At 62.3% G+C, this 53,125-nt stretch carries 44 protein-coding genes and 1 pseudogene; 22 read left to right on the forward strand and 23 right to left on the reverse strand.

The genetic code is table 11. The features are described from left to right. Nucleotides 1–35: 35 nt before the first annotated feature. Nucleotides 36–191: pseudogene (locus NW855_RS11105) on the reverse strand (MerR family transcriptional regulator); the annotation flags it as partial. A 401-nt stretch (nucleotides 192–592) separates the two neighbouring features. Here NW855_RS11105 and ispE point away from each other — a divergent pair. Both ispE and leuC read left to right on the forward strand, forming a co-directional pair. Continuing rightward, nucleotides 593–1,522, forward strand: coding sequence for a 4-(cytidine 5'-diphospho)-2-C-methyl-D-erythritol kinase (gene ispE, locus NW855_RS11110; protein ID WP_099812544.1), 930 nt, complete (start codon nucleotides 593–595; stop codon nucleotides 1,520–1,522). Nucleotides 1,523–1,672: 150 nt separating this feature from the next. Beyond that, entirely contained in the window at nucleotides 1,673–3,076 is a 1,404-nt protein-coding gene (leuC, locus tag NW855_RS11115; RefSeq protein ID WP_414508753.1) for a 3-isopropylmalate dehydratase large subunit, read from the forward strand. 61 nt (nucleotides 3,077–3,137) lie between these two features. Here the strand turns inward: leuC and thiD are convergent, their stop codons facing one another. From thiD to NW855_RS11160, 9 genes are all read right to left on the reverse strand, one after another. After that, nucleotides 3,138–3,962 carry a bifunctional hydroxymethylpyrimidine kinase/phosphomethylpyrimidine kinase gene (gene thiD / locus NW855_RS11120; RefSeq protein WP_228375400.1) on the reverse strand — a complete coding sequence of 275 codons (825 nt, stop codon included), beginning with the start codon at nucleotides 3,960–3,962 and terminating at the stop codon, nucleotides 3,138–3,140. A gap of 220 nt (nucleotides 3,963–4,182) precedes the next feature. Then, nucleotides 4,183–4,383 carry a hypothetical protein gene (locus tag NW855_RS11125; RefSeq protein ID WP_011429198.1) on the reverse strand — a complete coding sequence of 67 codons (201 nt, stop codon included), beginning with the start codon at nucleotides 4,381–4,383 and terminating at the stop codon, nucleotides 4,183–4,185. Nucleotides 4,384–4,452: 69 nt separating this feature from the next. Further along, nucleotides 4,453–4,770, reverse strand: a complete 318-nt coding sequence (locus tag NW855_RS11130; protein WP_168173317.1) for a 2Fe-2S iron-sulfur cluster-binding protein — start codon at nucleotides 4,768–4,770, stop codon at nucleotides 4,453–4,455. After that, complete coding sequence (locus NW855_RS11135; RefSeq protein WP_414508754.1) at nucleotides 4,770–5,027, reverse strand: DUF1816 domain-containing protein; 258 nt, start codon at nucleotides 5,025–5,027, stop codon at nucleotides 4,770–4,772. The genes NW855_RS11130 and NW855_RS11135 overlap by 1 nt, the downstream gene beginning before the upstream one ends. A 46-nt stretch (nucleotides 5,028–5,073) precedes the next feature. After that, the gene (gene rlmB / locus NW855_RS11140) at nucleotides 5,074–6,138 is read right to left on the reverse strand and encodes a 23S rRNA (guanosine(2251)-2'-O)-methyltransferase RlmB (RefSeq protein ID WP_011429201.1); all 1,065 of its coding nucleotides are present in this window, start codon (nucleotides 6,136–6,138) and stop codon (nucleotides 5,074–5,076) included. A 32-nt stretch (nucleotides 6,139–6,170) separates the two neighbouring features. Next, nucleotides 6,171–6,602: a ribonuclease III domain-containing protein gene (locus NW855_RS11145; protein WP_011429202.1), complete on the reverse strand. Its 432-nt coding sequence runs from the start codon at nucleotides 6,600–6,602 to the stop codon at nucleotides 6,171–6,173. A gap of 384 nt (nucleotides 6,603–6,986) precedes the next feature. Further along, nucleotides 6,987–7,463: a photosystem I reaction center protein subunit XI gene (locus NW855_RS11150; RefSeq protein WP_011429203.1), complete on the reverse strand. Its 477-nt coding sequence runs from the start codon at nucleotides 7,461–7,463 to the stop codon at nucleotides 6,987–6,989. Between the two features lie 125 nt (nucleotides 7,464–7,588). Next, complete coding sequence (locus NW855_RS11155) at nucleotides 7,589–7,708, reverse strand: photosystem I reaction center subunit IX (RefSeq protein WP_011429204.1); 120 nt, start codon at nucleotides 7,706–7,708, stop codon at nucleotides 7,589–7,591. Nucleotides 7,709–7,767: 59 nt separating this feature from the next. Next, complete coding sequence (locus NW855_RS11160) at nucleotides 7,768–8,313, reverse strand: photosystem I reaction center subunit III (RefSeq protein WP_011429205.1); 546 nt, start codon at nucleotides 8,311–8,313, stop codon at nucleotides 7,768–7,770. Nucleotides 8,314–8,479: 166 nt separating this feature from the next. On the opposite strand from NW855_RS11160, the gene tsaD reads away from it, so the two are divergent. Further along, nucleotides 8,480–9,580 carry a tRNA (adenosine(37)-N6)-threonylcarbamoyltransferase complex transferase subunit TsaD gene (tsaD, locus tag NW855_RS11165; RefSeq protein ID WP_099834686.1) on the forward strand — a complete coding sequence of 367 codons (1,101 nt, stop codon included), beginning with the start codon at nucleotides 8,480–8,482 and terminating at the stop codon, nucleotides 9,578–9,580. Here the strand turns inward: tsaD and mnmG are convergent. Then, nucleotides 9,544–11,475, reverse strand: coding sequence for a tRNA uridine-5-carboxymethylaminomethyl(34) synthesis enzyme MnmG (gene mnmG / locus NW855_RS11170; RefSeq protein ID WP_414401911.1), 1,932 nt, complete (start codon nucleotides 11,473–11,475; stop codon nucleotides 9,544–9,546). The two genes, tsaD and mnmG, sit on opposite strands and share 37 nt — an antisense overlap. Before the next feature lie 295 nt (nucleotides 11,476–11,770). On the opposite strand from mnmG, the gene thrC reads away from it, so the two are divergent. From thrC to NW855_RS11200, 6 genes are all read left to right on the forward strand, one after another. Further along, nucleotides 11,771–13,111, forward strand: coding sequence for a threonine synthase (gene thrC / locus NW855_RS11175; RefSeq protein ID WP_414402593.1), 1,341 nt, complete (start codon nucleotides 11,771–11,773; stop codon nucleotides 13,109–13,111). Nucleotides 13,112–13,204: 93 nt separating this feature from the next. After that, complete coding sequence (locus NW855_RS11180) at nucleotides 13,205–13,729, forward strand: fasciclin domain-containing protein (RefSeq protein WP_099812536.1); 525 nt, start codon at nucleotides 13,205–13,207, stop codon at nucleotides 13,727–13,729. 36 nt (nucleotides 13,730–13,765) lie between these two features. After that, the gene (locus NW855_RS11185; RefSeq protein WP_011429210.1) at nucleotides 13,766–14,041 is read left to right on the forward strand and encodes a ubiquitin-like small modifier protein 1; all 276 of its coding nucleotides are present in this window, start codon (nucleotides 13,766–13,768) and stop codon (nucleotides 14,039–14,041) included. Then, the gene (locus NW855_RS11190) at nucleotides 14,038–14,646 is read left to right on the forward strand and encodes a DNA-3-methyladenine glycosylase (RefSeq protein ID WP_414508755.1); all 609 of its coding nucleotides are present in this window, start codon (nucleotides 14,038–14,040) and stop codon (nucleotides 14,644–14,646) included. Before NW855_RS11185 ends, NW855_RS11190 begins: the two co-directional genes overlap by 4 nt. A gap of 16 nt (nucleotides 14,647–14,662) precedes the next feature. Next, complete coding sequence (locus NW855_RS11195) at nucleotides 14,663–15,931, forward strand: peptidase C39 family protein (RefSeq protein ID WP_011429212.1); 1,269 nt, start codon at nucleotides 14,663–14,665, stop codon at nucleotides 15,929–15,931. Nucleotides 15,932–16,302: 371 nt separating this feature from the next. Then, nucleotides 16,303–18,186: a hypothetical protein gene (locus NW855_RS11200; RefSeq protein ID WP_414508756.1), complete on the forward strand. Its 1,884-nt coding sequence runs from the start codon at nucleotides 16,303–16,305 to the stop codon at nucleotides 18,184–18,186. Here the strand turns inward: NW855_RS11200 and NW855_RS11205 are convergent. The 3 genes from NW855_RS11205 to NW855_RS11215 form a co-directional block, all read right to left on the reverse strand. Further along, entirely contained in the window at nucleotides 18,183–19,649 is a 1,467-nt protein-coding gene (locus tag NW855_RS11205) for a DASH family cryptochrome (RefSeq protein WP_414402030.1), read from the reverse strand. The two genes, NW855_RS11200 and NW855_RS11205, sit on opposite strands and share 4 nt — an antisense overlap. Nucleotide 19,650: 1 nt before the next feature. After that, entirely contained in the window at nucleotides 19,651–19,980 is a 330-nt protein-coding gene (locus tag NW855_RS11210) for an HU family DNA-binding protein (RefSeq protein ID WP_240527754.1), read from the reverse strand. A gap of 241 nt (nucleotides 19,981–20,221) precedes the next feature. Next, nucleotides 20,222–20,449, reverse strand: coding sequence for a cytochrome b6f subunit family protein (locus NW855_RS11215; RefSeq protein ID WP_240527287.1), 228 nt, complete (start codon nucleotides 20,447–20,449; stop codon nucleotides 20,222–20,224). A 125-nt stretch (nucleotides 20,450–20,574) separates the two neighbouring features. On the opposite strand from NW855_RS11215, the gene NW855_RS11220 reads away from it, so the two are divergent. After that, nucleotides 20,575–21,036 (forward strand): ATP-binding protein, encoded by a 462-nt coding sequence (locus NW855_RS11220; protein WP_276307391.1) that lies wholly within the window; start codon nucleotides 20,575–20,577, stop codon nucleotides 21,034–21,036. Between the two features lie 10 nt (nucleotides 21,037–21,046). Here NW855_RS11220 and NW855_RS11225 read toward each other — a convergent pair whose 3' ends face one another. After that, nucleotides 21,047–22,834: a DUF3352 domain-containing protein gene (locus tag NW855_RS11225; protein ID WP_240530349.1), complete on the reverse strand. Its 1,788-nt coding sequence runs from the start codon at nucleotides 22,832–22,834 to the stop codon at nucleotides 21,047–21,049. Between the two features lie 96 nt (nucleotides 22,835–22,930). Here NW855_RS11225 and pheT point away from each other — a divergent pair, with 96 nt between their 5' ends. The 3 genes from pheT to NW855_RS11240 all read left to right on the forward strand — a co-directional run bounded on the left by pheT (nucleotide 22,931) and on the right by NW855_RS11240 (nucleotide 28,562). Beyond that, nucleotides 22,931–25,408, forward strand: coding sequence for a phenylalanine--tRNA ligase subunit beta (pheT, locus tag NW855_RS11230; RefSeq protein ID WP_011429219.1), 2,478 nt, complete (start codon nucleotides 22,931–22,933; stop codon nucleotides 25,406–25,408). A gap of 203 nt (nucleotides 25,409–25,611) precedes the next feature. After that, a complete protein-coding gene (gene argB, locus NW855_RS11235; RefSeq protein WP_011429220.1) occupies nucleotides 25,612–26,514 on the forward strand; it encodes an acetylglutamate kinase in 903 nt (300 codons plus the stop codon). Nucleotides 26,515–26,723: 209 nt separating this feature from the next. After that, a complete protein-coding gene (locus tag NW855_RS11240) occupies nucleotides 26,724–28,562 on the forward strand; it encodes an ABC transporter ATP-binding protein (RefSeq protein ID WP_011429221.1) in 1,839 nt (612 codons plus the stop codon). Here NW855_RS11240 and NW855_RS11245 read toward each other — a convergent pair. Beyond that, nucleotides 28,559–28,765, reverse strand: coding sequence for a hypothetical protein (locus tag NW855_RS11245; protein ID WP_041438058.1), 207 nt, complete (start codon nucleotides 28,763–28,765; stop codon nucleotides 28,559–28,561). The two genes, NW855_RS11240 and NW855_RS11245, sit on opposite strands and share 4 nt — an antisense overlap. 176 nt (nucleotides 28,766–28,941) lie before the next feature. Between NW855_RS11245 and NW855_RS11250 the strand changes: the two genes are divergently transcribed. From NW855_RS11250 to NW855_RS11260, 3 genes are all read left to right on the forward strand, one after another. Then, on the forward strand, nucleotides 28,942–29,313 hold the full coding sequence (locus NW855_RS11250; RefSeq protein WP_099812529.1) for a hypothetical protein: 372 nt from the start codon (nucleotides 28,942–28,944) through the stop codon (nucleotides 29,311–29,313). Nucleotides 29,314–29,503: 190 nt separating this feature from the next. Next, a complete protein-coding gene (locus NW855_RS11255) occupies nucleotides 29,504–31,015 on the forward strand; it encodes an AAA family ATPase (protein ID WP_011429223.1) in 1,512 nt (503 codons plus the stop codon). Between the two features lie 131 nt (nucleotides 31,016–31,146). After that, nucleotides 31,147–31,497 (forward strand): DUF1257 domain-containing protein, encoded by a 351-nt coding sequence (locus tag NW855_RS11260; RefSeq protein WP_011429224.1) that lies wholly within the window; start codon nucleotides 31,147–31,149, stop codon nucleotides 31,495–31,497. Nucleotides 31,498–31,615: 118 nt separating this feature from the next. On the opposite strand, the gene NW855_RS11265 is transcribed toward NW855_RS11260, so the two are convergent. Next, nucleotides 31,616–32,854: a phosphoglycerate kinase gene (locus NW855_RS11265; protein ID WP_011429225.1), complete on the reverse strand. Its 1,239-nt coding sequence runs from the start codon at nucleotides 32,852–32,854 to the stop codon at nucleotides 31,616–31,618. Between the two features lie 177 nt (nucleotides 32,855–33,031). Between NW855_RS11265 and pds the strand changes: the two genes are divergently transcribed. From pds to NW855_RS11280, 3 genes are all read left to right on the forward strand, one after another. After that, a complete protein-coding gene (gene pds / locus NW855_RS11270) occupies nucleotides 33,032–34,450 on the forward strand; it encodes a 15-cis-phytoene desaturase (RefSeq protein ID WP_414508757.1) in 1,419 nt (472 codons plus the stop codon). 124 nt (nucleotides 34,451–34,574) lie between these two features. Next, nucleotides 34,575–35,462, forward strand: coding sequence for a phytoene synthase (locus tag NW855_RS11275; RefSeq protein ID WP_041438059.1), 888 nt, complete (start codon nucleotides 34,575–34,577; stop codon nucleotides 35,460–35,462). 23 nt (nucleotides 35,463–35,485) lie between these two features. Further along, the gene (locus NW855_RS11280) at nucleotides 35,486–36,301 is read left to right on the forward strand and encodes an ABC transporter permease (protein ID WP_011429228.1); all 816 of its coding nucleotides are present in this window, start codon (nucleotides 35,486–35,488) and stop codon (nucleotides 36,299–36,301) included. Here NW855_RS11280 and NW855_RS11285 read toward each other — a convergent pair. The 4 genes from NW855_RS11285 to NW855_RS11300 form a co-directional block, all read right to left on the reverse strand. Beyond that, nucleotides 36,298–41,346 (reverse strand): DEAD/DEAH box helicase, encoded by a 5,049-nt coding sequence (locus NW855_RS11285; protein WP_414508758.1) that lies wholly within the window; start codon nucleotides 41,344–41,346, stop codon nucleotides 36,298–36,300. The two genes, NW855_RS11280 and NW855_RS11285, sit on opposite strands and share 4 nt — an antisense overlap. A gap of 92 nt (nucleotides 41,347–41,438) precedes the next feature. Beyond that, on the reverse strand, nucleotides 41,439–41,645 hold the full coding sequence (locus NW855_RS11290) for a type II toxin-antitoxin system VapB family antitoxin (RefSeq protein ID WP_011429230.1): 207 nt from the start codon (nucleotides 41,643–41,645) through the stop codon (nucleotides 41,439–41,441). A gap of 30 nt (nucleotides 41,646–41,675) precedes the next feature. Then, nucleotides 41,676–46,238, reverse strand: coding sequence for a DUF559 domain-containing protein (locus NW855_RS11295; RefSeq protein ID WP_414508759.1), 4,563 nt, complete (start codon nucleotides 46,236–46,238; stop codon nucleotides 41,676–41,678). After that, nucleotides 46,235–49,129 carry a helicase-related protein gene (locus NW855_RS11300; RefSeq protein ID WP_099812524.1) on the reverse strand — a complete coding sequence of 965 codons (2,895 nt, stop codon included), beginning with the start codon at nucleotides 49,127–49,129 and terminating at the stop codon, nucleotides 46,235–46,237. Before NW855_RS11300 ends, NW855_RS11295 begins: the two co-directional genes overlap by 4 nt. Before the next feature lie 280 nt (nucleotides 49,130–49,409). Between NW855_RS11300 and NW855_RS11305 the strand changes: the two genes are divergently transcribed. Both NW855_RS11305 and gap read left to right on the forward strand, forming a co-directional pair. Next, complete coding sequence (locus tag NW855_RS11305; RefSeq protein ID WP_414508760.1) at nucleotides 49,410–49,925, forward strand: cyclic nucleotide-binding domain-containing protein; 516 nt, start codon at nucleotides 49,410–49,412, stop codon at nucleotides 49,923–49,925. A 180-nt stretch (nucleotides 49,926–50,105) separates the two neighbouring features. Then, nucleotides 50,106–51,125 carry a type I glyceraldehyde-3-phosphate dehydrogenase gene (gene gap, locus NW855_RS11310; RefSeq protein ID WP_011429234.1) on the forward strand — a complete coding sequence of 340 codons (1,020 nt, stop codon included), beginning with the start codon at nucleotides 50,106–50,108 and terminating at the stop codon, nucleotides 51,123–51,125. Here the strand turns inward: gap and NW855_RS11315 are convergent. Beyond that, the gene (locus tag NW855_RS11315) at nucleotides 51,110–51,712 is read right to left on the reverse strand and encodes a 2'-5' RNA ligase family protein (RefSeq protein WP_011429235.1); all 603 of its coding nucleotides are present in this window, start codon (nucleotides 51,710–51,712) and stop codon (nucleotides 51,110–51,112) included. The two genes, gap and NW855_RS11315, sit on opposite strands and share 16 nt — an antisense overlap. A 169-nt stretch (nucleotides 51,713–51,881) precedes the next feature. Here NW855_RS11315 and NW855_RS11320 point away from each other — a divergent pair, with 169 nt between their 5' ends. Further along, nucleotides 51,882–52,304, forward strand: coding sequence for a (2Fe-2S) ferredoxin domain-containing protein (locus NW855_RS11320; protein ID WP_011429236.1), 423 nt, complete (start codon nucleotides 51,882–51,884; stop codon nucleotides 52,302–52,304). Here the strand turns inward: NW855_RS11320 and NW855_RS11325 are convergent. Continuing rightward, nucleotides 52,292–52,924 (reverse strand): lysophospholipid acyltransferase family protein, encoded by a 633-nt coding sequence (locus NW855_RS11325; RefSeq protein ID WP_011429237.1) that lies wholly within the window; start codon nucleotides 52,922–52,924, stop codon nucleotides 52,292–52,294. The genes NW855_RS11320 and NW855_RS11325 overlap by 13 nt on opposite strands. Nucleotides 52,925–53,125 lie beyond the last annotated feature (201 nt).

Below are 53,125 nucleotides of genomic sequence, written 5' to 3' on the forward strand. Positions count from 1 at the left end.
TGGTTTGCTAAGTGCTGCTATTGTACCCCTTGAGCCCTTAACAGGCTGTAGCTGTCGAGGTCATACCTTCTTGCCCTACCAGATGGAGTACGTATTGCTTTGATCCAGCCTTTCTGTTCCCATCGCCTCAAGGTGTGGAGACACACCCCAAAATAATCCGCCGCTTCTCTCGGTTTTACATACCTAGCCATACCAAGCAGCCATACTGAACATATTGTACATTATTTTCAGTATAGTCCAGCATATCATTGACTAGAGTCATGCTCTATCAGTTCTGGATCGGCTCTGGGATCCCTTCTGCAACCAGGACGGCAGCGGTCTCGGGTTTTGGTGAAGTAAACCTAGCTTCCGTTCCGGGGTGCCCTGGGCTCGCCTCCAGCTTCGCCCTTGGGCTGGGCAGCGGATCCCGCTTTGCGGGCGCTTTTGCAGCAAACGGTGGCCGGCCCGATGGCCATAGCCAATCCCATGCTGTTTCCTCCGCCCAGGGATCCCTTGCCTTAGAATCAGGCTGGAAGGCCTCCCCAGCAAGGTCTGGTTTCCCCTTGGTTTGGACAGGCTGAGGGGAGTTGCTGTCAACCTCGCTCCTTTCCCCATGCAAGCCTGTACCCTGATTGCCCGCGCCAAGATCAATCTCTACCTAGAAATCCTCGGCTCCCGCCCCGATGGCTATTCCGAGGTGGCCATGATCCTACAGAGCATCACTTTGGCGGATCGCGTGCATCTCCAGCGCCGTCCCCACGGGATCCTCTTGATTTGCGATCACCCGGAAGTGCCGGCAGATGCCCGCAACCTGGCCTACCGCGCGGCTGAGCTGCTGCAAAGGGAATGTCGGGCTGAGCTGGGAGTGGAGATCCAGCTGGAAAAACAGATCCCAGTAGCAGCGGGCTTGGCGGGCGGCTCAGCGGATGCGGCGGCAGTTTTGGTGGGTCTGAACCAGCTTTGGGGCCTGGGCCTGACGGTAGGAGAACTGCAGAGCTTGGCGGCCCGTTTGGGATCCGATATTCCCTTTTGTGTGCAGGGGGGGACGCAGTTGGCTACGGGACGGGGAGAAGTTTTACAGCCGCTGGCCGACTGGGAAGGGATCCCGCTGCTGTTGGCCAAGCCCCGGCATCTAGGGGTTTCCACCGCCTGGGCCTATCAGGCCTTTCGGGCTCGCCACGCCGCTGCCTCGCCTTCTGGCGCGCCCTCCCGGCCCACCTTGCCTCAGGTGCTGGCTGCTCTGGAGCGTCGGGATCTGCTGGGCTTGGCCCGCAGTTTGCGCAACGATCTGGAGCAACCAGTTTTGGCCGAGCACGCTATCGTGGGAAAATTGCGCCAGGCCTTGCTCGAGGCAGGAGCGCTGGGATCCCTGATGTCGGGCTCAGGGCCGACGGTGTTTGGGATCATGGCCAGCCTGGAGAGGGCCGCCCAAGCCCGTGACAGTCTGTGCCACCACTTTCCAGAGGTGGATTTCTGGGTAACCCAGTTTGCTCCCACCGGTATTCTGCTGGAGCCGGATCCCCAGGCCCTCCGTCTCCCCTAGGGCCGGTCAGCTCAACTGGGCTAGCCCGGCCTTGGGAAAGGTGCTTTGCCCGCCCCGACCTCTGACTTGACAAGCTTTGGTAACAAGTAGGACATTGAAGCTCTACGGAAAGCAGCTCAAAACTGGCTTGGCCGCAGGCCGGAGAGGAAGATGAGCGAGAGGACGTTGTTCGACAAAGTCTGGGACGCCCATACGGTGCGGGTTTTGCCCTCGGGGCAGACGCAGTTGTTCATCGGCCTGCACCTCATCCACGAGGTCACCAGCCCCCAGGCTTTTGCCATGCTGCGGGAGCGCCATCTGCCGGTTCTCTTTCCGGAGCGGACGGTGGCTACGGTAGATCACATTATCCCCACCGACAACCGGGCGCGACCTTTTGCGGATCCCTTGGCAGAGGAGATGATCCAGGAGCTGGAGCGCAACTGTCGCCAATATGGCATCCGCTTCTACAACAGCGGCTCCGGCCAGCAGGGGATCGTGCATGTGATTGCGCCGGAGCAGGGGCTGACGCAGCCGGGGATGACCATTGCCTGCGGCGATAGCCACACGTCTACCCATGGGGCCTTTGGGGCCATTGCCTTCGGCATCGGCACCAGCCAGGTGCGGGACGTGCTGGCCACCCAAACTCTGGCCTTGTCCAAGCTCAAAGTGCGCCGCATCGAGGTGCACGGCAGGTTGGGGCCGGGGGTTTACGCCAAGGATGTGATCCTCCACATCATCCGCAAGCTGGGGGTCAAAGGCGGGGTGGGCTACGCCTACGAGTACGGCGGCAGCACTGTCGAGGCGATGAGCATGGAAGAACGCATGACCCTCTGCAACATGTCCATCGAAGGAGGAGCCCGCTGCGGCTACGTCAATCCCGACGCGGTAACCTTTGAGTATCTAAAGGGACGGGAGTTTGCTCCTCAGGGATCCGACTGGGAGGAGGCAGTGGCCTGGTGGCAAAGCCTGGCCAGCGGCCCCGACGCCGTCTACGACGACGTGGTGGTGTTTCAGGCCGCAGAGATCGCCCCCACCGTAACCTGGGGAATCACCCCTGGTCAGAGCATTGGGGTGGACGAGCGGATCCCGGCACCGGAAGAGCTGCCGGAAAGCGAGCGGGAGCTGGCCAAGGAAGCCTATGCCTACATGGGCTTGCGGCCGGGGGATCCCATCGTGGGCACGCCAGTGGATGTCTGCTTCATTGGCAGTTGCACCAACGGCCGCTTGAGCGATTTGCGGGAGGCGGCCAAGATTGCCAAAGGACGGCGAGTAGCGCCTGGAGTGAAGGCGTTTGTCGTGCCCGGCTCGGAGCGGGTCAAGCAGGAGGCGGAACGCGAGGGCCTGCGCGAGATCTTTGAGGCGGCAGGGTTTGAGTGGCGGGATCCCGGCTGCTCCATGTGTTTGGCCATGAACCCAGACCGCCTCGTAGGCCGGCAGATTAGCGCCTCTTCTTCCAACCGCAACTTTAAGGGTCGCCAGGGATCCCCCAGTGGGCGCACCCTGCTCATGAGCCCGGCCATGGTGGCGGCGGCGGCCGTGAGCGGCAAAGTGGTGGACGTGCGGGAACTGCTCTAGCCAGCGGGGCCGTTCAACCTCCCCCGGCAGCCTGAGCGGCTGCCGGCTGCGAAGAAGGGGACTAAGACTGGAGAAGCGGGTAGAAGTGCCCCACCGGCCCTTGTCCTGCGCCGATGGCCAGAGGATGCCGCAGGGCTTCGGTAACATAGGCCTTGGCTGCTAGCGTCGCCGCCAAGGGATCCTTGCCCCAAGCCAGTTGCGCCGCAATGGCTGCCGAGAGGGTACAGCCGGTGCCGTGGGTGTGGCGGGTGGGGATGCGCTCGCTTTTGAGGATCTCCAGCCGCTCGCCGTCAAACCACACATCCACCCCCTGCAGTTCCCCTGGCATACCTCCCCCCTTGACCAAAACCGCCTTACAGCCCAGGGCGTAGATGCGGCGGCCCGCCTCCTCCATATCCGCCAATGACTGCAGCTCCATCCCTGCCAAAATCTGGGCCTCGTAGCGGTTGGGGGTAACGACCTGGGCCAGCGGGATCAGCCGCTCGCGGATGGCCTGGATGGCGTCTTCTGCCAGCAGCTTGGCCCCGGTGCGGGAGACCATCACCGGATCCACCACCAGCGGCTGCAGGGCCCACCGCTCCACTTGGCGGGCCACCTCCCGCACGATCTCGACATTGAGCAACATGCCGGTTTTGATCCCTTGCACCCCGATATCCTGCACCACCGCCTCAATCTGGGCGGCCACCGCCTCCGGCGGCAGCGCATCCACGCGGTTGACCCCGAGGGTGTTTTGGGCAGTTACGCAGGTGAGGGCGGAAGTGCCGTGGACGCGCTGGAAGGCAAAGGTGCGCAGATCCGCTTGAATGCCCGCTCCGCCGCCGCTATCGGATCCGGCAATGGTGAGGGCAACAGGGGGATGCTGCTCGGCCAACATTGGAGCCGACATTGGTTCAGATGTGGGGACAGACATTGGCCAAAGGACAAAAACTGCCGAGGGTACCGCTAGCCATTTCTGTCCTTCAGCGTAGCAACGAAATGATTCCCGCTAGCCTCTGAGGTCTTGGGAAAACTCTTTCAGACCCGATAGGCAACGCAGTTGCGAACGCGCCGGCGGCGCGGGCGCTATCCCCAACTCCCCTCTTCCTAAGGAGAGGGGTGGGCTGTCTTCAATCGGAATGGCCATCGTCGGTAGTAGCTACTACCTCCACCCAAGCCCTATCCCCCTCCACCGCCGTCAGGCTCCAGCGCAGAAGCTGAGCTGGCTGTCCTAGCTCCTGGGCCACCTGCTCGGTAAGGGATCCCTCCAGTCGAGCAGCAGAAACCGGCAGGCTTAGGGGCAGGGAAAGGCGGAGAAAGTGCAGCTTCACAGGCCGTTAGAACTCCTTTGAGTAACCCGCACAGAATTGCCCTCAACGGGGGTGGATATCCAAGCAGGGCTAGGAGCCAAACTGGAGACGATAGACCTCCTCCTCTTGGTCCGTCTCCACCTCTAGATCGGAAGTAGGATAGGCTACACACAGCAGCACAAAGCCCTGAGCCTTGAGTTCCGGCCCGATCCCCATGGCGTCAGGCTGGGCCACGGATCCCGACTTCAGCCTCCCTGCACAGGTGGTACAGACTCCCGCCTGGCAGGAAGAGGGCAGCTCTAGGCCGTGTTCGAGAGCCGCCTGTAAAACTGTCTGATCTGCCGCCGCGGTAAACCGGTAGGTTTGGCCCCGGTGATGAACGGTTACCTGGTAAACCATAGCCGTCATCAGGAACGAACCCGCGAAGGAGTGCGGACCACCGTCAGCGACTGCGGCTGGCGCATTTTCTTTATCTGAGCCTCGATCTTCTCAGCTCCCTCCGCCTTCAGGTCGGCGATGTAGCGACCTTTATGCGCCTCTGCTTCTTTCTCGCTGGCGAAGGGGCCGTAGTAATAGGTGCAGTCGTCGGTGGTGATCTCAACCCAGACTGCTAGGCCCCGCAGCCTATCCAACAGCCAGACCAAAGGGTTGCCCACGGGATCCATCCCCCCTATTAAGCACAAACGATGACTCAGGATCTTTTGCAATCACCTAGATTCTACTGCCTTCGTTGAGGATTTGTTGAGAAATGTTTCGACCTCGGTGGGGGGAGCGCTGCCGGTGGATCTCGTAGAGGGCGATGCCCGCCGCCACCGAAGCATTCAAACTTTCCGTGCGGCCCGCCAAGGGGATCGACAGCAGTTGGTCGCAGTGGCGCTGGGTGAGCAAGCTGATGCCTTCCCCTTCGGATCCCACCACCAAGGCAATAGGTCGGCGAAAGTCGGCGCTGTAGATAGGGGCAGCCCCCTGGCTAGTGGTGCCATAGACCCAAAACCCCTGCCCTTTAAGATATTCCAGGGCGCGATTTAAGTTCACCACCCGCGCCACCGGCAAAGTAGAGAGGGCCCCCGCTGCCACCTTCATCACCGTCGCAGTGACGCCTGCCGCCCGCCGCTGTGGGATCACCATCCCCTGCATGCCAAACGCCTCCACGCTGCGGGCAATAGCCCCCAGGTTGTGGGGATCCTGGATCCCGTCCAGCACCACCAGCACCGGATGGGGGCCGGACTGGCGGCTCTGTTCCACCAGCTCTTCCAGATCCACATAGCGGTAAGGGGTGGCCTGGGCGGCGATCCCCTGGTGGTTGGCTCCAGCGGTGAGAAGGTTTAGCCGCTGGAGAGACACCTCATCGATGACGGTACCCCGTGCTTTGGCTTCTTCCAACAAAGACCAAAATTGGGGGCTGTAGCGCAACCGCGGCAGCACCCACACTCGGTTAAGGGTGGCCTGGCTTCTCAGCGCAGCCAACACGGTTTGGCGACCGTAGATGATCTCTTGTTCAGGTTCGGCTTCGGGATCCCGGTTAACCTGCAGCTCCCCGTCTTCTGGACTGGCAACGGGAGGGCTGGGATTTGGCTGGGGGCGCTCCTGCTCAGCCTTGCGACGAAGCGGCTTTACGGGCGGCTCTTGCGCCGCCGGCTGGAGATGGAGCGGGGAGCCCCCCTCGCGCCGTTTGGTCTGCTTGGGCTTGTTGAAGGGTTGCCCCGCCCCTTGCCGCTGCAGCTTGCTCCGGCGAGACAGCCGTAAGGGAGGTTTGCATTGGGAAGGCTTGGGCATGGGCAGAGAACGGTGCAGAGTAAAAGCCGATCTTAACCTTCCCCCTCGCCTATCGTCTTGGCCAAAACATCGGTGAGAGCGAGAATGTGGCGTAGCCGCTCGGGATCGGTGAGGTAAAGGTAGCCCAAGATGGTTTCCAGGCCACTGGCATTCTGGTAGTCGGCCAAGGGCAAGTGGCGGGGTGGACGACCGCAGCCGTTGCGGCCCCAGCGGACGATCTCCCGCTCTTCAGGGCTGAGATAGGGCAAAAGCGCCAACAACAATCTGGCCTGAGCAGATCCGCGTACCCGCCTTACCACCTGCCGATGGTAAAGCTCTGGCCGAGTGGGAGGAAACAACTGCTGCCGTCGCACGTGCAGTTCGTAAATGGCATCTCCCAGGTAGGCCAGGGCTGCAGGCGACAGGCGACCGATCTCAGCCAAAGAGAAGCTTGCAGAAGTGGGATCGGACAGGAGATCGCTCACGACAGCTTACAAAAACTATTTGGCTATTTGGAAAAATGCCTAGAACCGCTGCCGTCGGTTCATAGCAAATTCGAGACTCCACTGGCTGGCTCAGTCTATGCTAGGGCAAGCTTCCTGCCTTCTGCCAGTCTCACTGCTGCCCTGAACTTTTCCCTCGCCTGCTCAGGTTATTGGATCACAAAGACGCTGCAAGCCTTGAAAAGCCAGCTGAAACCCCGTCAAGAAGCTGGAGAGCAAAATCCAGGGAAGCTGTGGGCAAGCGGGCCGGCATCAACGCGAAAAGCTGGAAAGCAGAGCCCATCTGGCCAAGCCGCCGCTCAGCAGAGGATGGAGAGACTCGCAAGGCCGTCCAAGACAAGGGGATGGATGGAGAGGGGAAGCCGCTTAACCAAAATTGGGAAACAACAGATCTCCATTGAGCAGAAGCAGGTAGGCGACGATTGCCCCGCCCATGCCCCCTACCAAAAAGCCGGCGGCCAGTTCGCTCCAAGATTGGGATCCCTGCACCGGCCCGTCGTTGCGCTGCGGGGAGACGGTGCCGTAGAGAGAGAGAGCTGCCGTCATGATTAAGATCAGGCCACAGGCTCCCAGGAAACCGCTCAGCAGGCCGATGGGCTCGCTGCGCAGCGGCCCCAGCTTGGCAAAAGGCCCCACCAACCAATAGCCGTGGGCCATGCCAATTTCCAAACCCCGCCAAATGGAGCTCAATCCCGGCCGGTTGATGGGCAACCAGTCTATCAACAGACGGACAACAGGCGCGTGGTTGATCGGCGTCCAGAAATCGCCAATCTGCGGATCCCCTTCCGGGACGGCGATATATCCCCTATTAGGAGAAACGGTATCGGCAGTGGGTTCAACCATGTCGGCAACTCTGGTTCCAGTGCAAAAAGGGTTAGAAAAACCTCAAATTCCAAAAAGTCTGGCTTAAAAGACCAGGGATCCCTGTGGGTGTTGCTGGCGCGGCTGGGGATCCCTGGCTTGCGAGTTCAGAACGTCAAAATGTCGGGGAAGAAGCGGTTGATCTCGATGAACAGCGCAAAAACGAAGCTGGAAAACAAGATAAAGGCCACTGGAGCCGTGGTGAGAAACTTGGTGAAATCAGACATACATACCTCTCAAGTTGGATGGGTGAAGCTGAGCCAAAAGCCGAGGAGAAGCCCCTTCTTCAGCGAGGAGAGATGGGCACGGCCTCTTCCGGCTCCTGAATTTCGCCGCTGGCAATTTCCTTGAAAGCAGCGGCAGGCCAGGCCAAAGCCGTGAGGAAACAGCGCAGCGCCAAGGGGACGTCGATGATGCTTTCTTTCATCTCCGGCTCGTCGCTATTCCGGACAGCAATCAGATAGGAGCGCCCAGCCCAGCCCAGCCAGCCGGCGATGTAGAGGAAAAGCAGGCCAGGGATGAGAAACTCGCCTGCATGGCTCCAGCGGCCATCGGTAACCAGGTGGGGCAAGCCTTCTTCGCCACAGAGCAGCTTGCTGTAGCGCTCAAAGCGCTTCTCGGTTTGGGCCAACTTTTGCTGGTAGAGAGGAGCCAGGTTAGGGCTGGCATTGAGGATCTTCTCTTCGAGGCTGCTCAGCCGTTCGTTCATCAGGGCCTGAAAAGCGGGAACTTCGCTGCAAGGCTTCAGACCGATCAAGGGCTCTGCCTGCACAGCCTGGGCGAGGCCAAGCGCCAGGCAAAGGGCTAAAAGGAGACTCAAAAGGGTTCGCATAGCAGGATGTGTCCTTAAGCTAGGGGTCTAGGTCTGTTAAATGTGCAGGAATGCTAAGTGCAGCAACGGGCACTAAACGGTTAGTATCATACTCCCGAGTACCTCGCTCCAACGGATTGCGAGTTTTAGCTCACACAATTCTTAAGGAAACTCCCGCCTTTCCTCTATGCCCCGCCTCCTCGCCATTGAAACCAGTTGTGATGAAACAGCTGTGGCTGTGGTGGAGGCAGATGCGGCCTGGCCGACCTTTGCCCCACGGCAGCTCAGCTCTGTGGTGGCTAGCCAGATCGACCTCCATGCAGCCTACGGGGGCGTGGTGCCGGAGGTGGCTGCCCGCCGCCATGTGGAAACTCTGCCCTTTGTGCTGGAGTCCGCCCTGCAGCAGGCTGGGCTGGGCATGGCCGAGGTGGATGCTGTTGCCGTCACCTGTGCGCCGGGCCTGGTGGGATCCTTACTGGTGGGGCTGATGGCGGCCAAGACCTTGGCGCTGCTCTACAACAAACCTTTGATCGGGGTGCACCACCTGGAGGGCCACCTGTTCAGCGGCTTTTTGGCAGCAGCCGACTTGCGTCCCCCCTGCCTGGGCCTTTTGGTTTCAGGAGGCCACACCAGCCTGATCTGGATGAAGGACTACGGGGAGTACCAGACGATGGGCCGCACCCGCGACGACGCCGCCGGCGAAGCCTTTGACAAGGTGGCGCGGCTGTTGGGGCTGGGCTATCCGGGCGGGCCCCAGATCGACCGCTGGGCGCAACAAGGGGATCCCGATCGCTTCCCTTTGCCCGAGGGCAAACTGGATCACCCCTACGACACCAGCTTCAGCGGCCTGAAGACAGCGGTGCTGCGCCTGGTCCAACAGTTGCAGCAGGAAGGCCAGGAGCTGCCTGTGGCCGATATTGCCGCCAGCTTCCAGGCCTGCCTCACCCGCGTGCTCACAGAAAAAGCCGTGGCCTGTGCCGAGGCGCTGGGCCTCTCGACGCTGCTGGTTACAGGGGGGGTGGCCGCCAACCGGGAGCTGCGCGCTCGCCTGCTGGAAGCGGGCCGCCAAAAGGGCCTGCGGGTGGTGATCCCGCCCCCAAACCTCTGTACCGACAACGCCGCCATGATTGGGGCAGCTGGCCTTTGCCACTGGCTGCGGGGAGAGACCTCGCCCCTGGAGCTGGGGGTGGCCTCGCGCCTGACCCTGGAAGAGATCCCTGCCCTCTACGGCCAGGGGAGCGGCGGCTGCGGTCAGGCCCCGACGGGAGCTGCAGCAGCCGTCTTCTGACGTTGTCTCACCTCTAGGTAGATGAGCAGGGCATTGATGTCGGCGGGGTTGACGCCGCCAATGCGGGCCGCCTGGCCCACGGTCAGAGGCCGGACTGCCGCCAGTTTCTCCCGCGACTCTTTGGAGAGGGTGGGGATGGAGTGGTAGTCCAGATCGGGGGGCAGGGGGCGGTGGTACTGCTTGCTCACCTGCTCGATTTGGCTCTGTTGCCGCTGGATGTAGCCGCTGTATTTGACAGCAATTTCTGCTGCCTCCTGCTCAAAGGGATCCAGCTCCTCATTTCCCAACCCCAGCTCTAGCAGGTCGGCGTAGTGGATCGGGTTGCGGCGCAGGAGCTCGGCCAAGGTGGCGGATCCTTTGATCCCCTGGCCGGTCAGTTGGCTGAGGTGGATCCCGGCGGGGTCGTGGGCCTTGACCCGCTGGGTTTCTAGGCGCTCGATCTCGGCGGCAATGCGGGCCTGCTTGGCCTGGAAGAGGGCCCAGCGGCGGTCGTCGATGAGGCCCCATTCCCGCCCCAGGGGGGTGAGGCGTTGGTCGGCGTTGTCGGCGCGTAGGATAAGGCGGTATTCGGAGCGGCTGGTGAGCATGCGGTAGGGCTCCCGCAGCTCTTTGGTACAAAGGTCGTCGATGAGGGTGCCGATGTAGCTGGACTCCCGCGGCAGGGTTACCAGCGGCTTCCCCTGCACCAGGCGGGCGGCGTTGATCCCGGCGATCAGACCCTGGGCTGCTGCCTCTTCGTAGCCGGTGGTGCCGTTAATTTGGCCGGCACAGAACAGCCCCTGCACCTTCTTGGTCATCAGGGTGGGGTAGAGCTGGGTGGCCGGCAGATAGTCGTATTCCACGGCGTAGGCAGGCCGCAGCATGACGCACCGCTCCAGGCCGGGCAGGGAGCGCAGCATCTGGATCTGGATCTTTTCTGGCATCCCCGTCGAGAACCCCTGGATGTAGAGCTCCGGCAGATCCCGCCCCTCTGGCTCAATAAAAATTTGATGGCTTTCCTTGTCGGCAAAGCGGACGATCTTGTCTTCGATGCTGGGGCAGTAGCGGGGCCCCTTGGCCTCCACCCAGCCGCCGTAGACCGGCGTCTCGTGGAGGTTTTCGCGGATGATGCGGTGGGTCTCCGGCGTGGTGCGGGTGAGATAGCAGTCCATCTGCTCCCGCGGCACCCACACCTCCGGGTCAAAGCTAAACCAGCGCAGGTCGGGATCCCCTGGCTGCCGCTCCATCACGGAAAAATCGACGCTGCGGCGATCCACACGGGCAGGGGTGCCCGTCTTCAGCCGACCTGTCTCAAAGCCCAGTTGGCGCAGGGTGTCGGTCAGGCCTTCGACGGCAAATTCCCCCGCTCTGCCAGCAGGCTGCCAGTGGCGGCCAATCCAGATGCGCCCTCCCAGAAAGGTGCCCGTGGTCAGGATCACCGCCCCACAGCCGAAGACGCTGCCAAAATGGGTAACCACGCCCACCACCTCATCGTTGCGCCCCAGCACCAGGTCGGTGACAGTGCCCTCGCGGATGCTCAGATTGGGCTGGTTTTCCACCACCGAGCGCATTACCCGCGCGTACTCGCGTTTGTCGGTTTGCGCCCGCAAGGCCCATACCGCCGGCCCCCGCGAGCGGTTGAGCACCCGCTTTTGCAAATAGGTGCGGTCGGTAACTTTGCCCATCTCGCCGCCAAGGGCGTCGATTTCGTGCACCAGTTGCGACTTGGCCGGGCCCCCCACAGCGGGGTTACAGGGCTGCCAGGCGATCTTGTCCAGGTTCAACGTCAGCATCAAGGTATTACAGCCCAGCCGCGCTGCCGCCAGGGCCGCTTCACAGCCAGCGTGTCCCCCACCCACGACGATCACGTCGTAGTGGTCGAGAAAGTCCACGTTGTCCCGTCCAACTTTGAGCATAGGATCGCCCCCGCGGAATACCGGGATCCCCTATCCCAATTAGGTTGTTACAGCTTGTTTCTCCAGTCTAGCGACGGATAGAGGGCTATCCCCAAATCTCGGCAAGAGAAAGCCAGACCTCTACCAGTCTGCCGCTCCGAGGTTGCCCAAACCGGCTAGGATCCCGCTCTCCCCAGCCGGATCTAATTCAGACTATTTTAGTCGGGTTTAGTTGACGGGGTCGATCGCGGGTGATAAGATTGCCCTCGACGACGGGTAAACAAGATCCAGCCCTTTCTCCTGTCTGAGGCTTCCTATGACCCAAACCCTTTCCCACCGCCCGCTCAGCCCTGCCGATTTGCCGCCCAGCTCGGCCTTGCGCACCCTCCAGGTGGGCTTTAGGCGCTTGCGCTGTCGGGAATGTGGGGCCGAGTATGAGCCGGTGGCCAAGCACGTGTGCGACCTGTGTTTTGGCCCCCTGGAAGTGGTCTATGACTACGACTGGCTCAAGAGCGTTGTCAGCCGGCAGAGCATCCAGGCCGGGCCGCTCTCCATCTGGCGCTACCGACCTTTCCTGCCGGTCCTTTCGGAGCGGCCCATCGATGTGGGCACCGGCATGACGCCGCTGGTGAAGGCGGAGCGGCTGGGCCGGCGGCTGGGGTTAAAAAACCTCTACCTCAAGAACGACGCCGTCAACATGCCCACCCTCAGCTTTAAGGATCGGGTGGTGTCGGTGGCCCTGACCCGCGCCAAGGAGCTGGGCTTTACCACCGTTTCCTGCGCCAGCACGGGCAACTTGGCCAACTCCACGGCTGCCATCGCCGCCCACGCCGGCCTGGAGTGCACTATCTTCATCCCGGCGGATCTGGAGGCAGGCAAGGTACTAGGGTCCCTCATCTACAGGCCCACCGTCATGGCTGTGGAGGGCAACTACGACCAGGTCAACCGCCTCTGCGCCGAGGTGGCGGATCGCTACGGCTGGGGCTTTGTCAACATCAACCTGCGCCCCTACTACGCAGAAGGCTCGAAAACCCTGGCCTACGAGGTGGCGGAGCAACTGGGGTGGCAACTGCCGGATCAGGTGGTGATCCCGCTGGCGTCGGGATCCCTGTACACCAAGATTTACAAAGGTTTTCAGGAGTTTGTGAAGGTGGGGCTGGTGGCGGAGAAGCCGGTTATCTTCCACGGCGCCCAGGCCCAGGGCTGTGCGCCCATTGCCCAGGCCTTTCGCGAGGGGCGGGATTTTGTTACTCCGGTTAAGCCGAATACCATCGCCAAGTCTATTGCCATCGGCAACCCTGCCGACGGCATCTACGCCCTGGAGATTGCCCGCAAAACCGGCGGCCAGATCGCGACGGCCACGGATCCCGAGATCGTGGCCGGCATCAAGCTCTTGGCCGAGACCGAGGGCATCTTCACCGAGACGGCTGGCGGCACCACCATTGCCGTGCTCAAACGCCTGGCCGAATCGGGCCAGCTTGATCCTGAGGCGGTTACGGTAGCCTATATTACCGGCAATGGCTTGAAAACCCAGGAGGCGGTGCAGGCGCACGTGGGCCATCCGCTGGTGATCTCGCCCAAGCTGGAGAGCTTTGAACAGGCATTGGAGCGCGCCCGCACTCTGGAGCGGCTGGACTGGCAGGAGGCTTCGGTTTGAAGCGAGAGGGATCCCCCTGGGCTCTTAACGGCGTCTTAATGAAGAACTGTTACGATCCCTGGCACAGACCCACTCGCTCAGGAGCTCTGCACCATGCCTATCCTCCGTTCTGTCCGTCACTTTGCGCGTCGCTGCTTGCCGGTGGCAGTGGCGGTGTTGACCCCCCTTGCTTTGGCTCCCACGGCTCGGCCTCAGGGGCTGAACACCATTGCCGTTGAGCTGGAAACTTTGCCCAGCAGCTACTCGACGTTGGCGACGGCTTTGCGGGCGGCGGGGCTGAACACGGCGTTGGCAGGGCCGGGGCCGTTCACGGTCTTTGCCCCTTCCGATGTGGCCTTTGGGCAACTGCCGCCGGGCACCGTGGAGACGTTGTTGCAGCCGGCCAATCGGGATCAGCTCACCCGCATCCTCACCTATCATGTGGTGCCGGGGCGGATTACCTCGTTTGACCTGCGGCCTGGCCAATCGGCCACTCTGACCACCTTGGCGGGGCTGCCGCTGCGGGTGCAGGTGGGAGCCGATGGCAGCATCCGGGTCAACGGGGCCAATGTGAACTTGGCGGATATTCCGGTTTCCAACGGGGTGATTCACGGCATTGACGGGGTGCTGCTACCCTAGTCTTCTAAGGTTGGTCGCTGGACGAAGCATTGGCTTATGGCAGTCAAGGTGTTAATTCCCACCACGCTGCGGGTGCTCACCCGGGATCAGGAGGTGGTAAGTTGCGAGGGATCCACCGTTCGGGAATTGCTGGAGGCCTTGGAGCAGACCTATCCGGGCATCAAGGCGCGGCTGTGCGATGAAAAGGGGGAATTGCGCCGCTTTGTCAATCTCTATGTCAACAGCGAAGACATTCGCTTCCTCCAGGGATCGGACACGCCTCTACAGGATGGGGATGAGGTGAGCATCGTCCCTGCTGTTGCCGGGGGATGAAAGTTGCCGAGCCGGCTGTGGCTGCTTGGGAGTGGTTAAGCAAGCCGGCGCCGCTGGTGGCGCCTACGTTGCTGGGCATGGTGCTGGTGCGGCAATTTGCCGATGGGCTGCAGGTGCGGGCGCAGATTGTGGAAACGGAAGCCTACACCGCCGGCGATCCGGCATGCCACGCCTATCGCCGCAAGACCCGCCGCAACCAGGTGATGTTCGGGCCGCCCGGCCATCTCTACGTCTATCGCATCTACGGCCTCTACCACTGTCTCAACATCGTCACCGAGGCGGAAGGGATCGCGTCAGCGGTTTTGATCCGGGCAGCCCAGTTGGATTGCCTGCCGGAGTGGATCCCGGCCAACAAGCGCATGAAACCGGCGCGGGTGGCGGCGGGGCCAGGCCTGCTCTGTCAGGCGTTGCGCATTGACGGATCCCACAACGGCTGGCGGCTGGAGCCGGTGGCTGTCGGCCAGGAAGGCATTTGGCTGGAGGGATCCCCTGCTTGGGAGGCACAGTTCCCCATTGTCCAAACTACCCGCATCGGCATTACCCGCGGGGTAGAGCTTCCCTGGCGCTGGTACATTAAGGGGCATCCGGCGGTGTCGCACTATTAGTGGGGGCAAGCCGACAATGCTGCCGCAAGGCAAAGACTCCTGGCAAAGGCTGTCTGGGCTGGTCAGCGGCGTTGTGCTGCTCCTGCCCGCGTTGGCCCAGCCGGTTGCAACTTCTCCAGGACTCTTGACAATGCAAGCCCAGCGCCACTCCCCCTATCGCACCAGGTTGCAGCGCTGGCATGCCCCCCAAGGTTTTCAGGGCTGGTCAGCCCGCGGGATCCGGCTGAACGCCCAAGGGCAATTGGTCTTAGATCCAGAGAGCTGGCGGCAAGAAGTCAGCCTTGAGGAGCCGCAGTCGCCATTGCGCGGACGTCCTTTTCATCCCCCCGGCAGCTATTGGGTGGGAGAAGCCATCAGCCCGGAAGTTCCCGCCAGCTTTCCTCTGGTGGAAGCAATCGTCTCCTGGAATGCCACCACCCCTCCCGGCACCTGGCTAGAAGTGGAGATCCGGGCCAAGCTTGCGGGGCGCTGGACGAAGTGGTATCACGCCGGCGTGTGGGCTGCCGATCCGCCCACCCTGGCCAGCCACTCCGTGCGCGGGCAGGAAGACGCAGATGGCAACCTGCACACGGACTTGTTGGTGCTCAAGGATACCCACAACGGGGCAGAGGCTTTCCAAGTCAGGGTGCGCCTGTTCACGCAAGAGGCGGGCCGCTCTCCCCTGGTGGATCAGGTGGCGGTTGCCTTTTCCAACCAGCCGGCCCAGCCCGACCGCCTCTCCCCTGGGGATCCCAGCCGCTGGGGCCAGGTCTTGGAGCTGCCCTTGTGTTCCCAAATGGTCTATGCCGACGGGGGAGCAGCTTGGTGCAGCCCCACTGCCTTGGCGATGGTGATGGCCTACTGGCAGCGGGATCCCCCCCCCTGTGAGCCGTTGGTGCGCGCCGCGGCGGCCGGGGTGTACGACCGGGTTTACCAGGGCCACGGCAACTGGGCCTTCAACGTGGCTCATGCCGCCGAGCGGGGTTTGGCCGGCGTGGTGGCGCGGCTGCAGAGCCTGGCCCAGGCAGAAGCCTGGATCGCGGCCGGCGTGCCGGCTATCCTCAGCTATGCCTGGGGCGAGGGCGAGCTGGAGGGGGCGCCGATCCCCAAAAGCAACGGCCATCTGGCGGTGCTGGTGGGGTTCGACCGCCAAGGGGATCCCATCCTCCACGATCCGGCGGCCAAGACCAACGAAGAAGTTCGCCGCACCTACCGCCGCGACCAGCTAGAGCCTTTGTGGTTGGCCCACTCCGGGGGTACCGTCTATTTGATCTATCCGCGAGGGTGGCCAATTCCGGACCCATAGGTTAGCCCCGGCCTTCCACCGGGCTGGAGGCTTCTGCTCGAAGGGGCTGGGATATCGAGCGGACAAAAACGAACATGGCTTGGCGAGCATCCGATTGCCATCTGGCTTTTCGACGGGGATTTGAGTAAGGATATTAAGAAGTGAGGAGTGCAACTCACCCTTGGGTGAGACGGCTTAAGCATGGATAGGGTTAGGGTTCAAGGCCTGCGAGGCTGGCTGAGGGGTTTCCCTATGCCGAGCAGGCGGTGGGGCGCGGCTGTCCGCAGAAAAAGTAGCGGGGCAATTTCTGCCGGCTTTTACGTGAGTTGCTATCGACATGGAGGTTTGGGTTCCCGCCGCTTCCCAGTTTGTGGGAGAGGATGAGCTGCATCATGCCACGACGGGCTTCCCCTGCACCGCTATCTTTGCCGGCGCTGAGTGCTCTGGTGCTGGCCCTCTCGGCCTGCGGCGAGCTCTCTTCCTCTAATTTGTCTCCCAGCGTCGTTTCCCCTTCTGCCCTGCAGCCGGTTTCCACCCCAACTCCCCTCGCCCCCGCCGCTCTCACACTCGAACAGGCCCGCCAATCGGGTTTGGCGGTGCCCAACAACCGCATCGTCCTGCTCCTCCAGGAACAAGGATCCGATCTGGTGGCCCAGCTCCCTGCCTCCGACGTGGATCGCTGGCTGGCTCGTACCCCCACCTGGCCGGGGGTGGAGGGGATCGATCTCAGCATTACCCTGGGCAGCTATCGCCAGACCGCCAACGCGCCCCTGCGCCTAGGGCAGCCGGCCACCTTCACTTTTACCAACCCACCTGCCGGGGAAGCGGAGCTCAGCGCCATTGCCTACCGGGGATCCACCACCTTGGCGCAAGGGAAGGGATCCCTGACTCTTTCTGCCCGCTCTGGAAGCGCTGACAGCAGCAGTCGCCGCCTGAGCCTGCTGGTGCTCTCCGAGGTGGGAGTGCCGCTGCTGCACGCAGGGGCAGGGGTGCCGGCGCCTGGCCAGCCGTTGTTGCTGTCGGGGGAAAATCTGGAGCGGGTGGAAAGCGTTCTTTTTGCCTCAGCCGCCAATCCGGAGCGCATCCTGAGGGGGGAAATTCGCTCGCGCAGCCGCAACAGTCTGACGGTGATGCCGCCAGCCTCTCTTTCCGGCACGGTCTGGGTGGCGGTGGCCGACGCTGAAGGACAAGGACTGGGAACCTGGATTTACGAGTGGCCCACTCCCACTCCTACAGCGGCCTCGGGCTGGCGAGTGGAGACCCTCCTCGATGGCCGCACCGCTGCGGCAGCCAAGCCGGAGGGCAGCAGCTCCGATAACGAGGGGGAGGCCAGGATCTCCCTGCAGCAGATCGGCGGCATTGCCGCAGACCCCGAGGGGTTCTTTTACTTAGCCGACCCGGCCCAGCACCGCATTTTCCGGCTTTCCCCCGAAGGGGAACTGGAGGTGTGGGCGGGCAGCGGCAAGGCCGGCCACCGGGATGGGGTGGCGGAGCAGGCCCAGTTTCACTCCCCCCAAGGGCTACTTTGGGATCCCAAGGGGGGGTTGTGGGTGGCCGACAGCGGCAACCATTGCCTGCGCTACATCAGCCGACAGCGGCGGGTGAGCACCTTTGCCGGCACCTGTTCAGCCGGCCACCGAGATGGAGAGCGCGACGAGGCGCAGTTTCGCGAACCCTTTGGCCTGGCCCTGGGTCTGGACGGCAGCCTTTACGTGGCCGATCGCGCCAACCGCCGCATCCGCCGCATCACTCCCACGGGCAAAGTGACGACGGCCGCTGGCACCGGCCAGCCGGGATCCGCCGATGGGCCGGCAGAGCAAGCCCAGCTTCTGGAGCCGACAGCTCTGGCAGTGGACAAGGCGGGTAACCTCTGGATTGCCGATAGGCATCGCCTGCGCCGGCTCTCTGCCAACGGACACCTGACCACCCTCTCCCAGGCGGAAGCAGGCTACCGCGATGGCCCTCTGGCGGAGTCCCGTTTTCAAACCCTTGCAGGGCTGGCCTTCGACAGTGCGGGGGTCCTCTGGCTGGCCGACCAAGACAACCGCCGCATTCGCCGTCTTCAGCCCAGCGGGCAGGTCTCTACCCTGGCCGGGGGGGATGAGCCGGGCTGGCAGGATGGCCCGGTGGTCTCAGCTCGCTTCCAGCGGCCTGGCTCTCTACTTGCCTTGCCAGACGGCAGCTTGGTGGTGGTGGATGCTGGCCTGCCTGGCTTGCGGCGTCTTAGCCGCGTCGTCCCCCAGCCCGCCACTCCCGTTTCGAGGGGATCCCCCTAGCCGCGGCGGTAGCGGGCCAGGGCCGCTTCGTAAGCCCGCCGACTGGCCTGCAGGGACTTTTCCAGATCCACCACGGGGCGGGGATAGTCTACCCCCAGCCGCACGCCAAACTGCTTTTGCTCAGCGGCGCTGAGGCGATAGGGCTCGTGGATCTTGTCCCCGGGGATCCCGGCCAGTTCCGGCAGCCAGTGGCGCAGGTAGTGGCCCTGGGGATCGTAGTCGCGGGATTGCTTGGGAATGTGGAAGTAGCGGAAGCCGCGGGCATCGTTCCCTACGCCGGCGGTGTAGTTCCAGTTGCCGTAGTTGCTGGCCACGTCGTAGTCAATCAGCAGCGATTCAAACCATTCCGCCCCCAGACGCCAGTCGATCCCCAGGTTTTTGGTGAGGAAGCTGGCCACATTCTGCCGCCCGCGGTTGGACATGAAGCCGGTGGCTGCCAGCTCCCGCATGTTGGCGTCCACCAGGGGGTAGCCGGTCTCGCCGCGGCACCAAGCCTGGAAGCGATCCCCGTCCTGCTGCCAAGGGATGGGGATCCCCTGGATCCCTGCGGGGCGAAACAGCTTGGCCCCATGCTTGGCCAAGATGAAGCGAAAGTAGTCCCGCCACAGCAGCTCAAACACCAGCCAGTAGGTGGATTCGTTGCGCACCCGCTCCTCCTCGTAGCGCTTGACTTCGGCGTAGACAACGCGAGGGGAGATGCAGCCCAACGCCAACCAGGCAGAAAGGCGCGAGCTGTCGTTGGGATCCAGCATGCCGTTGCGGGTTTCTTTGTAGACGCGCAGCCGGTCCAGATCCCAGATATAGGTCTGCAGGCGGGCCTGGGCGGCGGTGCTGCCGCCGGCATAGACAAAGCGGGCGCGGGGATCCGGCGGCGGCAAGCTCAACCCCAGCGCCGCCAGGGTGGGCAGGGGGCCAGGATCTAGCCCCGGCGGCAGGGGCGGCAGGGAAGGGATGGGCAGGGGAGCGCGAACCTCGGCCTTGGCTTCCACCTGCTGGCGAAAGCGGGTAAACACCTCCGGCAGGTCTGCCAGGGCAAAGGGGAGATCTTCGGGGTGGTAGAGGGTGTGACCCCAGTCCAGATGGAGCCGGATCCCCAAGGGCTGCAGCGCTTGCTGCAGGGCCTCAGCAACCGCCTCCTCCTCGGTGCCCACCTCTTCGTGGGCATAGACGGCCTCCACCCCCCACTCCCGCGCCAGGGCCGGGATCACCTGCTCCGGCTGGCCTTGGCGAATGACTAGGTCAGAGCCGCGGGCCCGGAGCTGCTGCCGCAGGTCGGCCAGGCTCTCCAGCAGGAACTGGGCGCGGAAAGAGCCGGTCTTGGGAAAGCCAAAGGCCGTCTGTCCAAAGTGGCGCGGATCTAGGCAATAGAGGGGAATGAGGAGAGATCCCTGCTGGCAAGCCCGCGTCAGCGGCTGGTGATCTAGCAGGCGCAAATCGGTGCGAAACCAGAGCAAAACGGCCATTCTAGACGGATGCCAGCGCTTCCGCTTCTTCTTGGGGATCCCTCCTGGGTCGCCCCAGTTCCGGGCTGGGGACGAAATGGGGCACCTGGGCAGCGGGGATGTGGATGGGGGCCTTGGTGCGCGGGTGATAGGTTTGCCGGGCCGGGCGGTAGCGCAACGAGAAGGTGCCAAAGCGCGCCAGCCGCACCGATCCTCCTTCCGCCAGACATTGGCTGATGCTGTCTAGCATTGCCTCCAGAGCAGCGGCAGCCATTTTGACGGTCAGGCCATCCACCTGGGCGGCCATCTGGCGGGCCAGCAAACGACGATTCAAATGGGGAAGAGAAGCCACGACCACTTATCCAGACAACGGCAACGGGACAACAGCGGCCCTGAGCTTGATGCTCCCAACCTGATATGGCGAGAACTCCATCGGAAAAGAGAACGGCATCTCCCAGGCCGGCTACCTGAAGCTGAAATGTAGGCTTGAGGAAACTGAGAGCTGGGGCGGCCACCTTGCGGCAACTTACACGCAGAGAGGATCCGACACCGCAACTGCCACTAATCCACTGTCTAGCCGGTAGCCAGACTGCTCAACTCGGCTCATCCTTGGCGTGGCCGGAATCGACCACTTCCAGCTCGCTCTCGAAAAACCAGTGCCGGGAGCGATCGGGAAATTCCAAAATGTAGCCGATGCCACTGCCATCGACCACCCGCCGTGCCAGCACCACAGCCTCCTTGCCCACCAGCGCGCTCACCTCTTCTTGTCCGCGATCCTGAATAGAGCGCACCCTAACCTTATCCCCAACTTTGATCACCATAGTCGATCAGGGTAACCGCGAAGAGCTTTACCACTCAAGATGGTACGCCAAAAAGGATCCCTGCCGGAATCTGGCCCGACCGGGCTGAGGCCAACGGGGATTGGCTAGGATGGAAAAAGAGCGTTGTGCCCCCGACTGCCCCTGTGATTGCCCTCTCCCTCAAGCCAGCCCACTGCTCCTGGAGCGTTATCAGCTTTCCCTCCACCCTCTATACCCAGCCGGTTCTGGATTTGTTGATTGCCAAAGTTCCCCCCCCCTGGAGGGCGGAGGTGCGTTTGGGCCTGCAAGAGGCGATCATCAATGCCGTTCGCCACGGCAATGGCCTGGATCCCAACAAGAGGGTGATCGTCGAATACGCCAGCTCCGAGCCGTTTTATCAGTGGCTGGTGCGGGATCAGGGATCCGGCTTTCGTCCCCAGGAGGAGCTAAACCGCTGCCGCTGCGGCATCCTGGAAACGGAAGAGTCAGGGCGGGGAATGCTCCTGCTCACCCAAATTTTCGACTTTGTGCAGTGGAACGAGACGGGCAACCAGCTCTACTTGGGCAAGTACATTCACCCCGGCTGCCGGGATCCCTGGATAGTTTGACGGGCTCCACTCAGTACCACTGCCAAAATAGCTTGCCCCTCTGGAGGAGCCAGTGCCCCCGATCCGGATAGGGAGCCTCGGACAGCGTCAGGGCAGTGGTGGCGAAGGCCAGGCGCGTGGACGACCAGCGGGATCCCTGCAGTTGGGGCAGCCAAGTTTCCGGTAGAACCCCCAGGGATCCGTACCCATAGCCCAGGTTGCGGTGGGGCAGGGGGGCCACCAGGCTGCGCCAGGCGCGGCTGGCGCTCAAGGGAGGATCCGCCAGGGCCGCTTCCAAAGCCGCCAAAGAAGAAGCCAGGTAGGAGTAGCCTTCCCGGTCGGTGTGGTACACCTGGGCCGAGAGAGGCGATGCTTCCGGGATAGCGGGCAGGGCTTGGGGAAGAGCCTCTGCCGCCTGCACCCGGGGAGAGCCTCCCCTGCCGCTGACCTGCAGCAGCCCACCGGCCAAGAGGGGGATGTCTTCTCGCGGCGTGGAGTGGCTTGGCTGGGGTTGCGGCTGGGCCGCCGGCTTGCTCCAGACAGTGGCGGTGCCATGCTTAGTTGCAATCGACACCACCTGCCAGCCCTGGGCGATTGCCCGCTCATCCAGCGTTGGCGCATCCGGCCTCTTGCCAACCCACAGCCAGGCCAGTTCCCCATCCGTGGGCAAAAAGGCAAGGGCGAACTCTCCCCTTTCCGGCAACAAGTGCTGCCAGTCCAGCTCCACCTGCAATTGCAACTGCTGCAGCCATTGGCCGGGATCCAGCCGCAGGCCGAAGAGGCTCAGGGGTTGCATCCGCCCCAAGCTCTGCCAAAGGTTGGCCCAGTTCTGTCCGGAAATTAGCGCTAGCGTCTCGTCGGGCAGATGCCGAATAACCTGCGGATGAAAAGCTTCTACCGTCGGCAAAGCGAACTCAGCAGGCGTATGCCAAAGGGCGGCAGTTTCGGCCACCAACCCCCGAAAGTTGACCCCCAGCCCCAGCCCCACTGCCTGCAACGCCAGAGCGTCGGGAGAGGGCGATTCCGGATTTTGCCAGAAAGCCCAACCCACATGCGCCTCCTGTAGCGGCTGGATCACCTGCCGAAACTGCGGCTTGCTCACCAACGACAACTGCGGCAACTGCCACGCATCGATGGCGGCGCGAATGGCAGCAGCCTGTTCTGCCAGCAGCACATAGCGCTCGCCGAAAAGGGCTGCCGTGAACCCCTGCAACTCCGGAAGCGGGCTGGACACCACCTGAATGCCCTTGTAGGTATCCACCTGCACTGGCAAGCCGGCCAAGCTCTGCCGCTCCCACAACAGGTTCAGCTCGAATTGGGCAAGCGCCGCGTCGCGAGTTTCCAAGGCAACCAAGGTGCCCCACTCCGGCAAGCTGGCCAAGAGGGTGCTTTTCCCCAGCCAGGGCTGCACCTCCCGCTCGAAATCCAGGGCTCCCCCGGCCAGCATGGCTCCCAACCAGCCCGGGCCTGCGCCGGAGAAAAACTTCCGCCACTGCTGACGAGTGGCGCGTCGCTGGGAAGCGGGGGTTGCCGCTTGCCAAAATGCCTGCAAATCCTCGAGAGGGGCGGCCAGCAGCAACAGCGCCTGGGTGGAACGGGGAGCTAGGCCCACAATCGGCGGCAGCGCCGGGCGAGATAGCAACAAAGCCAGAGGGCTTTGGGTGAGCAGCCAGGTGATAGCCCACACCACCAGGGCAGCCAGAAGGCCCAGACCGATCAGGATCCCGCGCAAGAGTTGCCGTTGTCCCATACCCACATCCACAGCCTGAAAGACGCGCCGTCTTGCCTCGATGCCAGTACCTCGGCACGGCGTAACCATCTTACCTGCGAGGGGAAGTTTGCGCGCCTTGCTTGCCTTTGGCCCGAACTCGGAGTGAGCGATAATGGGTGCGGCGTTTGCAGCGATGGCTCAGCGATGCGCATTTCCTTGAAGTGGCTGCGGGAATTGGTGGACTTTGAGCTTTCCCCGGAAGAATTGGCAGAAGCCCTCACTCTGGTGGGGTTTGAGGTGGAGGAGATTGAAGATCGCCGCAGTTGGGCAGAAGGGGTGGTGCTGGGCAGGATCCTAGCCGCCGAGCCCCATCCCAATGCTGACAAGCTGCGCGTTTGCCAGGTGGACTTGGGATCTGAGCAACCGGCCACCATCGTCTGCGGAGCGGCCAACGCCCGCGCCGGCTTGCTGGTTCCTGTGGCCACGCCGGGCACTCATCTGCCCGCTGTGAACCTGACCATTGCCAAAGCGGAGAAACGGGGAGTGCTCTCGGAAGGCATGATCTGCTCTTTGGCCGAGCTGGGGCTGGAGAGGGCTTCGGAAGGGATCCACGAATTTCCGCCTGATTTGGATCTCAAGGCCCACCCGCTGGGGTCTGACGCCCGCCCGCTGCTAGGCCTGGACGATGTGGTGTTGGATCTCACTTCCACCGCCAACCGCGCCGATGCTCTGAGCATGGTGGGGATCGCCCGCGAGGTGGCCGCCCTCACCCGCAACCCGCTGCGCCTGCCGCCGGTTCAGCCCCTACAGGCCAAGCCCATCCCCAACTTCAACCTGCGCATTGCCGACGCCAAGGCCTGCCCCGCCTACAGTGGCGTGTTGATCGAGGGAGTGAAGGTCGGCCCTTCTCCCGACTGGCTCAAGCATCGCCTGGCCGCCGCTGGCATGCGCTCCATCAACAATGTTGTCGATGTTACCAACTTGATCTTGCTGGAATGGGGCCAGCCCCTGCACGCCTTCGATTGGGATCGCCTGCTGCAGGTCATGGGCAAGAAGAAGCCCACTATTGAGGTGCGCTTTGCCCAGGCGGGAGAAACCCTGAAAACCCTGGACGGCCAAACCCGCACCTTGCACCCTGAAAGCCATCTCATCGTGGCCGGCGGCCAGCCGGTAGCCCTAGCAGGTGTGATGGGGGGAGAAGAGACAGAAGTGAGCTCGGCCACCACCAGCATTTTTTTGGAGGCCGCCCTCTTCGACCCGGTGGTGACGCGCCGCTCGGCCCGCTCGCAGGGACTGCGCACGGAAGCCTCGGCCCGCTATGAGCGGGGGGTTAATTTTGCCACCCTCGACCTGGCGCGGGATCGGGCGGTGCAGTTGATTTTGGAGCTGGCGGGAGGATCGGTGGTTGGCCTCACCACCTTTGACCAACGGCCACCGCTGGAGCGGACGCTGAAGCTGCGGCTGTCGCGCCTCATCGACGTGTTGGGGGAAGAGGTGCGGCCAGAGGATGTGGAGGAGATCTTGCCGGCCTTGGGCTTTCAGCTTTCCCGCTGTCAGGCAGTTGCCCCGGAGGCTCCCCCCCTCCCTGCTACGGAGACAGCAGGCGTGGCCGGCTGCGTTTGGCAGGTGTCTGTTCCCCCCTACCGCCTGCGGGATGTCGAACGGGAGATCGACTTGATTGAGGAATTTGCCCGTCTCTACGGCTACGACCGCTTCTCGGAAACCCTGCCCACGGAGCCGCAGGTGGGATCCCTCTCTGCACGGGAAACTTTGACCCGGCAAATTCGCGAGGTGATGCGGGGCATTGGCCTGACGGAGGTGTACCACATCTCCCTCTGTCCGGCAGAGGAGGACAGCTCCTTGGTCAAAATCGCCAATCCGCTTTCCCCCGAGTACTCCGCTGTGCGCAAGGCGCTGTTGCCGGGCTTGGTGGAGGCTTTTCGCTTCAACTGGGATCAGGGCAACGGCCCGCTGCAGGCTTTTGAGATTGGCCACGTCTTTGCCTATGCCCCTCCCTCCAGCCCTGAGCCCTATCAGGAGGCGGAGCACTTGGGCGGCATCCTGGGCGGGGACCTCAACCCCAATGACTGGCGGCACCACAGCCGGCCCATGGACTGGTTTGAGGCTAAGGGGCTCTTGGTCTCGGCGCTGGAGCGGCTGGGGTTTACTTCTGAGTTTCGCCCCGATCCCCCCGAGGCGCAATCGCCGCTGTTGCACCCCGGTCGCCAGGCCGGCATCTGGATCGAGGGATCCCGCATTGGCCTATTTGGGCAGTTGCACCCCCGCCTTTGCCAGGAGAAGGATTTGCCGGAGGAGGTCTATGGGTTTGAGGTGGATCTGGATCCCTTGTTGGCCAGCCTGGAGAAGCGGGGCCTAGTGCAATTTTCCCCCTTTTCGCCTTTTCCGGCCTCGGATCGGGATATCGCCTTCTTTGCGCCGCTGGAGCTGTCGGTGGCAGACATCGAGAAAGTAATCCGCCAGGCGGCAGGCCCTCTGCTGCAGTCGGTACAGCTTTTCGACGAGTACCGCGGCCAAGGGGTACCGCCGGGGCAGCGCAGCCTCGCCTTCCGACTGGTGTACCGCGCTCCGGATCGCACCCTCACCGATGCCGAGGTGGAAGCTGCGCAAAACCAGGTGAGGGCGCAGCTAGAAAAACACTTTCCCGTTACCCTGCGCAGCTAATGGCTTGCTGTTTTTGGCAGTGGCCGGCGAGCGCCTTGCTGTTTGGCAAAGAGAGGGGCTGCCGCTTGCAAAAAACCTAACCCGGAGCCCGACGTTTGTCTGCAGGCAATATTACGATCTTCTGGGTCAAGGTTTCGTGTTGTGAGGGACGTCCGGCAGTGCAGACCAACGCTTCTCTTCCCGCGGCGACCGGTTCGCAGGCTGTGGCCTGTGATCCCCTGACGCGGGCGCAGATCCTCATCGAGGCTCTGCCCTACATCCAGCAGTACCAGGGCCGTGTCATTGTCATCAAGTACGGGGGCGCCGCCATGGTGCACCAGGAGCGGCGGGCCGAGGTGCTGCGGGATATTGTTTTTCTGGCCTGTGTCGGCATTCGGCCGGTGCTGGTGCACGGCGGGGGGCCGGAGATCAACAGTTGGCTCCAGAAGCTGGACATCCCCTTCAAGTTTGTGGACGGCCTGCGGGTGACCGATGCGGCCACCATGGAGGTGGTGGAGATGGTGCTGGTGGGCAAAGTCAACAAACAGATCGTGCAGCTCATCAGCCTGGCCGGCGGCTCGGCGGTGGGGCTGTGCGGGCGGGACGGCAATTTGATTCGAGCCCGCTCCCAGGGCCGGGCGGAAATCGGCTTTGTGGGGGAAGTCAGCAGCATCAACCCCCAGTTGGTGCAAACTCTGTTGGAGGGCGGCCAGATCCCGGTGATCTCCAGCGTGGCCGCCGACGAGACAGGCCAAGCCTACAACATCAACGCCGATACTGTGGCGGGAGAGCTGGCGGCCTCTCTGGGGGCAGAAAAGCTGATCCTTCTCACCGACACCCCTGGCATTCTCAGAGACCCTGAGGATCCCAGCTCCCTGATTACGCTCCTGGATATCGAGACGGCCCGCCAGCTTATCCAGACAGGGGTGGTCAGAGGGGGCATGATCCCCAAGGTGCAGTGTTGCATTCGCGCTCTAGCGCAGGGGGTGCGGGCTGCCCACATTCTGGACGGGGGATCCCCCCACTCTTTGTTGTTGGAGCTACTGACCGATGCCGGGGTGGGCACCAAGCTGATCCCCTCTCAGTTTTCTGCCCAGTTGCGGGAGCAGAGCAACGGCTTCCGCTAAGGCTTGTCTTCTAGGCCTCTTTGAAACCTGCCCCGGCAGGCCCTGAAACCGCCGGTTTTCCATCTGTCCCCCAGCAACAAGCGGCGCCCCCAACCCCCCTCTCCCAGAGGGAGAGGGGACGGGGGTGAGGGCCAAGCCTCATCAGGGAGAGAGCTTAGAGTAGATCAGGGCTCTCCATGAGTCGTCTTCATCTTTTTGGGTGTAAGTCCGTGAGCCTTGCCACCTCTTCCCCCGATGCCGATTTGAGTAGGGATCCCCGCAGCGACTGGCGGCTGCTGCGGCTGCTCTGGCCCTATGCCCGTCGGCACCTGAAGCTGTTGTTGGCGGCCTTGGCCTTTTTGCCGCCCCTGGCCCTAGCCGATGCGGTGCAGCCGTTGATCCTGCAGCGGGCCCTGGACGGCCCCATCGCCCAAGCGCTTGCCCAAGGCGACAGTGGGATCCTCGCCGGCCTCTGGCCCTACGCGGGCCTGTTGATCCTCACCCTGCTGGCCCGCTGGGTTTTTCAGGCCCTGGAAGGGTATAGCAGCCAGAAGCTGGGGCAGTTGATGACCCGCGACATCCGCAACGATCTCTTCGCCCACGTGCTGGCCCTGCCGGCCCAATTTTTCGATCGCACCCCGGTGGGCAAGTTGATCACCCGCATCACCAGCGATGTGGAGGCCTTGGGAGATGTGTTTTCCACCGGCGCGGTCGGCATCGTCAGCGACCTCTTTACCCTGCTGGTAATCGGGGTGGTGATGCTCAGCCAGCGCTGGGATCTGGGCCTGCTGCTGATCCTCATCGTCCTGCCAGCCAGCGCTGTAGTGGTCGAGCTGCAGCGCCGCTTTCGCGATGCCAACTTTCGCGTGCGGGAAGAGCTCTCTAAGCTCAACGCCTGGATCCAGGAAAACGTCTTGGGCATTGCCGTGGTGCAACTGTTTCGGCGGGAGCGGCTCAACAGCGAGATTTTTCAAACCATCAACCGCCGCTACATCCAAGAGGTGGATCAGACCATCCTCTACGACGCTGCCCTTTCCGCCGTTTTGGAGTGGGTTGCCTGGCTGGCGGTGGCCGCTCTCCTCTGGGTGGGCGGGCAGCAGGTGCTGGCAGCCGGCAGGGGGGAGTGGCTGGGATCCCTGCCCCGAGAACCTCTCACCTTCGGCAGCCTCTACGCCTTCATCCTCTTTTCCCAGCGCTTTTTCAACCCGCTGCGCCAGTTGGCGGAAAAGTTTACCGCCCTGCAGGCGGGGTTCACCGCCGTGGAACGCATCGACCACATCCTCCGCCTGCCCGTCGCCATCCGGGATCCCGTCAGCCCCCGCCACCTGCCCCCAACCGCCAAAGGAGAGGTGCAGTTCGAGCATGTTTGGTTTGCCTACAACCCCGGCGAGTGGGTGCTCAAAGACCTCAGCTTCACCATCCGCCCCGGCGAAAAGGTCGCCCTCGTGGGGCCCACCGGCGCTGGCAAAAGCTCCATCATTCGCCTACTTTGCCGCCTTTACGAAGTAACTCGCGGCTGCATCCGCATCGACGGCGTGGACATTCGCCACCTGCCTCAGGCCGAGCTGCACCGTCACCTGGGCGTGATCCTGCAAGATGGATTCTTGTTCTCTGGAGATATCCAGCAAAACATCACTCTAGGAGAGGAGGGCGAGCTGGCAGAAGTGGAGCGGGTGGCCCGTCAACTCCACCTGCACGAGCTCATCCGCGATCTGCCCCAGGGCTACGCCACCCCCGTGCGGGAGCGGGGCAGCAACCTCTCCAGCGGCCAAAAACAGCTCATCAGCTTTGTGCGGGCCCTGTGGCGGGATCCGAAAATCTTGGTCTTGGACGAGGCCACCGCCAGCCTAGATGTGGGCACCGAGGCCCTGATCCAATCCGCCCTGGAAACCCTGCTGCGGGATCGCACCGCCCTGATCATCGCCCACCGCCTCTCCACCATCCGCCACGTGGATCGCATCCTCGTGCTGCAGCGAGGGGAACTGAAAGAACAGGGATCCCACGCCGAGCTCATGGCCCTCAACGGGCTCTACGCCCACCTCTACCGGCTGCAAGATTTGGGCAGCTAGCGACCAGAACCAAAGCGAGACCGAAGCGCCCGCAGGGTGGTGAAGCTGGCATCCGCAAGCGCGATGCGGGCTTTGCAGAGGAGCAGATTGCCATTATCTAAAGCCGTGTCTTTCAGGCTGGCCAAACCGTCGCCGGCCTGCACCAGAAACCGACGGCTCCAGGTGGAGAAGTTTTTGCTGAAGGTGTTGATCAGGCGTTCCATGGGGACTGCTCGTTCCGCTTTGAGTCTCCTACTTAGCCTACTCCGCCGGCAAGCGATCTCCGCAAGCCTGAGCAATTCCCGAGAAAATTGTTACAGATTATTAAAAACTTGCTGTCAAGGCGGCAGACTAGCTATCATGAACCGCAAGTCCGGCATACAACGAGAAACAGTTAGCCATGAGTCAGCGGCCAGAGGTTGTGGAAGGCGCAGAGGCCAAGCAAAAGGTGACGTTGTATCTCCCACCCGAGTTGCACCGGAATCTGAAGATTCGGGCTGCCGTGGAGCGGGAGCCGATGTCGGCAGTAGCGGAGAAGGCCCTCACCTTCTACCTGCTTCACCCGGAGGTCATCGAAGGGGTGCAAGGCAGCGCCTACCGCGTCCACCGCTGCCCTGAGTGCGGCCATCCGTTTGTCATCCGCAATGGGGAGGTGGTTTCGCTTCACCAGCAGTCCGCTTCTGAAGCCATCCTCGAAGAGGTGGAGCCGGAATACTGGGGAGCGGCCTCGGCCTCCGAAGAGCAACGACAAGACGAGCTGGTGCCCTGCTAAGGCTTTTTGCGCTGTTTCAAAGGTATGCCTCTTTGTGAGCTTGAGCAGACAGGAGGGGTATAAAACAAGGGTTAGTAAAGAGCAAGTCAGGATATCTCAAGTACTTTGAAGACAGGCAAACTCCAGACGCCGTTTTCCTTCCTTTCTGTCGGTTTCGCTTAGATTTCCCTCCGCGCAGTTGGTGTTTCCCATGCAAGAGCTCAGCATTCTCATCCAAGCTCAATACCCACTGCTCTACCTGGTCACTCCAGAGGAAGAACGGGCGGAGGCAGCTCTGGCGGCGATCGCTCGCACCCTCAAGCCGCAGCGGCGCCTGTTTGTCTGGACGGTTACCCACGGCATTGTTGAATACGGCAACCCCCGCAGCCTCACCCAGCACAACACCCAATCCCCCCAGCCGGCTATTCAGTGGGTGATGGAGCAAAAAGATCCCGCCATCTGCGTCTTCAAAGATCTGCACGACTTTTTGGACAACACCGAAGTCAAACGCTGGCTGCGCGATGCCATCGCCAGCTTGAAGGGATCCCACAAAACCATCTTGCTGATGTCGCCGGTGCAGGTAATTCCCGTCGAGCTGGAAAAAGACATTTGCGTGGTGGACTTTCCCTTGCCGGACATGGCCACCCTGGAGCGCACCCTCAACCGGCAGTTGGAGCAGCTTCCCCGCGGCGGATCCCTGAGCCCTGAGGCGCGGGAAAAGCTGGTCAAGGCAGCCCTTGGCCTAACGCAAGACGAGGCGGAAAAAGTTTACCGCAAGGCGGTGGTGATGCACGGCCGCCTCAGCGAGGCAGAGGTGGATATCATCCTCTCTGAGAAAAAGCAGCTGATCCGGCGCAACGGCATCCTCGAATTCATCGAAGAAGACGAGACCATCGACGCCGTCGGCGGCCTAGAGGAGTTAAAGCGCTGGCTGCTGCAGCGCTCTGAGGCCTTTACCGAGCGGGCCCGCGCCTATGGCTTGCCTCAGCCCAAGGGACTCTTGATTCTGGGCGTACCTGGCTGTGGTAAGTCCTTGATCGCCAAGACCACCGCCCGCCTCTGGGGCCTGCCGCTGCTGCGCCTGGATATGGGCCGGGTCTACGATGGCTCTATGGTCGGCAAGTCGGAGGCCAACCTGCGCAGCGCCCTGCGCACTGCTGAATCGCTGGCGCCGGCCATCCTTTTTATCGACGAGCTGGACAAAGCCTTCGCCGGAGCGGCAGGTTCCAGCGACTCCGACGGCGGCACCTCCAGTCGTATCTTTGGCTCCTTTCTCACTTGGATGCAGGAGAAGCGCTCGCCGGTGTTTGTCATGGCCACGGCCAACCGCGTGGATCGCCTGCCGGGCGAATTCCTGCGCAAAGGCCGTTTTGACGAGATTTTCTTCGTGGATCTGCCCAACATTAACGAGCGCATGGAGATTTTCCGGATCCACCTGAAGAAGCGGCGGCGCGACATCAGCCGCTTTGATCTGCGCCAGCTAGCCGCCGCCTGCGAGGGCTTCTCCGGCGCGGAGATCGAACAAGTTTTGATTGCTGCCATGTACGAAGCGTTTGCCCAGAACCGCGAATTTACCCAACTGGACATTTTGGCAGCAACGAAAGCAACTCAACCGCTATCTCGCACCATGACGGAGCAAGTGGTAGCGTTGAGGGAATGGGCCCAGCAGCGGGCTCGGCCTGCAGCAGCCTCTGTAGCCGAGTACCAGCGGCTGGAGTTCTAGCAGGGGGGTGAAAGGCCAGAATCGCCTTGGCAGAGGCAGAGACGGCTAAAGCTCAACCTTCCCCGCTAGGCGTTGCCCATTGTTTGTGTTGATGTTCCAACCCCTACACATACACAAAGGAGAGAAACACCATGTCTCATTTTAGCACCTTGCGCACCAAGATCACCGATGGCCAGATCCTGGTTAACTCCCTGCGCGATCTCGGCTACACCGTTAAGCTGAACGCCGATGTGCGTGGCTACAACGGCCAGCGTGTTCGTGCCGACATCGTGGCCCAGTTGGAGGGCGACTACGATCTGGGCTGGTCCAAGAACCCCGACGGTTCCTACGACCTGATCGCCGATCTGTGGGGCGTGGCCAAGAAGCACAACCAAACCGAGTTGATCAACTCCATCAACCAGAAGTACGCCGTCAACAAGACCTTGGCCGAGGTGAAGCGCCCTGGCTTGAACAACGCCAACGTTAAAGTGGTGATGCACTAAGCCGGATCCCGTCTCGCCATTGCTGCGGCCATCTGCGCCGAGCAGATTAAAAGAGGGGCTGAACTCAGCCCCTACTTTTTTGCTTTTTGCTGCTTTTGGGTTAATGAGCCGAGCTACCCTACGCTTCGCTAAGGGCGGCGATGCCGGGCAGCTCTTTGCCTTCCAGCAGCTCCAGGCTGGCGCCGCCGCCGGTGGAAATGTGGGTCATTTTGTCGGCTAGGCCCACTTTTTCCACAGCCGCCACCGAGTCGCCGCCGCCGATAATAGTGATGGCACCGGCCTGGGTGAGGTCGGCCAGGGTGCGGGCAATGGCTTCTGTGCCAGCGGCAAAGCGGTCGAACTCAAACACACCCATCGGCCCGTTCCAGACTACGGTTTTGCACCCCTGTAGGGCAGCCTGGAAGGCTTTGACCGATTCGGGGCCGATGTCCAGGCCCATCCAGTCTTCCGGAATGGCGTGGATGGAAACCGTCTGGGCGTTGGCGTCTTTGTCAAACCTATCGGCGACCACCACGTCCACCGGCAGCAGCAGCTCCACGCCCCGCGCTTTGGCCTTCTCCATCAGGGAGCGGGCCAGATCCAGCTTGTCGGTTTCCACCAAAGACTTGCCGGTTGGGATCCCTTGGGCTTGGTAGAAGGTGAAGATCATGCCGCCGCCCAGCAGAAGCTTGTCCACTTTTTCCAGCAGGCGCTCGATGACGCCAATCTTAGTAGAGACTTTGGAGCCGCCGATGATGGCCGCTAGCGGTCGCTGGGGGTTCTCGATGGCGCCTGATAAAAATTGCAGCTCCTTTTCCACCAGGTAGCCGGCCACAGCGGGCTGGAGGTAGGCGGTGACGCCGGCAGTGGAGGCGTGGGCGCGGTGGGCGCTGCCAAAGGCGTCGTTGACAAACAAGTCGGCCAGGGAGGCCAGCTTGCGGGCAAATTCTGGATCGTTGGCTTCCTCTTCGGGGTGGAAGCGGACGTTTTCCAGCAGGGCCACCTGGCCGTTTTCCAGAGAGCTGACCACGGCTTCGGCCTCAGGGCCAATGCAATCGGGGGCAAAGGCCACCGGCTGGCCCAGGAGCTGGGCAAGGCGGACGGCCACAGGGGCGAGGCTATTGCCCTCGCGGGCGATCTGGATGGCGCCGGTCGCCTTGTCTTTCTGGATGGGGCGGCCCAGGTGGCTGGTGAGGATGACCTTGGCGCCCGCCTGGGCCAAGGCTTGGATGGTGGGCAGGGAGGCGCGAATGCGGGTGTCGTCGGTGATGTTGCCCTGGGGATCCAGAGGGACGTTGAAGTCGGCCCGCACCAGCACACGCTTGCCCTTGAGATCAAAGCCGGATGACAGCAGGGATCCCAGTGTTTGTTTGGCCATCGTCGTCCCTCCCCCTGGAGCCAAGAGAATTTTTTTCTAGTTTTTCTCCCGTATCCTACCAGGGATCGGATCCCGGCGGGAAACCCGGGCTCTGGAAATCCTCTCCTCCCTGCCTGCGGCCTGAGCGATTGTAACGGTTTGCAAATAGAATGAAAGTGTTGCTTGATCGTCATCATCATGCGTGTTGCCATTGCTGGGGGAGGGCTGGCGGGGCTGGCCTGTGCCAAGTATCTCTGTGATGCCGGGCATCAGCCGCTGCTGTTTGAGCGGCGGGAGGTGCTGGGGGGGCTAGTGGCCGCCTGGAAAGATGCCGACGGGGACTGGATCGAGACGGGGCTGCACAACTTTTTCGGCGCCTACCCCAACACCCTGCAACTGTTCCGGGAGCTGGGCATCTCCGACCGCCTGCAGTGGAAGGAACACAGCTTGATCTTCAACCAGCCGGACAAGCCGGGCACCTACTCCCGCTTTGACCTGCCGGACATTCCCGCTCCCTTTAACGCCATTGTCGGCATCCTGCGCAACAACGACATGCTCACCTGGAGCGAAAAGGTGAAATTTGCCCTGGGGCTGGTGCCGGCCATGGTGCGCGGCCAGCGCTACGTGGAGCAGATGGATCGCTACAGCCTCTTAGAATGGCTGCGCCGGCAGGGCATCGATGAGCGGGTCAACACGGATATTTTCATTGCCGTCTCCAAGGCGTTGGCGTTCATCAACCCGGACGAGATCTCGGCCATGGTGCCCCTGACGGCTCTGAACCGCTTTTTGCGGCAAAAGGACGGCTCTAAGATTGCCTATCTGGATGGCGCCCCGCCGGAGCGGCTTTGCCAGCCGATGGTGGACTCCATCGTGGCCCGCGGCGGCCAGGTGCATTTGAATGCGGCATTGCAGGCCATCGACCTCAACCCCGATGGCAGCGTGGCTGGCTTCCGCTTCGCCACCCCTGCCGGGCCCTTGCAGGTCACTGCCGACGCCTACGTGTCGGCCCTTTCGGTGGATGCGCTCAAGGAGCTGCTGCCGGCTCGGTGGTGGGGGATCCCCTTTTTCCAAAAGCTGCGCGAGCTGGAAGGGGTGCCGGTGATCAGCCTACAGATTTGGTTTGACCGCAAGATTACTCACATTGACCACTCCCTGTTTTCCCGCTCGCCGCTCTTGAGCGTGTATGCCGACATGAGCAACACCTGCCGCGCCTATGCCGATCCCCACCGATCCATGCTGGAGCTGGTGCTGGCCCCGGCTGCCGAGTGGATCGAGCGCAGCGATGAGGAGATCTTTGCCGCCACGCTGGAGGAGCTGAAAAAACTCTTCCCCCAGCACCTCACCGGCCCCAACCCCGCGCGGGTGCGCAAATGGGTGGTGGTGAAAACGCCGCGCTCGGTCTACAAAGCCACGCCAGGTCGGCAGCAATACCGCCCCACCCAAGTCACCCCCATTCCCAACTTCTTCCTGGCCGGCAGCTACACCTTGCAGCCCTTTCTGGGCAGCATGGAGGGGGCTATCCTCTCCGGCAAGTGGGCGGCTGAGGCCATCAGCAAAGGGATCCCGTCTCAGCCAGCTTCTGCTTCGCCTGCGAGCTTGGCGACAGCAGGGGTTTAATGCCGCCGAAAGGCAATTTCCTGGAACTTGAGCGTCTGGGCTATCCAGCCTGTCCGCTTTCCCGTAGTGTTGAGATGTGCCCTCGCTGTCCCCATCTGGCCCCGCGCCCCTGGAGATAAGCCCGATGAGTCCGCTGGAGCAATCTTTTGCCCTCTGTCGCCAGATTACGGCCAAGCACGCCAAGACGTTCTATTTGGGATCCCTGCTCCTGCCCCGACCTAAGCGGCGGGCCATCTGGGCTATCTATGCTTGGCTGCGACAGACGGACGAGCTGCTGGACGGGCTGGAGGCCAGCCAGGCTGAGGTGGAGGTCACCCGCAGCAAGCTGGAGCAGTGGGGATCCCACCTGGAATCTTTGTTCCAGGGGGGGGAGCCGCAAGTTCCCACCGACCTGGCCCTCATCCACACCATCCGCACCTACCGCCTCTCGATTGAGCCCTTCCGCGAGATGCTGCGGGGGCAGAGCATGGATCTGGACATTCGGCGCTATGCCACTTGGGAAGAGCTGCGGGTCTACTGCTACCGGGTGGCCGGGGTAGTGGGCCTGATGTGCTCGGAGATCATGGGGTTTGTGCCGGGCCGGGATGGCCGCGAGGAGGCGGTGGCGCTGGGGATTGCCATGCAACTGACCAACATCTTGCGCGATGTGGGGGAAGATGCCCGCCGCGGGCGGATCTACCTCCCTCTAGAGGATCTGCGCCGCTTCAACTACTCGGAGCGGGATCTGTTTAACTACGTCATCGACGAGCGCTGGATGGCCCTGATGGACTACGAGATCCGGCGGGCTCGAGAGCTCTATGCCCAAGCGGAACGGGGGATCCCCACGCTGCAGCCGGACTCCCGCTGGCCGGTGGCGGCATCTCTGATGCTCTACCGGCAGATCCTCAACGCCATTGAGCGCAACCACTACCAGGTGTTTCGCACCCGCGCCTATGTGTCTACCCTGAGCAAGGCGCTGGCGCTGCCGGTGGCCTGGTGGCGGTCGTGGCGCTCCAACTACTACGGCTACTAGCTGCGCTGGCAAGAGGAAGATCTATGCTGAACCAGGCCTTGCACCGACCCTATCGGCAAATCTGGGAAGACAGTTTAACCATCTTCTGGCGCGACTGGCTGGATCTGCGCGGGCGGGTCTGGCAGGTGGTGGCTTCGGGGCTGGTGGCCCCCCTCATCTACATCGTCGCCTTTGGGGTCGGGCTGGGCGGATCCCTGCGGGCCGAGGCTTTGGCCGACGTGGCCGGAACCACCGCAGCCGGTTCTTACTTGCGCTTCATTTTGCCGGGGATGGTGGCTCTTTCGGCCATGACCATCAGCTTTGCCGGCACCACCTTCTCCATTTGCGGATCGCGGCTGTTTACCAAAAGCTTTGAGGAATTGCTGTTGCTGCCGGTACACCCGCTGGCGCTGCATTTGGGCAAGGTGCTGGCGGGCATTGTCCGCGGCTTGCTCACGGCTTTGGGGGTGTTGGCGGTGGGGGTGCTGGGCACCGGTGCTTGGGGCCTGCTCCATCCCCTGTCGCTGCTGGTGCTGCTTTTGGATTGCGCCGTCTTTGCCGGCATTGGGGTAATCGCCGGCTTGAAGGTGCCCAGCCTGGAGAGTGTGGGGGTGCTGACTAACTTTCTGATTACGCCCATGTCCTTTCTGGGGGCCACGTTTTTTGATCCCAGTCAGTTGCCAAGTTACCTGCAGGTCTTGGTCTATTGCCTGCCCCTTTCCTACGCCAGCATCGGCATGCGGGCAGCCGCCTACCAGCCCCTGGCGGAGTTCCCTTGGTACACCGTGGCGGTGCTGGCAGGGCTGGCGGCCATCCTGGCCCTGGTGGGAGCTTACCTGTTTTCCCACCAGCAGGATTAGTTGCCCTTGCCAAACACCTCTGGGTAGCGAGCCAGTTGCTCCCGCAGGTCTTGGTCGTAGCGCAGGGCAATTACTCGGTAGCCGTGCCCCAAAAGCTGAGAGCGCAGTTGGCGATCCTGGGCAGCCTGGGCGGGATCGTCGTGCACTGCGCCGTCGCAGAAGATGCAGATGTTGGGATCGTAGAAGAAGTCGGCCACGCAGCGGGGCTCGGCGAGGGCTTTCTGGGCCTCATCGGGAAGGCGATAGCCCCCTTCGGCCAGCAGCTCCAGGAAGCGGCGCTCCAATTCGGAGCGAGGGTCGAGGAGCTGGCGCAGCCACTCCAGTTGCTCTTGGCGGGAGCGGCCCAGGGGACGCAGCTCGGTGCGGCTATGGGCCAGCTCCCCCAGAAGATCTCGAATCTTGTATCGGTCGAGTTCCAACGCCTCCCTTTGGTTGGCATAGCTGAGCAGGCACTCGTAGCAGGCTGCCCGGCACTCCGGTCGCCGATCTTGGATCCCCTCTTCCGAAAGCTGGAAGTGGCAGATCTCCAGAGCCACTTGGGCCACCTCGGCAAGGGCATGGGGCTCTTCCACCAGCCGCCGCAGAACGCCAGCTCCCCCTTCGGCGGTCTCGTAGAGGAGGATGGCGCGATGGGATCCCTGGCCAATAGACTCGGCCGCCAGCTCCGTCTCCTCCAGCTCAAAGGTCTCCTCGATTCCCCGCTTGAGGGCATAGCGCAGGGTCGTTTCTAGCGCCTGCAGGTTCCCCCCGCTGGGCTGAACCAGCCGCACCAGCAAGAGGTTTTGGGTAGCGCGCACTGCCAGGCGGATGGGCTGCAAGGACATCTGGCTAGACGAGCTGGCTCTATGGCCCTCCAGCTGAGCTCGAGAAGGGACTTCGCCGTTGTCAAAGTTGACCAGGAAACCTCGCCCCCCACTGCCCCGCCAGCCGGAGTTGATGCGCAGTAGCGTGGCGGCTGGGGCATAGCGCAACTGCAGCAAGGGAGTTTCGCCCCTTAGCACGTCGGCTTCCTGGACGCGGTAGCCCGAACTTTCGGGAGCAAACTGAAAGAAAGTCTGCAGCTCGTATCCCTGTCGCCGCCGCTCTTCTTCGTCGGCAGTAATGCGATCCCGGCGCCGCATGCGCACATTAGGCATTTCCAGAAGCTGCGCTAAAAGGCTATTTTGCCCATCGAAGCGGGTACCGCAGACGGGGCAGCAATCCAAGGAGGGATCCCCAAAGGCCCCACAGCTAAAGCAGAGCTTGTGGCTGCTTTTGCGCTCCTCCAGGCCGCCGGGCGGAGCCTGAAAGGCCACCGATTCCCACTGGCAGCCCTCGTGGTAGAGGAAGTTGTGGGGGGCAAACTCGCGAATGGCCAAAAACCGGGGCCGGGCGATAAACTCCCCTTCGCTGCCGCGGGGCACCCAGGCGCGCACGGGCAAGGCAGGGAAGTTGTAGCCGGGCAGGAACCCCTCGCTGGCTAAGTAGCGGTAGGGGTAGAAGTCGCTTTCCTCCCGCTGGGTATCGATTTGCAACAGTAGGTTCCACTGGCGCAGAGCCTCCTGCTGGCGGCGCCTGGCTTCCTGCTGGTCTTCCCGGCGGCGAGCCGTCTGCAGTTGCTGGTTGGCGGCTTCTAGCTGTTGCGTGGCGGCCCGATAGAGCTCCCGCCAGCGGTCAAAAGCGCGGTCAAAGGCGCGGGGGGCCTCTTCAATAACCTGCTGGATCCAGCGCCGGCTAAACCAGCCGCTGCGCTCTAGCACTTCCCGGTCAGCAGCCAAGAGCGCTTCCACCCGCTCCGCCACCTCTTGGCGCGCCGCCTCCCCTAGCTGAATGGAGGCAACTACCTCTTCCCGCAGGGGCAGCTCTGGCCGAGCTGAGTCGATGACCGTTTCGATGGAGTTGCCCAAGGGCAAGCGCACCTGGGCTAGCCAGACGGCGTGGATGTGGGCCCGCAGCAGCGACTCATTGGCCAGGTCCAGGCGGGGAGGTCGCACCCGTCCAGCCACCATTTCGGCCCGGCGGCGAAAGTAGTACTGGTCGTGGCTGTTGAAGGCGCCGCAGTAGCTGAGGATGAGCCCCGGCTGCCCCTGGCGACCGGCCCGACCGCTGCGCTGGGCGTAGTTGGCTGGCGTTGGGGGAACGTTGCGCAGGTGCACCAGATCCAGATCGGCAATGTCGACCCCCAGCTCTAGGGTGGGAGAGCAAATGAGGTAGGGAAGGCGGCGCTCCCCGGGCTCATTGCGGAAGCGTCTCTCTCGCCGCTCCCGCTCCCCCGGCTGGACCACCTGGGCGGTGTGCTCTCTGGCTTCCAGGGATCCTAGCCCTGCTGCCCCGGCTCGGTAGAGCTCCTGAAAGAAGGGGTTGATGGGACGGCGGACAGAGGTGTAGCCCTCCTGCTGGGCGCTGCGGGAATACAGAGGATCCGGCGGCGGCAGGCCATCCCCCAGACACCAGCGCAGACAGCCGGCGTCTAGCTGGTAGGCTACCTGGCCATTTTCCACGTGGCGCCGTAGCAGGCCCTGTCTGACCAGGAGAGACAGCAGGGACTCCAAAAACCTGTCGTAGGCTTCTTGGTTCAGATCAAGGCACCTGCGGAGGAAGCGACCAATGGTGCTGCGGCGGCCCAGGCTGAGCATTTGCCCGTTTTCCCGGGAAGGGTTCTGGCGCACAAAGAAGCGAGCCGTCCGCAACTCCTCATGCTCTTCCAGGCCCCAAAACTCATTGAGATATTGCTGGGCGCGCCGGCGCAGCCTTCTCTGGGGCTCTGCCTTGAGCACGGGCACATCGATGGCCAATTGGCGCCGAAACTGATCCAACAGAGCCCGCAGCAGTTGCTCTTGCTCCTCAGGGCTGGCTTGGGCAAACCAGGGGTGAAGGGAAGCCAGGGCTGAATTTTGGCAGAGCTCCCCGAGGCCGCGGTACTCGATTTTCAGCAGGCCCACCTGTTCCAAGTTGGGGTGGGTAACCCGCCAGCCGCGCCGCAGATCTTCATAGAGCCGGTATTCGGTTAGCTCGCTAAAGGTCTGCCACACTTCCTCGGCACTGGGCGAGTCGGGATCCAAAGCCGGGTTTTGGGCAATGTCGGCAAGCTCCAGGCCAGAAGCCCGCACCACTTCCTGGGCCACCTCGTCAAAGCCCAGCTCTTTTTTCTTGAGGAGGGCAGCATAGAGCGAGGCCCGCAGAAGGGCCACATGCACAAAATCGTTGAAGTGGCCGGCCTGCAGGGAGGCGTCCTGGCGGTTGTCGGTAAAAGTCAGCAGCTTGCTGCAAGCGGCCTGGGTTTGCTCGGCATGGCGCAGCAGGGAGGTGGCAAGGATGGTGGTGGCGCTGGAGCGGCCTTCGCTAGAGAGGGAAGCCAGCTTGACAAACTCCCGCTCGCGGCCACTGTAGTACTCGCCGCAGGCCAGGCACAGGGAAAAGGGGTGGGGCTGCCACCACATCTTCTGCGCCTCCGCCTGGGGGTACTCGGAAAAGGATCCATCTGGGCGCACCCAGACCGCTTGGGGGACGCGCTTTCCCCAGTCGGACCTGAGTCTGCCCTCAGGGGTGTACCAGTCTTCGGGGATCTGCTCCAGCGACCACTCGTTGTCAAGAGGATCCCAGCTCAGGTAACCGGCTTGCTGGTCTTCGTCCTGCTCCACCTCTTCTCCCACGGGATAGGGGAGAAACTGATCCTTGGACCTGAGGACGTGGTAGTAGTCCTGCCCACACTGGCGGCAGAACTTGACGGGGAAAAAGAGCTTGCCCTCCCCCGCCTGCATCTGCCCTTCTAGGGAAAATTGCCGCTTTTCCCGACTCTCCAGGGTGGCGTAGAGGGTGCGGCCCTGGGAGATAAACTGGTGCAGCTTGAAGGCCACTCCTCGGCTGTGGTCGTCTTTGAGGCTGCTGGCGTGGGCAAGGAACTGGCGCAGCGTTGCCGCACAGTTTTCGCTAGCGGTGCCGGTCAGTTGGGCCAGTTGGGCGGCCACCTCGGAGAGCTCCCTGGGCACGCGGCGCTTGATGCCGTCGGGACTTAACTCTAGGCCCAGCTCGTACTCTAGCCAGCGCATCAAGGGGTGGCGGCGCAGGCTAGCTAGGTCGGTGGGCCAGGGGGGATCGAGGGCGGGCTTGAGCTCTTCAGGTGAAGGCGGGCCGCCTTCGCTCAAGGGGGCCAGGGTCTCCTCGATAATCTGCTCCGGTGTGAAGGGATGGCCAAAGAAGCGGCTGGCGAAGTCGGCCACGGTCTGGCGGCGCTCCTGGGCACTGGCCTCGGGGCGAGAGATCATGGTGGCGCTGGTGCCAATGTGCCCCAGGTTCTTGGCGGCGCAGCGTCCCTTGAGGCGGCGAACCAGCATGGCCACGTCGGCCCCCTGCCGACCCCGGTAGGTGTGCAGCTCGTCAAAGACCAGAAAGCGCAGGCCGTTGGGGCTGAGGAAGCGCTGATCTTCGGGGCGCACCAACAGTAGCTCGGCCATCACGTAGTTGGTCAGCAGGAGCTGGGGTGGATCCCGGCGCAGATCTTCCCGGTCGCTTTCTGCAGTTTCCCCGGTGTACTTGGCAAAGCGCAGCGGAAAAGGGCGATGGTAGGCGCGCTCGTAGCGCTCGCGCAGAGTTTGTAAAGACTGGTATTGGGAGTTCACCAGGGCGTTCATGGGATAGACCACTAGGGCCGTCACCTGGCCCAGGGATCCCCCCTGGCGAATCCAGTTGTCAATGATGGGCAAGAAGTAGCAAAGGCTTTTGCCAGAGCCGGTGCCGCTGGTAACGACAAAACTCTTGCCTGCTAGGGCCTTGGCAACAGCTTCCTCCTGGTGGCGGTAGAGGCGGAAGGGTCTGCCATCCTCAAAGCGGAAAATGCGGGCTGTTTCTTGGGCAATGCGCCCCGCCTCGGCCAACTCGTCAACGGTTGGACCAGATACATAACTAGGGCTGAGCTGGAGGAGGGGTTCTGGCCAGAGGTGGATCCCTTCCTCTAGCGCTTGCTCTACAAACGCCTGGGCTTGGGGATCGGCAATGAGAAAAAAGGAGCGGACAAAATTGGCGTAGTCCTTTAGAACCCTCTCGTGCAGGTCAAAAATGGTGGCCATCGGGGCTCTCCAAAGCCATTTTGGCTAGGTTAAGCCTAGCAGGTGTTCTAGCGACTGCAAGAGGATCGCCCTGAGGCTTGGGCTGGGAGATCTTAGGGAGAGGAGAGGCGTTGCTCGTGCAGATCTCCCTCCCATTTCAACTTGCCGCGTAAGTTGCGGATCTCGGCTTGCTCGTAGAGCCGAATGAGGGTGCGCAGCGCTTCGTGAATTATCTCGCGCTTGGTCTTGAGGCCGGTTAGCTGGCGAGCCCGCTCGATCAACTCGATCAGCTCGTCATCCAAGACAACGTTAGTCCGCATGGGAAGCTCCCCTGTTTACGCATAATGAAATTAGTGTTGCGCCAGCTTCTCCCATGCCTCTAGCACCAGCCGCCGGGTGCGGTATTCGCCGTATTGACGTATCTCCTTCTCCTTCAGCACGCGAAAGGTTTCGCCGGGGAAGGTGCTAGCAGCAGCGCGGGTAGCGTAGCCAGCCGGGTCGAGCCGGTCTGCCACCTCTTCCCGCGGGTCGAGTATGTCTTCCAGTTCGCGTTCGGTGAGGTCTGCCGGGTCGAGGATGTAGCGCAGTTGCTTGCGGGTGAGGCCGTAGAGCCGGGCGTAGTACGCATCCAGTTCAGCGCGGAGGATGGCGCGGCGTTCCTCGTTCCAGGTGAACGGCGGGAAGGGGAAGCCCTCACCCAGTGCTGCGGGCGAGGGGGTCGGGGGGTGAGGTCTAATCACAGCCCGCAATCCTTCGTCTGCCTCTCGCCATACGTCGTCGGCGAAGGGTTTCATGTCCCAGGAGGTGTAGACCAGCTCCAGCACGCGCGGGACGATGAAGCGCAAATCCTCGGGGGTGTAGGCATCCGGCGGCAGGACGGGGAGTTGTTTGACGTAGAAGAAATTCATAGTTGTTCCACCAAGCTTTTGACGCACCACATAGTCAAATGGGATCGAACAGGCATTTGCCAGCAAACACATCTGAATGATCGATCCGGCCGCTTCAAAGAGGAGAACTGGAATTTTATTCCCTACCCCAACTCTGGGCAGCAGGCTGAAGATGGCAGTGCGCTCATCCGTAGAACGTGCCACATCCCGGAAGCCCAACAGCCAGCCGCGTCGCCACTCCTCCAGGCGGGCTTGCACTTCTTCGGCGGGCACCCAGTACCAGGGCTGGACAACAAAGTGCGGGTCGGCGTGCTGGCGCTCATCGGGGGTGGGCAGTTGGGTGCTGGAGCGGTCGCGCACGCCCTCGTACGTGCCGTAGCGGTGGTCATAGTGCCAGATCATCTTGGCTTCGTAGAGGGGGAGGTAGCCCTCACCCCCGGCCCCTCTCCCAAGGCTTTGGGAGAGGGGAGAAGGATGCTCGTAGGAATGGGCAGTGACATAGGCAGCAATCTCTTGGAGGACTTGTTCTGTGTGGTCGAATATCTGCTCATTGGTAAAGCGCAGAATGGCAAAGCCATGTTCGCGCAGGATTTCCTCCCGCAAACGGTCGCGTTCCTGCTGAGTGGGTTCGCGGTGCACGGCGCCATCTATCTCAATGATCAGACGGGCATCGTCACAGAAGAAATCGGCGATGAATTGTCCAATCGGATGTTGACGCCGGAATTTTCGGCCTAGCAGCCGACGGTCACGCAACAATTCCCAGAGCAGGCTTTCGGCGGTCGTCGCCTCGCGACGCAACTGCCGCGCCCTGGCAATCAGTTCCTGGCTGGCCTTGGGTAATTCGTACCCTCCTTCTCCCGCAGCGCGAGAAGAGAGGTCGGGGGCTGCGATCCTTCCCCCCTCTCCCGCAGCGTGGGAGAGGGGGCCAGGGGGTGAGGGCACAAACACATTCCCCACCAGCCGGTAACCTTGCTTTTCCAGCTCTGCACGGGTGCGGAAGAGGTGCGAGTCAGAAGACATATTGAACAACCCCTGCTTAAACTGCACGCCCCATGGGTTGACCCTCACCCCCAGCCCCTCTCCCTTAGGAAGAGGGGAGTCGTTCACCAGAACCGGCACGCGCTGGTAGATGGCGCGGGTGAGGTCGGCGTCTTGCCGGGTGCGGAAGACGGGCAGGGTGCGGGTGTTGGGGTTGATGCGGGCAATGTCCTGCGGCGTTAGGCTAAAGAGCCGACGCGGGTCGCGCAGGTGGTCGGCACGGGTGGCAAAAAAGGCAAAGCTGGCTGGCGGCATTTCCCCCTTTGGATCCCTTGCTAGGGTGAGCAGGCAGAACTTGTAGCTGCGATGCACTTCAGGGAACACCCCCTCGCGGTTCTCAAAATCAAACAAACTCACCAGTTGCCCTTTTTCCACCACATCGGCAAAGAAACGCTTGTTGGTGTCGTCGGTGGCAATGCCCGTGGGGACGATGATGCCCGCCCGTCCGTGGGGGCTAAGCAGGAGGCGCACCCTCTCGGCAAAGACGGAATAGGTGTTGATGCGCCTGCGGCCGGTCAGGGGGTACTGTCCGCTCGCGCGCAGGAAGCGGCTGGCGCTTTCGACGTTGTGCAGGGCACGCTGGTAGTCGTGCCAGAGGGCGGGGTTGGTCTTGGGTAGGTCGGCGATCAGCCGTTTACGGGCGGCGGCATTCGGAGCCCGAGCAATGGCGGTATTGCGGCTGGCAAAGAATTCTTCTTCCTGCAGTTTGATGCGCTCCCAGGGCGGGTTGGAGAGGATCACATCAAAGCCGCCACTTTCAAACACCTCCGGGAACTCCAGCGGCCAGTGGAAAAACCGATTCTCGACAGCGAGGGCCTGAGCAGTGGCAAGGGCCTGGGAGGGGGTTCTCTCCTGCAGTCGATCAGCCACGGCTTGGGTGGTAATGGCCCTAGAGAAGTCAGGGATCAAGGGCTGGAAAAAAGCGGCTGTCCACAGGTTGCAGGCTTCCACTAGCTTTTGGTGTTGCGGGTCTTGGCAGTAGCGGCTGTAGAGCTGCTGCTTGCGGCTAACCTCTGCCGGGGAGTTGTCTGGAATGGCTTCTAGCTTCTGTCGCTCCTGGCTAAGCTCAGCCACCACCTGGTCAGTGTCAAAAGCAAGGGAAAGCTGCCCTGTTTGCAAACTCTGGCACTCGGTGCGATTGCGCTGCTTTAGCGAGCGGGCAGCCTCCTTGGAGTCAGCGCTAACCGGGGTAAAGGCTTCATCGGGGATGCCCTTTTCCAAAATCGCCAAATCCAAGACACCCACCAGCGAATCGCCGCACTTGATGTGGTGATCCAGGAAGGTGAGGGGCTTGCCGGCGCAGTGGGCCTCCAGCCACAAGGCCACGCGGCAGAGTTCCACCGCCAGCGGGTTTTTGTCCACGCCGTAGATGCAGTGCGCCACCACATCGCGGATGGCCTCGCGGACACGCTCGGGGGCGGGTTCCTCTTCGCCGGTGCGGATCTTTGCCAGTTCCTTGCCCAACCTGCGGGCGGCAGCAAGCAGGAAGTGACCGGATCCGCAGGCGGGATCACACACACGGATGGACAAAATCGCTTGCTCTTTTTCCTCAGGTGGGCGAGCGGCTTTCAGCCGTTCTTCAATCACTGGCTCCAGCGCCGAGCGGATGAGTTCGGCCACTAGCTCCGGCGGGGTGTAGTAGGAGCCTGTGCTCTTGCGCTCTGAGCCGTAGCTCAACTCAAAGCGAGGCGCCCCTTGCCCAGTTACAATCTGAGGCTGGTAGTCGAGCAAGCTTTCGTAGACGGATCCCAGCTCCTCCACGTCCAGGGCAGCGTAGTTCACCCGGCAAGGGGGAGAGGTGGGGCTTTCTTGGTAGTAGGCCAAGTGCCAGAAGGCCTGCAGCAGATCCCGGTTGCTGAGGCTGCAGCTATCCAGCTCCAGGGGAGCAAAGAGGTCCCCATTGAGAGGAGCAGCCCCCAGCAGCTCCGCCAGCTCCTCTTGGGAAAGCACCCTCCAGAGCACCCGCAAGCTGCACCAGAGATCCTCATGTTCCGTAAAGGCGCTCCGCCGCTCCAAAAGCCGCCGCAGCCGACCCACGCCGTAGTGATCCCGGTAGAGGGGGCTGGCGCTAATTAGCCCCCGCTCCTCCGAGACCAAGAGAAACAAAAAGCGATAGACCAGCCGCAGCAGTTGTCGGTAGAACTCCTCCGGGGTGAGGCGGTTCAATCCAGAAGAGGCCAGCCGCTCCCGCAGTTGGGAGTTTTTGGGATGGGCAAGAAAGCCGTTGGCCAAGCCCTTGAGGCATTCTTCCACCCCATCCCGCAGCCGCTCGCGGACTCGCCCCCCCTGTTCCAGAGCTTGCTGGTAGTACTTCTCCAGCCAACACTCCCGCGCCTGCTCCGCCCTTTGGGGCAGGTGGCTGCGGTGCAACAGGCGAAACAGGATGGCAAAGTCGTTAAAGCGCTGCTCCTCCAGGATCTGCTGCAGGTCAAACTCCACATAGGCCTGCCGGCGCACAAAGGTGCTGTCTCGCAACAGGCGGAGGATCAGCCCGTTGGTGACGATGCCCCAGAGGTGCTCGCTGCGGTTGAGATACTCCTGCAGCAGCGAGTGAGGGGCTAGACGCGGCCTGCCAGTAGGAGCCAGCCGTCCCAGCTCCTGGCGCACCCCCACAATGTGCACCGGCGGAGCGTCCTCTGCTTCGCCAGCTCGGTGGGAGATGGCAAAGGTGGCGCCGTCAATCTCGTAGGCCCGCTGGTTGTAGCGCAGCTCGTAGCCCAGAAGGCTGAGAAAGGGAATGACCCAGGCATCGCGGGTAACCGACGTGGCCGGATCCCCTTCTGGCAGACGGGCCAGCCGACGGCGGAAAACTTCCCACTGGGTGCGGGCATCGGCAAAGACGCTGGCCATCTCCTCGGTCAGGCTGCGCTTGTCGTCTAGCCCAAAGTCTCTCGGCTTCTGGCCCGGCAGCTCGCCGGCCAAAAGCTGCTCCAGGATGTCCGGCCCCAAGAGGCCCCCTTCAAGGCGTAGTGCAGGAAATTGGCTCATCTGGACAGCAGAGGTTGTAGGACAAGAATTCCCAGCAGATCCGGGGGAAACTGCGGCTTAACCTCCAGCCCGCGCACGCGCTGGGAGATAGCCTGTCGGATGCGCCTGTGGGCATCAGCCAGCTCGCCAGCCCGCCGGCAAATGGCCTCCCGGATCCCTTGCTGAAGGGGGTGTCCTAGGCCCCAGTTTTCTGCAGTCGGCGGCCAGGGGCTGAGGCTGTCTAGCACATGCTGCACCAACTCCTGCTTTTCCGCGAGCGGCAGGTTGGCATCTGGCGTGGCTTTGGCCAAAAGCTGGAGCGCTGCCCCAGTTTCCAGCCAGCGGGCTGCGCCTCTTTCCAGGCCAACCCCTCCCAGCACCAGCACCTCCTCCGCCAGCAGAGGCTGAGCCAGCGGCTGCTCCACCAGGTAGCGCACGCGCAGCAACAAGAGGGTGGTGAGCTCGGCCACAGCCCGCGTCCGCACAACCCCGCAGCGGGAGACGACGGCCTCTTCAGGATTATCTAGAGCCTTCTCCAGCAAAAAGTGGGCCAGGGCAGCGATGAGGCGGTGGTTGCGGCCAACGTACTCCGCTCCTTCTGGCGTGGGGGAGACAAAGCTAATCCGCCAGTGTCCACCCTTGGGCTGGGGCAGGGCTGAACGAATGGCCTCCGGCAGGGTTGCCGTGCCCTCTCGGCTGAGGTTGACCTGGAAGACTCCAGACTGCCGGTCAGGGATCACGGCCAGGCCCAGGCGCTGGGCGGCAGCGAGAAAAAATTGCTGTACTGCCTGCGGATCCCCCAGCACGGCGTCTGTAGCCTCCAGTTCCCGCTGCACTTCTTCAGGCTTGAGGGATCGCTGGGCAAAACGGGTGCGGTTGCGCCGCTCCTGCTCGGCAGAGCGATCCCACCGGGCGTGAAACCGGCTCACCTCTGCCATCCCCAGATCCAGCTCCAACTGGCGCTCCCCTGAGCCGGATCCCTGGCGCAAAAAAAGCGCCTCCAGCACCGCCTGGGTAACGCTTTCACTCGCTTCGGGAACAGGCACGTGGGTACCAAGGGTGCGGCGAATTTCCCGCGCCTTGTCCAGCAGCACCTTTAGCACCACGCCGTCCACAGGGTTATCTCGCCCAAAAAAACGAATGACCTTGACCCGGGGGGCCCGTTGGCCGTAGCGATCCACCCGCCCCTCCCGCTGCTCCAGCCGGTTGGGGTTCCAGGGCAGGTCGTAGTGGATGACGGCTGTCAATTTTTCCTGCAGGTTGATCCCTTCCGAGAGGCAGTCGGTGGCCACCAGCACCCGTGGCTGGTCAACGGCCATTTCCGCAATCTTGGCCTCCCGCTCCTCGTCGCCCATGCGGCCGGTTACGCAGGCTACCTGAGTTGCGGATCCCAGGTGTTGTCGAAGGTGGTCGGCAAGATACTCCGCCGTGGCCACATAGCGGCACCAGAGAATGGGGTGAAAGCTCTCTTTGAGGAGCCGCTTCACTAGCTCGATGGCCCGCGCCAGCTTGGTGTCTTGGTCTACGCCACGCAGTTGACCAGCCAGGCGGGCGAGCTCGCGCAGCCGGCGGCGGTCGCTGTCGGGCAGAGTTTGATCTGCTGCTTCGAGGGCTGGCAGCGGTAATTCGTCGTCAGTACGCTCTTCTGCTGACTCGAACACCCAGCGGCTAAAGCTCTCCTCGGCCTCTTCAGCTTCTTCCTCCCGGGAGCCTGCACCGCGATTGGCCAGCGCTGCCAAGGCCGCTGCCGGACTGGACATGACACAGCGCAAAAGAGCCAGCGCCCCCCAGTAGCGTACTCGCCGCCGCCGCTGTTCCATCTGCTGGCCGGTGCGCACCAGCTCCGCGCAGAAGGCATAGGTGCGCTCAAACAGCTCGCGGTAGCGGGGCGAAAGGTCATAGGTCTCATCTTCAGCTTCTCGGCTTGGGAAGCAGGCGGTTTCTTGCCAGGTCTCCTTAATGTCCCGCCGCGTGCGCTGGACAAAGTGACGGGCCAGCTCGAGGCGCTGGCTCTCAGTGAGATCCTGAAAGTCCCACGCCTCAAACTCAGGCCGCAGCAGCCCCAGCAAGGAACGGAAGGCCTCTGGGATGCCGCTGTGGGGAGTAGCCGTCAGCAGAATCAGGTGGCGGTTGGGCGCTTGGGCAATGGCTCTCAAAAGGGCATGCCGCTCCTGCTGAGCTCTGCCGGAACTGGCCGCCGCCGCACCGTGCACTTCGTCGGCAATGACCAGCTCAGGACAAAACTGTAAAAATTGAGGGCGGTTGCGCTCTGTTTTGACAAAATCAATGCTGGCCACCTGCACCGGGAAGTATTCGTAGAGGCTCTGTCCCAGCGGGGTTTGCCGCTCCAGTTGCCCTACCGTCCCCGAGCGGATAACTACCGGCTCGAGGTGAAACTTCTCGGCCAGCTCCCTGGCCCACTGCTCGCACAAATAAGGCGGGCAAAGGACACAAAAGCGCCGGATCTCGCCGCGATCCAGAAGTTCTCTGGCTATCAGCAGCGCTTCGATGGTCTTGCCCACTCCCACGTCGTCGGCAATAAACAGCCGCACCGGATCAAGGCGCAGCGCCATGAGCAACGGCACAAACTGGTAGGTTCGGGGCCGGATGGAGATGCGCCCCAGCGAGCGAAAGGGAGTGGCGCCCTCGCGCAAGATAAGCCGCGCTGCCTGCCAGAGGAGATGGGCGGCTGCAGCATCGGCAACTCGGTCGGCGCAGGGCAGCGGGAAGAAGGCCGGCTCGATGCGCTCAAAGGGCAAGGTGCCGCCTACAAGGTTCATCAGTTGTCGGTGAATGTGAATCGCATCCTCTGGCGTACCAGTAAGGGGCCGCAGCACTACCCCTTCTTCGGAATCAGCGGGGAGCACCACCCACTCGCGGTGGCGGCAGCAAACAATTGAGCCAGGCTGCATCGATCGGGATCCCTAGAGAGCTTTCTCCATTTGAGATTTGTATACATCTTTGCCGCTTTCCGGGAATGACTGCCGAGCTTCTGCGGCTTTTTTGAGAACCCCCTACAGCCTGCCTGGACAGAACTTCTGCCGGCGCCATGGCCGGCAAAAATTCTACGTGTTGGAAAATGGCCCAGTTGGGTCTCGCCCAAGCCTTTTGCAGGGATCCCTCCTACCCAAAACGTGGGGTGACGGTAGGATGAAACAGAGCTGGCCCCAAGCACTTCCAGCCGCTTGCCCGATGAGCAGCAGCCGTTATCCGTTTGAGCGCGTTCGCGAGCACTTGCTCTTTCAGTCTTTGGAAGATGCTGAGTGGAAGGCATTGACGGCTGCCCTACTGCCCAGCCGCTTTTCCCCCGGCCAGGTGATCTTCCAACAAGGGGATCCCAGTAGCGACCTATACGTAGTTCTCAGCGGGATCGTGGAGCTGCGTCGCCAGTACATGCGCCATCCCGGCGATTATTGGCTGGCCACGCTGCATGCCGGGCGCGTGTTTGGGGAACTTTCCTTGCTGACGGGACGGCGACGTTCCTTTACCGCGGTGAGCCTGACCGAAGTGCAAACCCTGCGCCTCTCCCGCGAGGGGCTGCTCCTATTGCCCCTGGAAGTCCAGCTGAAGCTCTACCGCGCCTGGACCCAGATCATCGGCGAGCGCCTCTTTTGGCTCGACAGCATGTTCGCGGATCTGCTGGAACAGCGGGGAGCCGAAAACGTGGCCTCGGCTATGGCCTTGCTGCAGCAGCGCTACCCCGCTTGAGGAAAGCCAACCCCTGCAGGCAGGCCGGGATCCCTAAAGTTAAATATCAGTTGATACTACTCAAAAAAGAGGCCAGAAATCAAGCGGTGGGATCCCAAATTTTATCTTCAGAATAGCCAGGGGTTGCGGTATTATGTGCTAAGCAGCCCCAAAGCACTTCAAGCAGCGAGGTTAAGAGCAGTGGTCAGGGTAGCCATCAACGGATTTGGTCGTATCGGTCGCAACTTTTTGCGGTGTTGGCTGGGTCGCTCCCAGTCCAATCTCGATATTGTTGCCATCAACGACACATCAGACGCCCGCACGGCTGCCCATCTGCTCAAATACGATTCCATTCTCGGGCCGCTGCAAGGGGCGGAAGTGGAGGCCGTCGAGGGTGGCCTGCTGGTTAACGGCAAGCATATCCACGCCGTTTCCGATCGCAACCCCAGCAACCTGCCCTGGAAAGAGTGGAAGGTGGATCTTGTTATTGAAGCTACAGGGGTGTTCGTAGACTATCAAGGGGCCTCTAAGCACCTTGAGGCGGGAGCCAAAAAAGTAGTGATCACCGCTCCGGCCAAGGGGGGCGACATTCCCACGTTTGTATATGGCGTTAACCAACACACCTATGACCCGGTGCGGCACAACATTGTCAGCAACGCCAGTTGCACCACCAACTGCCTTGCCCCCATCCTCAAAGTGTTGCTGGACAAGTTCGGCGTCTTGCGGGCCACGATGACCACCACCCACAGCTACACCGGTGACCAGCGGATTTTGGATGGCGGCCACCGCGATCTGCGACGGGCGCGGGCGGCGGCGTTGAGCATGGTGCCCACCACCACCGGGGCGGCCAAGGCGGTGGCGCTGGTGATCCCCGAACTGAAGGGCAAGCTGAACGGGGTGGCGGTACGGGTGCCCACGCCCAACGTGTCGCTGGTGGACTTGGTGGTGCAAACGGAGCGGCGCGTGATTGCCGAGGAGGTGAACGCGGCTCTCAAGGACGCTTCAGAGACCACGATGAAAGGGATCATTGCCTACTCCGATATCCCCTTAGTCTCCATCGACTACCGCGGCCACGACTGCTCGGCGATTGTGGATGCCGAGATGACCAGCGTGCTGGACGGGGATCTGGTGAAGGTGATGGCCTGGTACGACAACGAGTGGGGCTACTCGCAGCGGGTGCTGGATCTAGCTGAATATATGGCTGCTCACTGGGTTGAGTAGGCTGTTGTTTCCTGCCTCAATCCCTCAGAGGCGGAGAGAGAGAATTCGGCAAAAACCTGCCAGCGCTTGCCGTCATGGAGGAGGAGGGTCAGGGCAGAGGCGAGAAAGGATCCCTGGAAGAGGCGAGCCTTGAACTGCGGCCAGGCGGCGCGGAACTGGGCCGGCTGGAGATCCCGGAAGGCCACAGTCATGTGGGGCACAAAGGGACGGGCTGGAGCCGTTGCTTCTTCTTGCTTGAGAAGGAGGCTCATGTGCCGCTGGGCCTTGGCCTGAAGCTGTTGCAGCTCGGGGGAGGGCTCGACGTGAATATAAATAACCCGTGGCGGGAAGGCGCCGAAGCCACAGAGCTCAACGGCAACTGGCGCCTGCTCCTTAGCAAATGCTTCTAGGGATCCTGTCAGGGCCGCCAGCTGGGCAGTGGGCCACTCGAAAGGAGGCACCAGGGTGATGTGAGGGGGCGAGCGCAGGGCTGCGCGGCTGGCGAATTGCTCGGCAAACTGTTGTTTAATGGCGGTCACTTGCTCCTGCAGGTCTGGTGGGGGAAGGAGGGCGAGAAATAGCCGCTGTTGGGGAGCATCGATCAGCATTGCCGGACAGGTGAGGGATCCTTTTATCCAGGCTAGGGCAGCACATCCCCAGGCCTCTACCCCATTTCCTAGGGGTCAGAAGGTTTGTCGGGATGCCCGACGTCTTCTTTAACTACTCATATAATTATCTAGTGATTATTCGGTGGCAGTAGGAGACACGGATCCTCACATGACCCAGCTTTCCGCTCCCCTTCCCACGCCGGCAAGCCCATCTGCAGAACCTCAGCCGGATCCGATTCCGTCTTACCATTGGCATCTGTTCCTCTGCGCCGACCAGACCAAGCCCAAGTGCTGTGAAAAGGCGGTGGGGCTGGAAGCCTGGGAATACCTGAGGCTGCGGATCCAGCAGTTGAACCTGGAGCTGGCGGGCGTGGGCCCTCTGCGCGTCAACCGCACCAAGGCCAATTGTCTGCGGGCCTGCAACTACGGTGTTCCTGGGCCGGTGTTGTTGGTGTACCCCGGCGGGTTCTGGTACCACTCGGCCACGCCGCCGGTGATAGAGCGGGTGCTGCAAGAGCACATCTTGGGGGGAAAGCCGGTGGCCGAGTATCTGGTTGCTCAAGATACTCTGATTGCCCCTCAGCGCCCCTGATCCAGGAGGGCATGGATGGCCTCCACGCAGGCCGCGGTTGCCTGCTGCAGCTCAGCTTTGTCGCTGGAAGCCGGCGGGGGGATCAGCCTGCCGATGCGCACCGTGATGGGGCAAAACAAGCGCGGCCAGCGGGATCCCTTGGGCAGCACCTTCTCGGTGCCCCAGAGGGCTACGGGGAGCAAGGGTGTCTGGGTGCGCGCTGCCACCAAGGCTGCCCCCAGGTGAGGCTGGGGGATGCGGCCATCGGGGGTGCGGGTGCCGTTGAGAAAGATCCCTACCGCCCAGCCCTGGGCCAGGGCTGCCTCTGTGGCCCGCAAGGCGCTGCGATCCGCACCTCCCCTTTTGACCGGGTAAGCCCCGTAGAGCCGGATCACCTGCTTCAGCACCGGCACCTGGAACAGCTCTTCTTTGGCCATGAAGGCTACCGGGCGGCGCACCGCATTGGCCACCAGCGGCGGATCCAAGTGGCTGGCGTGGTTGCTGACGATGATCAGGGATCCGTGGCGCGGCACGTTTTCCTGGCCATAGGTGCGGCCAAAATACAGTCCCCGAAATAAAGGGTTGACCACCAGCCACTTGAGCAGCCAGTAGGCCAACCAATCGCGGCGGCGATAGCCCATCTGGACGATTTCCCAACTTAAGGGTAGCTCCCTCTTGAGTGTAGGGGAAAGGGGGGGATCCCTAAAGACTTTGGAGACAGGTTTTCCGAAGACCTTCACCTAGGGTGGGATGCGGCGAGGGGAGACGCCGGGAAAACGTTGCGCCAAGTTTTAGCTAATCCGCCGTTCGCGCTAGCGGGACGTAGTCCTGGAAGCCCCGCT

The sequence above is a fragment of the Synechococcus sp. RC10B2 genome, assembly GCF_047502635.1.

Coding starts and splice junctions, on each gene's coding strand:
- NW855_RS11315 (WP_011429235.1), bottom strand. CDS start 51,712: ATGCTGATCGATGCTCCCCAACAGCGGCTATTTCTCGCCCTCCTTCCC.
- NW855_RS11200 (WP_414508756.1), top strand. CDS start 16,303: ATGCCACGACGGGCTTCCCCTGCACCGCTATCTTTGCCGGCGCTGAGT.
- thrC (WP_414402593.1), top strand. CDS start 11,771: ATGACCCAAACCCTTTCCCACCGCCCGCTCAGCCCTGCCGATTTGCCG.
- NW855_RS11215 (WP_240527287.1), bottom strand. CDS start 20,449: ATGGTGATCAAAGTTGGGGATAAGGTTAGGGTGCGCTCTATTCAGGAT.
- NW855_RS11205 (WP_414402030.1), bottom strand. CDS start 19,649: ATGGCCGTTTTGCTCTGGTTTCGCACCGATTTGCGCCTGCTAGATCAC.
- NW855_RS11285 (WP_414508758.1), bottom strand. CDS start 41,346: ATGGCCACCATTTTTGACCTGCACGAGAGGGTTCTAAAGGACTACGCC.
- NW855_RS11195 (WP_011429212.1), top strand. CDS start 14,663: ATGCTGCCGCAAGGCAAAGACTCCTGGCAAAGGCTGTCTGGGCTGGTC.
- NW855_RS11245 (WP_041438058.1), bottom strand. CDS start 28,765: ATGGAACGCCTGATCAACACCTTCAGCAAAAACTTCTCCACCTGGAGC.
- tsaD (WP_099834686.1), top strand. CDS start 8,480: ATGCCCCGCCTCCTCGCCATTGAAACCAGTTGTGATGAAACAGCTGTG.
- mnmG (WP_414401911.1), bottom strand. CDS start 11,475: ATGCTCAAAGTTGGACGGGACAACGTGGACTTTCTCGACCACTACGAC.
- NW855_RS11225 (WP_240530349.1), bottom strand. CDS start 22,834: ATGGTTACGCCGTGCCGAGGTACTGGCATCGAGGCAAGACGGCGCGTC.
- pds (WP_414508757.1), top strand. CDS start 33,032: ATGCGTGTTGCCATTGCTGGGGGAGGGCTGGCGGGGCTGGCCTGTGCC.
- NW855_RS11265 (WP_011429225.1), bottom strand. CDS start 32,854: ATGGCCAAACAAACACTGGGATCCCTGCTGTCATCCGGCTTTGATCTC.
- rlmB (WP_011429201.1), bottom strand. CDS start 6,138: ATGCCCAAGCCTTCCCAATGCAAACCTCCCTTACGGCTGTCTCGCCGG.
- NW855_RS11280 (WP_011429228.1), top strand. CDS start 35,486: ATGCTGAACCAGGCCTTGCACCGACCCTATCGGCAAATCTGGGAAGAC.
- NW855_RS11250 (WP_099812529.1), top strand. CDS start 28,942: ATGAGTCAGCGGCCAGAGGTTGTGGAAGGCGCAGAGGCCAAGCAAAAG.
- NW855_RS11155 (WP_011429204.1), bottom strand. CDS start 7,708: ATGTCTGATTTCACCAAGTTTCTCACCACGGCTCCAGTGGCCTTTATC.
- NW855_RS11275 (WP_041438059.1), top strand. CDS start 34,575: ATGAGTCCGCTGGAGCAATCTTTTGCCCTCTGTCGCCAGATTACGGCC.
- NW855_RS11260 (WP_011429224.1), top strand. CDS start 31,147: ATGTCTCATTTTAGCACCTTGCGCACCAAGATCACCGATGGCCAGATC.
- NW855_RS11130 (WP_168173317.1), bottom strand. CDS start 4,770: ATGACGGCTATGGTTTACCAGGTAACCGTTCATCACCGGGGCCAAACC.
- NW855_RS11190 (WP_414508755.1), top strand. CDS start 14,038: ATGAAAGTTGCCGAGCCGGCTGTGGCTGCTTGGGAGTGGTTAAGCAAG.
- thiD (WP_228375400.1), bottom strand. CDS start 3,962: ATGTCGGCTCCAATGTTGGCCGAGCAGCATCCCCCTGTTGCCCTCACC.
- NW855_RS11255 (WP_011429223.1), top strand. CDS start 29,504: ATGCAAGAGCTCAGCATTCTCATCCAAGCTCAATACCCACTGCTCTAC.
- NW855_RS11160 (WP_011429205.1), bottom strand. CDS start 8,313: ATGCGAACCCTTTTGAGTCTCCTTTTAGCCCTTTGCCTGGCGCTTGGC.
- pheT (WP_011429219.1), top strand. CDS start 22,931: ATGCGCATTTCCTTGAAGTGGCTGCGGGAATTGGTGGACTTTGAGCTT.
- NW855_RS11305 (WP_414508760.1), top strand. CDS start 49,410: ATGAGCAGCAGCCGTTATCCGTTTGAGCGCGTTCGCGAGCACTTGCTC.
- NW855_RS11320 (WP_011429236.1), top strand. CDS start 51,882: ATGACCCAGCTTTCCGCTCCCCTTCCCACGCCGGCAAGCCCATCTGCA.
- NW855_RS11185 (WP_011429210.1), top strand. CDS start 13,766: ATGGCAGTCAAGGTGTTAATTCCCACCACGCTGCGGGTGCTCACCCGG.
- NW855_RS11180 (WP_099812536.1), top strand. CDS start 13,205: ATGCCTATCCTCCGTTCTGTCCGTCACTTTGCGCGTCGCTGCTTGCCG.
- leuC (WP_414508753.1), top strand. CDS start 1,673: ATGAGCGAGAGGACGTTGTTCGACAAAGTCTGGGACGCCCATACGGTG.
- NW855_RS11135 (WP_414508754.1), bottom strand. CDS start 5,027: ATGGATCCCGTGGGCAACCCTTTGGTCTGGCTGTTGGATAGGCTGCGG.
- NW855_RS11300 (WP_099812524.1), bottom strand. CDS start 49,129: ATGCAGCCTGGCTCAATTGTTTGCTGCCGCCACCGCGAGTGGGTGGTG.
- ispE (WP_099812544.1), top strand. CDS start 593: ATGCAAGCCTGTACCCTGATTGCCCGCGCCAAGATCAATCTCTACCTA.
- NW855_RS11295 (WP_414508759.1), bottom strand. CDS start 46,238: ATGAGCCAATTTCCTGCACTACGCCTTGAAGGGGGCCTCTTGGGGCCG.
- NW855_RS11290 (WP_011429230.1), bottom strand. CDS start 41,645: ATGCGGACTAACGTTGTCTTGGATGACGAGCTGATCGAGTTGATCGAG.
- NW855_RS11150 (WP_011429203.1), bottom strand. CDS start 7,463: ATGGTTGAACCCACTGCCGATACCGTTTCTCCTAATAGGGGATATATC.
- NW855_RS11325 (WP_011429237.1), bottom strand. CDS start 52,924: ATGGGCTATCGCCGCCGCGATTGGTTGGCCTACTGGCTGCTCAAGTGG.